Source organism: Salipiger mucosus DSM 16094, from assembly GCF_000442255.1.
In the GTDB taxonomy this organism is placed as follows: domain Bacteria; phylum Pseudomonadota; class Alphaproteobacteria; order Rhodobacterales; family Rhodobacteraceae; genus Salipiger; species Salipiger mucosus.
This window is the reverse complement of record NZ_KE557281.1, coordinates 186,622-239,723: the sequence shown is the minus strand read 5'-3', so window position 1 is coordinate 239,723 and position 53,102 is coordinate 186,622. Positions and strand designations below refer to the sequence as shown.

The following is a 53,102-nucleotide window of genomic DNA, read 5'->3' as shown; positions in this document are numbered from 1 at the left end:
CCGGCAGCCATCGATGTTCTCGACCTTGTCCGCGTGCAACTCCTGCATGTCCGGGTCCGGAACAGTGGCGGTGATGTCTTCGAAGATGATTGCCGCGCTCTTCTCGAAGGCGCCCTGCAGCCCGGCTTCTGCCTCGACGACCTTCTTGATCTCGGCGCCGGCGGAGGCTTCAACCACGGCCTCGAGGGAGGTCCACATGTAGTGGCTTCGCGGGCTATCGTCCTGGGTCTCCAGTGACAGGTAGCACCTCGATGCCGCGGCCAGGACGTCCTCGTAGGGGTCGACTTTCATGATGTCGCCGACCCGGATGGTCCGGTTCCGCAGGATCGGCATTGCCTTGAGTTCACGGAAAGAGAAGTAGGCAACGGCGGCCTGCGGATCGGGAGCTTGCTGGGAAACTGCCGGCTGGGCGGCGAGGCATGCGAACAGGATCGCGTATCGTAGAACTCTAAAATTCATGAAATTGGCTCCGCAAGTGAAAACCATCAAAGACAGGCAATGAGCACAGAGTGCCATGGAACAGAGATTCTGAAAAGCGGCCCGGCATGTCGTGTCGTCGGGTGGCAATTCGATGAGTGCCTGATAGGCTTTCGCCATAGTGTCCAGATTAACCCGAGGTAACATGAAGATCCCGACGTTTGCCGCCCTGTCCTTCGCCGCCATTGTGCCGAACGCAGGCCTCGGTGAAGTGATTTCCGAGAACACGATTGCCGCTACGCCATTCTCGAGAACCGCCACGGCGATCCTCGGGCCCTTGCTGATATCCAGCGAGCACATCGTCCTGGAAACCGGCAGGACCATTGAACTGGATCTCGTCGAACCCGAAAAAGCGGGCGAGTGGACGCATGACGGGCAGCAGCGTGCGGCCGCCGTTTTCCGTCTCAAGACCGATCCGGGGGAGCTGCGCAGCGGCAATAGGCTATGCGGCCCAGACGTTCCCGCAACACACCTTGCGGCAGCAGCTTCTGCCGGCATCGGCGGTCCGAGCCTGACCTTGGCGGTCTTCTCAGGGAAGGAGGTTCCTTCTGGCCTGGATAGCGGAGCGAACCTCTGCGGCACATTCGTCTACACGTCGAACAGCGTGACCGAAGCAATGGCACGGGACAGTCTGGTGGCCGCTGGGGAGAGCGAGACTCCGTCCGAGACGGAGCAGGACAATGCCTTCACCGGCAAGTGGGATGTTTCCACCGACGTCAATCCGATGGATGACTCCAAGACCGTGCTACTGCGGCTGATGTCGGATAGTGGGACGGGCGGTTTCCAGGACCGGCCCATCGTCTTTATCGGACGTTGCAAGTCCAACACCACCGAGGTCTACGTGGTGTGGCACGACTACCTCGGTGACGACAGCAATGACGTGTACCAAGACTGGAAGTACGTGACGGTGCGCCTGGGAGACGGGAAGGCCCAGCGCCAGAAATGGAGCACGTCGACCGACAGCAAGGCGACCTTCTCGCCGATGTGGGGCGGCGAACTTCTCAAGAACATGCTGGGCCACGACAAGATGGTCTTGCAGACAACGCCGCACAGCGAGAACCCGACGACGGCCATCTTCGACATCCGCGGCCTCGAGAATGTCCTCGGGGAGCTGGCTTCCACCTGCAACTGGGATTTCTGATGTCCGGGCGCCTCGTGATCTGAGGCGTTGGCTCAGCAGCCAGACTTGCAGGTCTCAGGCGTCTACGAGCTCGTTCGCGAGCAGCCTGGCGCCATAAAGGTTTCGGTGCAGCTTGGTGGGCGCTAGAACCGCCAGGCTGTGCTTCGCCCGGGTGACGGCCACGTAGAGCAGTCGCTGACCTTCTTCGCGCATGTCGGCTTTCGAAAGCATGTCGCGGGCAACCAGCTGGGCCGGATGGCCGCCGGGATATTCGCCTTCGATGCCGTCCAGAATGATCACGTGATCCCATTCCCGGCCCTTGGAGGCATGGGAGGTGCAAGAGGCGACAGTTACGCCCTCGGGCGCCTTGATCCGCCGCGCGTAGGTCTTCAGGTCACGTCCGAAGGGGCGGTTCTTCGAGGCCAGAAGCACGAGTGATCCCGGGTCACGTCCGGCCCGGGCATCGTCGTCCCAGGCGCGCTTCGCCATGATCGCGATCTGGTCCTCCAGGAAGGCTCGGGCCTCCTCGTGCCACTCCTGCGTTTTCCGGCGCTCCGTCTTGATGCCGCCGGTCTTGACCCGGACGCGGCCGTCATGCGGCAGGCCGGCGACGGCTCGCTCCTTGTTGGAGGCCTCCATGACCTCGTTTCCCATCTCCACGATGCGCTTTCCGCAGCGCCAGTTCGTCTGCAGCGGCAGGTTCAGGGCGGCCTCGTAGCGCGAGCGGAAGCCCCGGAAAAACGACAGGTCGGCGCCCATGAAGGCGTTGATGGACTGCCAGTCGTCGCCGACAGCGTTCAGGACCGCGTCCGGGTTGCGATGCATGACGCCGGCCACGAGCTGTTCGAAGGCGGCAGAGAAATCCTGGTATTCGTCGACGAAGAGGAACTGCAGGCTCCCGTTCAGCCGGGTGAAGCCGGGGATCGTGTTGTCGCTCGAAAGGATGCGGGCGGCTTCGCGCAGTCCGGCTTCGCCGTCGAACGTCTCGCTCTCGGCCAGCTTGGCATCGAAGGATCCGGCAACCCGCTTGAGGTGTCGGAAGATCGGGGAGACATCCCTCTGTCCGGGCGTTCCGCGGCGGGCTCGATAGAGGGACACGCCGCTGGCGATGAACTCGCGGACCTGGTCCTCGAAGTCCGGCTGTTTGACGAGGAACTTGAAGGCACTGTTCTCGTAGCGGTTTCGATAAGCCGCCAGATCCTGGCGGGTGGTATTTTCCATCACCGCGCTTTCGATGTCGGACAGTTTGGCCGGGTTCGCACGCGCATCGTCGGTGAAATCGAGAACCATGCCGCGGGTCCCGGGATAGGTCTTGAGGACATGGAAGGCGAGGCTGTGGAAGGTGTTCACACCAACCCGGCGGCCGACATCCCCGAGAGAGGCCTCGAGCTTGTTCGACAGGTCGTTGGCGGCCGCCTTGTTGAAGGTCAGAAGCTGGATCGCTTCGGGCGGCACGCCCAGGGTGTTCACCAGGAAATCGATCTTGATGACCAGTCCCGTGGATTTCCCGGACCCGGCCCGGGCCCGGAGGCGGATGCTTGGAGACACGAGGGAGACGAAATCCAGAAGGCTCTTGTTTTCGGGAAGCTGAGACGCCGGTGTGCCACCGGGCCGCGCGGGCAGGTTCCGGTCGATGGCGGCCGCGGCGGCCTCGGTAAACGGTTTCCGCTCCCGGCTCGAGATCTTGCGAAGGATTGCGGCCTGCTTGTCGTCCTCCTGCTGGGCGATCACGGCCCGCATCTTTTTCACAACCGGTGCCAGGCCGGACTTGGTGTCGATGACGGACTGGCAGCGCTGGATGTGGTTTTCGATAAACGACATGTCGGGATCGGTCTCCTTGGAATTCGGATGGGCTACCGGAGTGACGAAGACTCTGCAATCGCCGGTGTCAGGCGCGCGCAGACTTCGGCATGAAGGTTTTCAGATTGAAGAGCTCCCCGGCGCTCCGGGCATCCTTGTGTTTGCGGAACTCCTCGAAGGAAACCTCGTCGATATCCCAGAACGAACAGTACTCCTGGCTGTCCTCGCAGAAGCGGGGCAGGGTGCGGCGCAGGGCGCTCTTGCTTCGGTACTCGGCACGGAAGGTCTCGCCCGAATAGCGATGGCGGATCAGGTAGTACGGCATGTCATCCTCTCGCCACTTCCTTGAAAAGCACGCAGTTGTAGCTGGCCGACACGGCGTCGAACCTCGCGCGCGCCGCGTCCTCGTCGTCGATGATCTCTGGCGCGACCTGCGCATCCTTGAAGACGATGGCCCAATTCGTTGGCGCTGCCTCGGCTTCGGGGTCTTCGTCTCTATTGAGAAAGGCCGGCAAGTCACGCAGGGCGTTCAGGGTCGCAAGAAGCCAGGCCCGTGGCGTATCCCGAATCTTGGCGTCTCCGGACCACATGTACATGGTCTTGGGCGTGTGGATATAGGCGATGCTCCGATAGAGCTCATATCCGAATGAATCGGGCATGTGGCGCAGATAGAACCGCTCGGCGGAGGTCCAGCACCGGTCATGTACGACCCGGTGGACCAGTTCGGCGCTGGCGGTCCCGACCACTGGAGCGGCGAGAGGCCTGACTTGGGTGTCTCCTGCTTCAACGCCCTCGATCAGTCGTTCGAGAGCTTCCGAGGTCTTGGTATTCTTTCGCATGAAATTCCTTCGTCCTTGGTGCAAGCATACCCGAAAACATCTCGAAAGCAAGAATAGATAGGCTGAGCAGTCCAGTATGACTTGTGGTCCTTGACGCGGCAAACGCCCGGAGTGTCCCGTCGGGGTTTACGTTGCGCGCGTTTCCGACGACGCTGGCGACCGGGAAATGCAGGAGCCGACGATGACACCGATCACGGAGACAGGAAAGCGGAACAACGAAATCAGAACCCGCGGCCTCTTCGCGCGCGGCCCCGACCAGGTCGCCGAGCTCATTGGCACCGTGGGGATCGAGGCGCTGGGCCAGGACGCCGTGAATGACCTCATCCGGCAGCTCATGGCCTTCGAGGACTTCGAGGAGGGGAACGATCCCTACGGCGACCGGGACTTCGGAAAGCTCGAGTACGACGGGAAGACCGTTATTTTCAGGATCGAGCTCCACGAGGACCCGGATTTCGAGCGCCGGATCTTCCTGATGCTGCCCGAGGACCTGTGAGCGACACGAGGCCTTAGTCGTCAGCCACCTTCTTCAGGAAGAAGAGACCGACTGGGTAGCCGTTGGACACGTTGCACTCCACCGCGTAGCCGATGCATTCGTACTTGCCGTCGTAGTAGGTGCGGATCGCATTCTTGCATTTCTCTTTCGAGAGGGCGTCGATCCAGCCCTTGCCTTTGAAGGCGGCCCGGTACTTCTCGGCATTCCACTGCTGCATGCGGTCGGAATGCACTGCGTCGATGCCCTCCGGCGGATTGCGCTTGTCGAACTCCCGCCACTTGAAGTGAGCGCTGTACCCGTAGGGCGCCTCCCGCGGCGTACGATTGCAGGACGACCGCTCGTCGACCCAGTCCAGGTTCCCGGGGTGTCGGATGATGCCCATGGTGTCCTCCTCGAAGAAGTAATCGGCGGGGGCGGAGGACGTTTCCGGCGTGCGACGCCTGGAGGGCGACTTTCTGCCGGCCCTGTGCGGCTTGCTACCGTCGCGGATCCTCCCCATGGAGTCCTGCATCCCGGGAAAATCTTCGAAATCGTTCATGCTGCTCATCCACGCTTGATGATCTATACTAGCAATCCGGAGGGCTCAGAGCAAGTTTCCCTTGCATGAGTCATTCTATTCATAATATTTCTTGGTGAGCCAAGTGGAGAACTGACCAGTCATGCCAAGAAAGAACGCGCGCCCGGCGGCGAAGAAGGAACAACGCAAGCGCAAGCAAAAGGTCGCGGATCACAAAGCGGGCATCCGGCGGCCGCGTCGGCACGTTCCGGCCCCGCCTCCGCCGCCCGTGGCGGCCGCTGCCATGATGGGCATCGCGATGTCCGGGATCACATCGACGAACGCGCGACAGCGGCGAGATCTCGACGATGACCAGTGACGCAGATCTTCTGAAAATGGCGACTTGCTTCCAGGTCGACGATGATCTGTTCATCGAGGCACGTGGAGACGATGCCTGGGCGGTCACCTATCTCGGGAGATCGGTCGTGAACCGCGCCCTCGAGCGGGAATTCGAACCCATTCCGCCTGACCGAAGCGAGGCTTTCAAGGCGCGCACGCGGTTCAGCTTGCTTGAAGCCGTCGACGTTGCCCAGCGCTTCCTGACGAAGCTGAACGGGCAACACGCCCAGGCGTGACGTTAGGACGCGACGAGCAGGCGGGCCACTTTGGATGACAGTTGCCCGCGCGTTCCCACACCCAGGACAGCCATGACCTGCTTCAGGTACTGGCGTGCACTGCCAACCGTGAGCCCCATCTCCTCGGCAGCGTCCTCCGTCGAGTGGCCGGCGCTGACGAGGACGGCGATCTGCGCCTGGCGGCGGGTCGCGCCGTAGAGTTCCCTGAGGACCTCCATGCGTGGCCAGTCGTCTGCGCTCACCTGGGTCGCGATGAGCACCGTGAACGTCTCGACCGGGGGCGAACCGATGGTCGATGCGAACCGCTCCATGTCGTTCCTGACAATGATGACGGGAAGAACCCTGCCACTGGGGAACACGCCGTGCAGGAGAGCGATGTTCTGGTCCGGAGAGGCCCGCAGCAAGCGTATTTGCCCCGACAGATCGATCATGCCCTGCGTTCCGATCACGAGCGTCTCGGTTCCGTCTCCGGTTTCGTGTCTCGTCAGGTCGCGGGCCACGTTGTTGCCGGAAATGATCCGGCGATCCGCGTCGATGAGGGCCCATCCCACACCGGTGCTTTCCAGTGCACTGAACGCCGAGTGCTGGATTTCCTCCGTCTGTCTCAGCTGCTCGCGGATCGCGGCGGCCTGGCTGATATGGGGCTCAAGGAGCTGAAGAAACCGGACGTCCCGGTCCGTGAAGGGATCTTGTTTCGCACCTCGATAGAAGACCAGGCACTGAATGACCTTCTGGTCGTCAGAGATGTTCGCAAAAAGGGAATGCTCGATCCCAATCGGCTCAAGGATTTCCCGGTACAGGCGCGACCTGTGCAGCGTTTCGTCCGAGATGATCTGCCTGCAGTGCATTGCCTTGTGGGGTGCCGCCTGCATCGCCGTGACGCGCGGGTCGGAGTCCACCATTGTCTTGTAGGTCCGGTACACCTCTGGAGCGGGGGTGATGCCGAAAATCTCCTCATAAGAAATCTCTCCGGAAATGACATCCAGTGTTGCCAGCTGCGCGGCCTTTGCATTGAAAAGCTCACACCACCGTCGAAACAAGGATTGCCAGTCTGGATTGGGAGATAGGGTGGCGTACATCAGCCGGATGCACTCGGCTACATTTTTCGATTCTATCCTGGGCATTCGTCACAACTTGAAAAACAACCGGGATCTTTTTCCCAATTTGCGGGGGCAAGTCAACAGGATGACTTGGAAAAAACACCCGGGGAATGGATCCCCGGGCGGTTCAGTTAGCACCTTCAAAATGCGAGCATGGACACAACCGACGCAGTCGAATTGTTCGTGTCAGTTGGTATTGGGGAAACACGACACGCCAAGCCCGCAAGGCGGCAAGTATCAGTGTGTTACCTTCACCAGCATTCCCATCTGGTAGCGAAATCGCGAATGAGAAAACGCACGCTCAGCCGCGAATAAGCGCCTGCCTGGACAGACGCGATCTTCGGGGCCGATCCTTTTTCAGGGCATACTCGGCGGACATGGCTGCCTGCTTGGATGGATGGGACTCCACATGGATCACACGCCAGGCCCTCCCCTTGGTGGCTTTGGCGCCCTGTCCGGCATTGTGCCGGGCCAGGCGCGCATCGACGTCATAGGTCCAACCGACATAGGTGCGTGGCCTGCCTCCATCCCAGGTGGCCAGCATGTAAACGAAGCCCTCGCGCTCCGATGGTTTCGCAGTGGTGGTCGACACCGTTGGCGTCTCCTGTTTTGCATCCGTCAAAGTGCGTGGACGGCATGCATCCTGAAATGGTCATCCAAGAATTCCGCGAAGACCAGAGGGTTGGGCCGGATCTCGTCCCGGAAGCCGCAGCCGGCATCCAGATTGATCCGTTTGGCCCGGGATACCAAGTCGCCCGCGTCGAGCGTGAAGCGCCCGACGGTGCTTTCTGGGATCTGGTCATCGGGGAGGTCGAACCGGATGAATTCGTCTTCGCAGTCTGACGACAGCGGGTCGTGGCTCCACGGGGTGTGTCCGTGCACGACGACTTCGCGACCGGTCTTGTCCCAGCTGCCCTAGTGGATCAGGAACGGAAGCCGTACCCAAGCATAACGGGCCTTGGGCGATTTCAGGAAGTGCTCCCGGTCGACGAGGGGATCGATGCCTGCATGAACGAAGAAGAGATCCCCCTCGACGTGATGCGAGCGGAAGTCTCGAAATGGATCTCCGGTGGACACCTTGCGCAAGGACGAGACGAGATCCGGACCGGTCGAGGCGGGATAGCCCAGCGCCTCGATCTCGTCGATCACGGCCTGCCCGCCGCACTGCCGCCAGATCTCGAACCTGCGCGCTCGGTCGCCCTTTTGCGTGGGCTGTCCCTTCCGGGGCGGCTGGCTCTCGTTCAGGGCCTCCCAGAGCATGATCTCATGGTTCCCGAAGAGCAGCACACGATCTTCCACCTTGGCGTAGTCCCATGCGCAACGGGCGACCGAGAGCGCCTTGAGTCCGCCGGGCCCGCGGTCGATCAGGTCACCGAGGAAGATGGCCTTCTTCGTGGCGCCGGCCTTCTCGATTCCGGCGATCACCTCGAGGGCGGCTTTCAGAAGATCGTCCCGCCCGTGCACGTCGCCGATGGCGAATACATGGTTGGGCCCGCTCGTCCCGGGCAGGGGCTTCCAGCCGCTGGTTTCCAGGCGGAGCATTGTTGTCGTTTCCCAGTGTCCGGTCATGCGGCAAGCTCGTAGTAGCGTTCGAGGAAGCGCTCGCGGCCTTCGTCCGGTGTCCAGGCTTCGATGTTTACGTTCGCAGCCTCCGCACCCTTTGTCTCGATCCATTTGTCGTCGGGCACGAAGAGCTGCATCTGCTCCGTGCGCAGGATCGCGATGTCCGCCTTCTTGACCAGGGGTGGCTTGAAGCCGGGCAGGCCGTATTGCCGCGCGAGTGCCGCCTCGACTTCCTTCTCGATGCGACAGTAGTCCGGCAGTAGGCGCTTGAGCGGCTTGGGGATGTCGCCAAGCACGGCCTCGGCCGCATCGTGCATCAGGCCGATCATCGCCAGGTAAGGTGGCACGATGTAGCTGACGAGAGCGCTGTGCTCGGCGACCGAGTAGAACGGCCAGCAGTGGCCGCCGAACCGGCAGGTGCTGGCAAGGCCCTGGGCAATGTCCTCGATGCAGAGTTCCACCGCCGACGGATTTGCGAAATCGAAGTATGCGCCGGAGCGCAGTTGGATCGTGGTTTCGCTCATTCCGGATGGCGGAGCGGAATGAAGATGCGGCGCCGGTAGGCATCCACCCGCGTCTGGACCGGATACCGGCGTTTGCCCTTCCGTTTCCGCTCCGCGAACCAGGTTGGCCCGTACCAGATCAGCATCTTCCATTATCCTTTCTCCTGCGGCGTGACGACATGCAGTCGGACATTGCCGTCGAAGAACTCCGCGAAGGGCAGGGTGGTCGTCGCCTTCCCGCAGCCACTGTCGAGGTTGATCCGGCGGTGGCTCTCGACCATGTCCGCGCCCTCGGCCGTTTCGAAGTGGCTGTCGATGCGCATGGTTTCGCCGGCACGCCAGGCCCGGTTGCGCTCGCTGAATGCGCCCTTCATGGCGGACCCTACATCCTGCTCCCAGGGTGTGTGTCCGTGGACGATGACGCGCCGGCGCTCCGCGTCCCATCCACCTTCATGATGGAGGAAGTCGCCGCGGATCCAGGCCCAGTTGTCGTGAGCGAAGGGGTCTTCGGCCAGGAAGGTGTCCATGTCGATATGCGGATGCACGCCGGCATGCACGAACACCATGTCTCCCTGCGTCACGTGCGACCGCGACAGCATGACCTCGTTGAAGTCCTCCGGAAGCGCCTTCTGGAGCTCCTCGAGGATGACCTCCCGCGAGGACATATCGCAGCCATTGGCCTCGAGCTCCTTGATGGCAGACATGCCGCCGTTGGCGAGCCAGATCCCTTCGTTGATTGACTGCGACATCTCGTCGGGAGCGCCGCCGAGAGAGCCGAGCAGCATCAGTTCGTGGTTGCCAGGAAGTACGATCACCTCGTCAACGCCGGTGTGGTCGGCTGCCTGCCACGCACGCTGAACACACTCCAGCGGCGCTGGGCCCCGGTCGATCAGGTCGCCAAGGAAGATGAGGCGGGTCGGTCCGTGCTTCGGGAGGTCGGAAATCCTGCCCAGCGCGGCATCCAGGGATGCCAGCTCGCCATGCACGTCGCCGATGCAGAAAACGTGCTCGTCCCCGGTATCGCCGGGCAGTTGCTTCCAGTCTTGGTCCATGAAATTCCCTCCTTTCCAAAGGATAAACGGGCCTGCCCTGATGTTCAAGTATAAAAGAATAGCGCCGGCCTGGGGAGAGGATTTCGGCGCTATTCCTTGTGCGAGACAGCATTTTGGTACATCGAGAGCCGGTCGTTACGGTGTCATGCCGACTGGCGCCGCGACCGTTTCCCGAACTGCTTCTTTCATGCGTTCGCTGTGGGCGGCATCTTGCGCGGCCGTCCGTGGCGCGTATGCATTCTCGAAGTAATCGGGGTAGTTCTCGTGCAGATATCGCGTAACCTGGACGTATCCCTCGTCGCGCTGGACGCCGATCCAACGGTGAAGCCGGTCCGGCAACTCATCGATCTCGGCCCCGTCGCCGATGCGGTTCGCGATTTCCGTCCAGGCAGAGACCTCTTCGCGCGATGCGAATGTCGGGATCACGTAAGGCTCGGGTCCGAAACCCCACAGCGGCTTGCGCCAGAGTGCCTTCATGGGCTCGCCCCGCATGTCCTCATCCATGTCGGGGACGTCGCGTTCCGGAAGAACGTCATGACCTAGATAACCGCGGAACTGCTTGGGCTCGATGTCGTTGTGTTCGCCTTCGAACACTGAGATTTTCGTGTAGTCGAGGGCTAGGCCACGCGCACCGACCATCCCGAATGTCGCGAAGACCTCGTTACCATCCTCGGCCGGGGGAATGTCGACCTTCCGGAATTGCAGGGCCCCGAGATCGAACACCTGGGACAGCGGCCAGATCGGAGACTCGAGAAGATGGTCCGGGTCCGATGCGAGAACGGGATCCGACATCGTGCCGTTCGCGTCGACCGACTGGAACGGAACCTTGTGTTCCAGGATCGAGAGGCTGTCGAGGCGACCGTTTTCTCCCCGGTTCGGTGCGAACTGGTGAACGACGCGGGGATCGATGCTGCCGGCCGGGGCTTCGACCAGGCCGGCAGCGATGCTGACGGGGCGCTCGCCGATACGCGAGGCCGTCTCCCGGAAGAAAAATTGGTATCGTGCATTGCGTCCGGACATGGCGCCCTCCTGCTATCCTTTGTTTCCAATTTGGTCGAACGGCGCCATTTGTCAACTTATCCTTGATCTATTCAGGATGGCGGTGTAAGAATTAATTGAATTCGCGGCCTCCCAGGCAGGCTGCCGACGTGCGGAAGGAAAGAGTATGGATCAAACGCTTCTCAAGACAACCGATCTCGCGGATTGCCCGATGTGCGCCAGTGACCAGACATCCGTCACGTCCATCGAACGGCCGGAAGGCGACGCTTCGGTTTACCAGGCCGTGTGCCACGCCTGCGGTGTCAGCGGCCCGCGCGAGGATAGTGCCCTCGATGCCGCGGTGAAGTGGGATCGCCGGGCTCCCTCCCGGCGGATGCAGGAAGCGGAGGCATTCGCGCTGGCCGGGGAAGCCTGCTTTCATGCCCTGAAATATGCGCTCAATGACCAGAGGGTAATCGCGGCTCTCGAAGATGATCCGTCGATGGAGCACTCCATCCACGAGTCCCAGATCACCAGTCCGTCGGCATGCCGCGATCAGGCGGCTTCCTTGAGGGCGACCGGTTTTCCGGTGCGGGCGGCGGCGAGCTGGGCCTTTAGGCGATTGATCTCGGCGTTGGCACCTTCGAGATCGATTTCGGCAACGGCAGCGCGCTGCTCGGCGGCGTCTGCACGCTGTGCCTCGTCCTTCGCCTTCTTCTCGGCAAGCGACACGCGACGGGCTTTCTGCTCGAACTGATCGGCGCGGTCCTTGGCTTCCTGGGTTTCGCCCTGCAGGAGCGAGATCTGCCTGCGGTGCTCATTGGCGGTGATGTCGGCGTTCTTCGCAACCTCTGCGGTGACGGCGCGCGCGTTTTCGAGATCTTTCAGAGCCGCCGCCAGCTTGTCCTTCAGCGCCTTTTCGGTTTCCGAAAATTCCTCACGCGTGATCTCGGCGGCGATGTCCCACAGTTGATTGACGGCCGCCGACTGGATGCGACGGGCCTTGGGCGGCAACTTCTTCCCATTGGTCGACCGGTATTCATCGAGCAGAGCGCTGATGGTGTTGAAGCCGCCACCGCCGATCTGATTGCGAACGTTCATCAGAGTCAGGCTGACGCCTTGCATTTCGAGAATGGACGCTGCCTGGAAAACCTTCTCGCGGGTTGCAATCCGGTTGTGGGCGACGGCGGTGGATTTCTTTGCCATGGTCCTTGAAGTCTTCCTTGTGCTGTGGGTCTTTTTTAGCGCTATAATGGATAGACGTCAATACTGCTCTTATCATTTCTCGAACTCTTTCTGAATGAACGTCGATCAGTTCAATGGTTGCTCAACGCCATGAAAATACTTCGAAATTTCGTGCGTAAGTCCGTGGGATCCGGGCAATCCATGACAACATCGGTGGAACAGGAAGTTCTCGAAGACGGCGTATCGCACCGGATCTCCGAAAGGCTCGTCGTCCCAGGTAGCGACAATGAGATCGGACGAGGCCTGAAATTTAAGCGGCGCCCGCAGGCGCCGCAACCGATTATCGGTTTGCGTCTTCGAGCTCTTCGACGCGCTCGGTGAGGGCTTCCAGAGCGTCCTCCGTCGACTGGGACTTGGCGACCAGTGGGGCAATCAGATCGGTGTACTTCACCGACTTTATGCCGGTTTCGGGATCGGTCCGGACGAGCTCCGGAAAGTCCTCCTCGACTTCCTGTGCGATGAAGCCCAGCGCGCTGCCACCGTCATCCTTCCAGGTGAAGGCGCGCGGGCGAAGTTCGGAAATCATGTCCCCGTCAATGTCCTCGATGTCTGTTTTCAGGCGCCGGTCCGACGTGAAGTACAGGTTCGAGGTCTCGACGGAGCCGTCTGTATGAATACCGGCTCCGTCGATGTAGGTAGTCGTGCCTCCGAAGTTGAAATCCACGGAAGTCGCGCCACCGGAGCCGAAGCTGATGTCGCCGTAGATCTCTCCTCTCACGCGAAGGTTCTCCACGTTCGCGAGTGAGTTCGTGTAGATTTGGTCAAAGGTCCCGCGGTTCTCGACAAAGATGTTTCCGGTCCCTGAAGGCGTTACGGTCCCAACTTCGATGTTCCCGTCGGCAGCAATATCCCCGGTAGAGGACATGGATGCCGCTTGGACACTGTTCGTGGCGTAGACGTTGTCTGCTGTGACGTCCTGCACCGTGATGTCATCCGTGAAATCAGTGGGACCTTCAATGGTGCCGGTCGCACCCCATACGATTTTGTCGTTTCGATACTTTGTGTCGTCAAGGTTCATTTGTTCCGCATATAGGCGGTTCAAGAAGGTTCCGTGCGTCGGGTTGACCTCCCAGGTTTCTCCATCCGGATGAGGAGTGCCAGTTGTCGTATCGATCATGGCCGCTGCCCGAACTTCGGTCGCCCGAACTTCTCTGGCCTGAATATAGTTCACACCATCGATATTGTGCTCGGTCCCGTCCCCATCCATGTGCAGGTCGGTCTCCATGCCGTTCAGAGGGGCGGAAGAGTCTTCTCGATGGAGGAACTTGTCCTCATCTATGCTGGCACCGACACCGACGACGTCCGCCAGGCCCATGGAAACTTGAACCGTCCCTGGTGAAGGTTGCACGTTGGTGCCGTCGATGGATGCATTCCAGTTCGAAACGTCATCGCCCCATCCACCATGGACACCTGAAATTTCATCGGTGGCCCCGATGGCGTCGTTGTTGAAAACGCCACCGCCTGCCGCTCCGAGAAGCGCGGAAACCTGGCCGACGTTCTCATCGCTCATCGTGGAGCCGCCATAGGACGTCAGGACCGCTTCCAGATCACCGCCGGCGGTTTGCTTCACCAGAAGCGCATGGCTTTGCTGGTTGCTGTTCGTGTCGACGAACAGGTCCGGAAGGAAACCGGCATCCTGGATTGTCGGAAGTCCGGCCGGTGAAGACGGCTGCGCACAGCCTGCGCATTGGCGGCCTGCCGGGATCGCGAGAGTGCCGCCGCCGCCAGTGGCCGCGAGCAGATCACTTCGGTATGTCGAGAGGTAGCGCTCGGAGGCTTCCGTGATCGTCGTCATCTTCTCGGCATCACTCTGTGACTTCAGGGTCCGAGCATTGTCGGAGAGCATCGACATGATCTGCATGACGATGAAGGTCACCGCGACAAGCGCGATGCCGACCTCCATGAGGTTGAGGCCACGCTCGCCGCGGCGCTGTAGTGCGGTCTTGAAATTCATGAACTATTCCTCGCTCAAAACGATTTAGGAATAGATGTGCGCGTGAAGTTAAAAATTGCAAAAGACATCAGTCGCTGGGTGACGATGAGCCCGGCTAAGGGGTTGGTTTGGAAGGTTCGTCTTCGTGGTCAAGGTTGGGTTCGTTTTCCGACGTGGCCGCGAGCTGACGCAGGATATCGGGTCGAAGCACTCTTGCCAGTTCTCTGAACGACATCTTCTCAATTTGACTGACAAAGTCCATTTCAAGACATTCGTCACAAATGACGTCGCTCATGTCGTCCATGAAGATCTCGGTCCACAGTTTTGGGTCGAGTTGACAGGTCTCAGGATCGGCGCCCTGAAATTTCAGGATATCTTCGGCATTGTCGAGGAGGACGTGTTTGGCGAGCCGGCAAATGATGCTGTGACCTTCCTTGAACAGGTCGTCATCGAAGGTTCTTGCCGAGAGCCCATGTCCAGAAATATAGGTCGCTCGGGTTCCACCACATGGCTCGTTGAGAAAATCCGAAACCGTCTGGTACCTTGAAAAAGGTCATGGATTGTCTGTCTCTTTCGGGTACGACGAGACATTGAAGCCGAGATCGTCGGTCTTTTTCTCGATGTGCACGGTGGACAACGCCTGATCGAGGTAGCCACCGACGAAGAGGTCGAGCACGTCGGGCGAGATCGGGAACAACCGGGATTGGAGCCGGTGGAGGAGGTCGTCCCAGATCCCTTCTTGGTGCGCCTCGACCCAATCCAATGCTGCGTGCTCTCGTTCGACCTCTTCTGGTGTCATCTCACGTCATCCCGAAAGACGACGTATCCTTCAATTCGGCGGCAGCCCGATCCATGATCTCGAGGACGTCTTCGACGTCGGGGATGCCGTGTGCGTGCATCTCGTCGGGATTGAAGCGTGCCTGAAGCTGCTTGGAGAAGCGTGCGACAAGCTCACTGACGCAGTCGAGCTTTGCGTGGTTCTCCTCGGTGTCATCGAGGACGGTGCGTGCGACATCCGCGTCCAGGCGGATCGGTAGCTTTTCGCCGTCTACCAACGGGACGACGGGATCGCCCGGGCGTTCTTTCAGCGGTTCCGTCCGGCCTCGGGACAGGACGGAGATCTCTCCGGAATTGCTGCGCAGGGTCCGTGCCTGCACACGGATAGCCGCCCGCCTGATAGACAATTCGACGCCGCCCTTATCGCGGCCGTAGTCGGGCCCGCCAGCATAGCCCCCGTCGTCGGTCACCGTGACGGCGATAGCGAGTCCATCGGTCCAGTTGTCCTGGTCGCGCAGTGCGAGAGCGGCGTCCAGTGTCTTCTCGACTTCAGTCCGCAGCGCACTGATGTCCGGGTTGGAGATCGCATCCGGGAGAAGATCGGATTTGCTGGTCGCGACGACATCGTAGCCTTCGCCGGGGTTGATGGCTTTCCTGACCTCAAGCGGGCAGGTTTTCTTTCTTCCTGCGCTCCAGGAAATCCATCTTCTGGCGCAGCGTAGTTTGCAGTCCCCAATCGCCCCTTCCCAGACGTCTGACGGCATCAGGCGATTTGCTTCCGCGTTGACACGATCCACTTCCGTCTGGGTTTCCGCGTTCAGGCGCGAGTAGAGGGTCTGATCGTATTTGATCGGCATCTTTTTTGTTATCCCTCCTGCTCAGCCCGGCAACTCGACGGTCAATTCGGCTTTGACAATGTAGCGCATCATTCTGCTATTCTTTGTGTCTGCCAATAGAATGACGTGGCAAAGCGCAGATGCCAACAATTCATAAATAATAGGTTGCGATGTGCGCATCTTGGCAGTGTCCAGGTCATTCAGTAGTATGGCCGCATGACCGACGATGTGTTCGACCGCCTTGCAAGATCTTCTTTCCGGTCCCGCTTCAAGCTGGGACCGAAGGAGGCCGACTACCTGGTCTCGAAGGGCAGGGCGACGATCCGCTCGCATGCCGCGGACTTCGTTGCCCAGCGCCTGGCGCCCGCGGTGCCGAAGAACGACGGGAAGCAGACGCCGATGCGTGGGCACCCGGCGTTCATCGCACAGCATGCTACGGCGACTTGCTGCAGGTCATGCCTGGAGAAATGGCACGGGATCCCCACCGGGAGACTGATGAGTGCGGAGGAGCAGCGCTACACCGTGGATATCATCATGGCCTGGATAGACCGGAAAGGGGCCTGACGCTCGAGGCCGAACCGGAACGTCGTGAAATCTGGTGAAGGCTGGGTGGTTCAGATTTCAGGACGTTCCGGTTCGGCGGTCAGAACCGAACGTTGATCCCGGCAAAGGTCACGTCTTCGCCGTAGAGGTTGTTGCGATCCCCGCGGTAGCTTTGCCCGGAGCTGGTCATGTGACGAACTTCGACCCCGAAATGGTCGTTGAAGTCGTACCCGGCCTCGATCTCGGTGTGGCCGCCATCTGGAGCGAAGGTGTGCTCGGCCTCCACGAAGAAGGAGTCCCAATTCTTGCCGATGGAGAGCGTATACTCGTCATCACCCTCGCCGATGACCGGGGTTTCGATGCCGGCCCCCACGACATAGCCGTCGATGTCGAAGTAGGCTGTCGGCGCCAGGGTCATGTTCTCGGCATTCAGATAGGATGGGATGTCCCAGGTGAAGGGCACAGGGCCCGCTTCGAAGAAGGGATCCTTCATTTTCAGGTCACCGGTCATGGCATAGTCCGAGAAGCCCTGCACAACGCTCCAGGTGGTGGGAGAGGCCAGCAGTGACAGGCCGCTGTACATCCGGATATCGCTGATGCTCGTGTCGATCCCGAGATTGTTCTGGAAATGATGAGAGATGAACTCGACATCACCGACCAGGTTGCCCGGATCACCGTCCTCGTCGCTCATCGCGTATCCGAACATCTTCGCGCGGTTGTTCAGGTAGCCGGCCGACGCGAAGAACCGGTTTCCGCCCGACCGGAGGCCGCGGCGGACCCATTCCTCGGAGTAGTTCATCTGCCAGTTCAACCCGGCCGACTTCGTCAGGATCGTCTTCCCGGGATCCTTGCCATTGTAGGCGCCGACGTTCATTGCGGTGGCCGGGTTGCTGCCGAACAGGAGCTTGACGTAGAGATCAAGGCCGTCCACCTCTTCCGCGGTCTCCGTATTGTAGAAATAGTGATCCGGAAAACCGAAATAGTCCCGGGTCTGGAAGTGCGCGTACTCGTGCCCGAAGAAGATCGCGTTCGCCGTCTGGAACTGGAACTCGAGGAGACTGGCGATGGCCGCGTAGCCGGCCCGGGCCTTGGGTCCTTTCTCGTCCAGGCCCAGCTTGTAGTGGAGTTTCTCGGCTGCGGTCACACCTAGGTATTTGGCGTTTTCGACGATGGTCTGGGCGCGTTGCCCCTGGTGCGTCCAGAAATCAGGATCGTTGTCGTGGAATTCGTAGTTGTCCAGCAGCGAATTCAGAAAGACCCCTTCGGAACTTGCTGGAATGGCTGTCGCGATAAGGCTCGTGCTCAGGAGCGCCGTCAGAATTGTTTTTTGCATTGTCCTTCCTCTCTAGGGAAGGACGTTTGCGCTCAGGCCGCCGCGGTGGTTTTCAGCCGGTAAAACTCCGAAAATCGAAACCCGGACGAAACCGAAATATGTCTGCCACGGGCGCGGATGCCGCCAGCGTGCCCAATGAACGGATCTTTAGGAACTTGCCGGTATCTCGGTTTCTGCCGACACCGGAGATTTTTATGAAGACGTCCGCCCTCAGGATCGCAGCCCTGCTTCCCATCGTGCTGGCCATGTCAGGATGCGCCAAGGACAAACAAATGCATTTCGCGGCCGGGGTCGTGGGGAGTGGCGTGGTCAAGCACGAGAGCGGAAGCAGGCTGGCCTCCTGCGGGGCCGCAGCGGCTCTCGGCGTGGGTAAGGAGATCTACGACAGCATGGGCCACGGCAATGTCGACGTAATGGACGCGGTCGCCACGACGGCCGGCTGCCTGACCTGGGAAATCCAGTTCTGAGGCCGGCACACGCCATCGTCACCCGACGCATTTGGCAGGAGACCGCGAACTGCCTATTTCTCTGCGCATGGACGCAAACTCGCAGAACATCACAGGCCCGGTCCTCTTCCTGGACAATCTCACGGACACCACCGTGGAGATCGCGGCGCTTTTCATTGCGCCCGTGGGGGTGCCTGTACCGAATGTGACGGCAGAGGGTGTATCTGTTCCCGTTGAACCTTTGTCGGAATTCAGGACTGCGACCGTCTGGCGGGCTCGGTTCAGACTGCCCGTTGGCAGCCAGTCAGGGTACGACTGGAACGGGAAGCACTACCCGGTCTGTTGCGATTTCTCCGACGCCATTCGCATCGGCTATGTGTCATGCAATGGCGAAGAGATTGGTGATCTGGACCGCGAAGGCTCCGAGAGGAACGCCATGTGGAGCCGGCTCAAGTCGGATCACCAGCACCAGGCATTCGCGCTTCTGCTACACGGCGGCGACCAGGTCTATGCCGACGAGGTCACTCATGGACACACCCTGAGCCGGGACTGGCCCGATGACGTTCCACCGGATCCGTCGCAGGCCGATCTGGCGTCTCTTCGGGACCATCTAAGAGAGGGCTTCTACGAACGGTACGCATCTCTCTATGCATCGCCGGAATTCGCGTGGATCGCAGCGCGAGTGCCGTCTCTGATGCAATGGGATGACCACGACATCTGCGATGGATGGGGATCGCTACCCGCGTCGAAAACGCATTCCGGCGTTGGCCAGACTCTGTTTTCGGTCGCGCGCGAGAGCTTCCTGATTTTTCAGCAGGCAACGACGGATGACGATCTTCCCGGTCGCTTCGTCGATCCGGACGGCCTCCATCTGGGCTGGACGGTCCGGACAGCCGCGCTGCGCATCATCGCGCCCGATCTCCGCTCCGAGCGAAGCCGTCGCGCCATCATGGGCCCGGGTGGCTGGACGATGCTCGAGGAGGAAGCCAAGGATCCCATGCCCGGGCAGACCTTCCTCATGTCCAGCGTTCCCTTGCTGGGTCCGCGGCTATCGATCCTCGAGGCCTTGATGGTCGCGGTACCGCGAATGCAGAAGTACGAAGACGATCTTCGCGACCAGTGGCAAAGCCGGGCACATCGCGCGGAATGGCGGCGCATGCTGCAACTCGTGCGAACCATGGCCATTCGGGATGGCCACGATCTCACCGTGATTTCGGGGGAAATCCACCTCGCCACACGCGGAACCATGGATCTCGGGGACGGTCTGCACATGCATCAGCTGGTGGCTTCCGGGATCGCGCACCGTGCGCCACCCAAAGCCTGGGCCAACATTCTCGGTGCCCTGGCCTGGCTTGGAGACGCGCCCTTAGAAGGACATCCGATCCAGATCCATTGCCTGCCCGGACAGTCATCGCGCTACGTGGCCGAGCGCAACTATCTCAGGCTCGAGCGGGGCGCGGACAGCTGGAGTGCGATCTGGGAACTAGAAGATAGCGGAACGACGGATCCGCTTGCCCTCTGAGCGGGTGTCTCGACCTCAACCGGCCATCGGGCAGACCCGCCTTTCCGGTTCCTGGAAAGGAACGAGCGCGGTGCGGGGCTTGGGTTTCGGCGTCAGCTCGTCGAGAACGCGCTGGGCGGTTTCCAGATCCCAGAAGGCCAGCATGTTGTCGGCCCTGCTTCCGGGCAGATAGATGCGGCCGTCATCATTGAGGTAGTCCGAGCTGATGCGGAACCGATCCTCCGGATCTTCCGTTGAGACACATAGGTAGTAGAGGATGTCGCCGCGCACGTATTCCTGCTCGCGAACAACGAATGTCTCGATGCGCGGCGTGTCTTCCTGCAACGGGCGCCGGATTACCGAGATTGTCTCTCCGACCAGCAGGGCACGGCCTCGGAACGCCTGGATTCCCGGAAGGTCAGAATAGGGAATGTCCCGGAGCGGCAGGCTCTGGATGTCGGAAAGAAGGGTTTCGAGGGTCTGGATGGATCGCTCGACGTCACGCCGGATCTCTCTACCGCGACGCGACAGGCGCGCCGTCCCTCTGACGGCTCCTAACAGGGCCCGGGCGTTCGCGACCTCAAGGCGAACGCTTTCTCTGGCGAGTTCGACAACCCTGCCGGCGGCTGATTCACGGTCCGCGAAGAGCTCGTGGGTGGGGACGTCCAGGACCTGTTCGACCAGCATTTTCCCGGGGCTCGGACGATATCCCAAGGTCAAACGGCTTCCCTCGAGAAGCTCCGTGGTGATCTTGAAGGTCGCGCTGGTTTCCGGGCGCTGGGGAATGAATGTCTCGAACATGAGTGCCTCGATGTGTTCTTCTTGGTGGCGCCCGGAAAACGCCGGCGCAAATTCAGTATCCGACTTTCCGGGTCCTCAGGCGCATGATCTCCAGCTGAATCGTCCTGGAAAGATGTGCACAGACGTCCGGATGCATATCGTGATCGCTCCCCGGGCCGAAGTAGGTGTTGATCTGCTCCCTGGTCCAGGACGGGTCCCGCTCGGCTTCCGGCCGGATGAACAGAAGTACGCTAAGCGTCTTGAGTTCGGCCTCGTCCGGATGAAGGGCGTCGGTGACGCGAGCGATTGCGTTTCGAATGATTTCCGGACCGGACGTCCAAGCCTCGTCGAAGACCATGTTTGCTGCTCTTGTAACGCAGCCTTAGCCTAGCCGAGTGAAATTTTCAGAGGATTAACGGTTGTCGGGATGTGTTGTTCTCAGGTGGCTGATGTCGGGTGGGGCTTCACGGACGATCCGGAAGCCGCCACCCCAAAGGCATCAGGCGTTGACGCCGTCCTTCAGCGACTTCGCGATGGTGACCTTCACCTGGAGGTCGGCGCCCTTGGTCATCGTTTTGCCGGTGGCCGGATTGCGGACCTCGCGTTCCGGGCGCTGCTTGGCATGCACCTTGCCGACGCCGGGGATGGTCACCGCGCCGCCCTCGGCCACTTCCTTGGTAATCACGTCCGACAGCGCGTCGAGAACGCTCGTGGCGGCTTTCTTGTCGACGCCGGCCTGCTGCGCCAGTGCGTCCGTGAGGTCTGCCTTGGTCATCGGTTTCGTTGCCATGTCTGGTCTTCTCCATCTTGGTTGACAAGAGGACATTAGTGGAAGAAAAAGGATTTGTCCAACTATTCTTGAAAAGAATTTCTAGGGGGAGTGTATCCGAAGGGCCCGCCCTCTTTGTACTTTTCTCTTGAATGCCAGTCATAGGATAGAACGATCAGGGCCGACCCATGATCCGCCAGGCGAAGAAACCGATACACGAGCAGGCTCTTAGGGAGTTCACACGTTCCCAAGCCGTGTTCAGCGAAGACAAGCTTCCTTCCATGGCGCGCCGGCAACTTGAGAGGGTCCCGCCACGCCTTCGGTCCCTGGCCAGGGAGATGTCCAGAGCATTGCGAGATGGCACGACACCATCGAGGACGGTTACAGGCAACAGAGACGGATTCTCGAGTTCTCCTGTGGTCATGATGAAATCCGTGCATTTCACCTCGAATCCGCCTGGGACATGGTTCTTCTGTCGGATGACCTCGAAACCTTCATAGGTGGGATTGGTACCGGCATGACCTGGGTTGACCCGGAATTCCGCGGGCGAGGATGCGGTAAGCACATGCTGCTGGCGGCTCTCGAGGAAGGTAGCACGCTGCTCTCGCCGACGTTCTATTCCGAGAGCGGGTACGCCAATCGGAAGGCTGCCCACCGCCTCGCTTGCGACCGTGCAAACGAGGCCGGGCTGACGCTTGATCCGGAGAACTACGATCGATACGGGCTGAGTCCTGTCCCGGGCGCGGACATGGAGGCCGTCAGAACGGCTCTCGAAGACGACCTCGTCCAACGCATGCTGGACGACCCGGAGGTCCGACGGGAAATTGCCCGTGACCGCTTCGGAAAGCTGGATGTGCTCGAGCGGCTCTCGGTCGCGCGCGAGGTTCTGGATGACGATCTTCAGTGCCAACTGGGCATCGCGGCCGACAAAACGACGGCCTTCAAACCATAGACGTCGCCCAAAATCAGATCGCCAGTCCCGGCAGTTCAGCATCGGCGTCGCAGTCGTCGTCGATGGTCCAGTCGATGTCGCCCACGGACGGGGTCCAACCGCTCGGAACGTAGACGTGTTCGATCCCCGAGTGCTTGAAATAGAACACTTGCCGACCGAACAGCTCGGATTTGCAAAACTCGACATGCCAGTCTTCTGTCATGGAGCTAGGAAGACCATCCGGGTTGTGCTGGGGGTGATCCGGATCGTTGAATGCCGGCGTTGGACCGGTGTAGCCGAGCATGTGGGTCATCTCGATAAAGTGCTCGAGGTCGACTTCTTCCATGAACCGCTCGATAGTGATCTCGTCCTCGGCATCGACGCAGTCGCAGAGCCCGCCCGGACAGGAGACCAATGGCTTGGGCCAGCCGACACAGTCGGAGAAGAACTGGTGGTCTGACATTGGCGGCACTCCCTTGGCGATCCGGGAGTGATTTTGAAGCGGCCAGGCAGGGAACAAGCTATCGGCGGAGAATGTCCTCTGCGGCGTCGCAAGTGGAATCTATCCTGTCGAAAGCGGATTGCATGACGGGAGATGTTCCGACCTTGTCGACGGCAACCTGTGAGATCACCGGACCGGCGAATACGCCGATGGCTGCAATTATGGCGGCTTGGAGGGAGTTCATGGAATGTCGGCCCCGGAGGCGTCCCCGGGGCCGTACCGGTCATCAATCGACAGTGCGCGCGTTGAGAACGTCGGCGAGCATGGCCCAGTCACCGAAGAGCATGGGCCCGATGGACTGGACGAGTTGCGGGGAGTCAGGCTGCAGAACCAGGTGGGCGTGGTTACCCTTTCCCATGGCCGACGCGATCCAATCGGAAATCAGGATCTTCTGGTCGTCGGGTAGCATTGGGAGCTGGGAAAGCACGCTGTCTTCGATCCCTTGCCCGGTCATCTGCGACAGAACCTGGTCGAGCCCGTGCTCATCGAAGGTCACGTCGAAGCGGCCGAACTTGAGTGGAAGGCGCATCATGACCGCATCCGGTGCAACATTGTCTGGAACGTCGTTCGCGGCTCCCATGTGCAGTTCCAGTTCGGCATCCAAGGTGGCGAGAGGGTCGGCATCCTTCCGGATTCTGAAATTAAGCGCCCCGTCCTTCATGCTGCTCGAGCTGGCGACATCCAGTTGCAGAGGACCCCGAATGGGCGACGAGGGCGGCAAGGCTTCGAAATCGGACAGATCGGTCTTCAGCCCTCCAATGGAGAAGTATCCGGAGCCGACCAGTTGCCGGATCGCATTCCACACCTCGGCGGGATCCAGATCTGGAGCCGCGTGCGTGAGCCCGGGCTGGAATGTCTGCGACCATGGCGCACCGGGAGGCGTGGCCATCAGGTCGTTGAGGCCGGCCCGCGCCAGGGGAATGGCACTGTCCGCGTCGTACTTCCCTGAGGACTGGAGAACGTCCAACGTGACGGGCGCGGGCAGATCGGACAGGTCGACGGCCACGTCGGCGATTTTCAGGTCGCTCTGAAATGTAATGCCGGTCTCGCGTTCCAGCATTCCCGGCGTCAGGAGCTGCAGCGATGCGAGGCTGGCATTACCGATGGTGACCTTGTCCTCGCCCATATCCAGGAGGAAGTCTTGCAATCCAAACTTCACGAGGTCGACGCATCGTCCAGCGATGCTTTTCGCCTCCAGACCAAGATTGAGGTCTCCGAGCGATACAGGCGACGCACCGTCGAGCGTTGCGGCCATGTTCGACACGGAAAAATCCAGACCGGACTTCACGGCATCGCAAACAATCCGGGACATGTCCCGGTTGGTTTCCTGGCGCTCAATCTCGCGCAGTGCAGCCATGTCGTCAGGATCGAACGTGACAGAGATCGTCTCGATTTCGATGTCCCTTGGCGTTGCATAGGCCGACACGCCCTGGCCGGTGAGGGTGACGGGACCGGCTTCTTCATCCCCCTCGACGACAAGAGCATCGAAATGCACAGCTTCCTTGCCGGATCCGATCCGGAAGCCTTCGTAGGTCATCGCGCCGGACGCAGTGCTGGACGTGTTTTCGAACCCGATCTTCGGCGAAACTGAATTGTCTGAATCGATTCCGATGCTGCCCAATGTCCGTTCAAGAACAGGTCCAACACCCATCACGGGTTCAGGGATCGAACGGGCCTGCAGTGGCTGTAGGGACGTTGCGAGTGCGGCTGCAGAGCACACGGCAAGGGGAAATGTACGCATGAAAACTTCCTGTCTATTCCAACCAGGAAGTAGTGAAGCGTGGTTTCGAAAACAATTGCCCTGACGTCAGAGCATGATCGGCGCACCCTCACGAAGATCCACAACACCGGTGGAGGTTTCAATCGCCGCATCGATCCCGGTATAGGGCTCGAACCCGAGGCATCCAGTATCAATCGATACCATGTCGGCGAGCTCTGGATCGGAAGAAATCGCGTTCTTGATGAACCCCTGAAACTCGGGTTCCTTGTGGAACGGCGAGTGGACGGCAATTTCGTCCGTTTTCACCAGCGTTCTGCGAATGGTAATGACCGGGCGATTGGACTTGCTTCTCGCGAAGTCGGGAAGATTTTCGAGATGAGACATGTGGAGGGTGTTCGAGCCAACTTCGATTGAGCGGTCCAAGTGATCAATAATTCGGATCCGGTTTCCAGGTATGTCTGTCGCCGAGCGCTTATTTTCGGCCGGCGTGACCAAAAGGCCGGTTCTTGCCCTTATAACAGGATTCGCATACCTCAGAAGGTTCGTGACAACGAGCTCTCCGACGCCGTAGTCGTCCTGGTTCAGGATTTCACAGTAGAAGACGTCAGAGTTCAGATCGTACTCGTTTTGCGAACAGTCTTCTGTCTGATGTCCAACAAAGCCGAAATCCGAATGCATGAGCATCATCCGGAACTCGATTTCCTTCCCGAAAACCTCGAGCGTCCTTTCCCTCGCGTGCTCGGAAAACCGTGTCAGTCCGATGACCAACTTGAAATTCGGGAACTCCAGTTGCCATCTTTGAGACGCCTTCAGATACGAGAGAAATTCGTTCTCGCTGCACATCCACACCGTCGCGCCCAGATGACGCATCGCCTGGATATTCTCCTGCGGCCTGTCGTCGGTGTTCAGCGGCAGGATGCAAGCGCCGGTGTCCGTGGCAACCCGCGACATTGCGAACGCGAAATTAGGCTTGGTTCGGTGATAGGCAATAACATCACCCTCGGTCACCCCCATCGCAGCCAAACTTCCCGCGAAGACCGACGCCTCCCGGAGGACGTCCTGGGTGTCGAACACCCTGGTCAGACGATAGCTTCCGATCATCGTCCGTGAGATCACAGATCCTCGCGGGTGCTCCTTAGGCATATTATTTGGCTGTTTGATGTATTCAGGGGTTATCTTCTCAAGAAAGCGAACTGGATCGATGTCGCCTCCCAAGCGAGCGGCATCCAGTCTTTCTCTATCATGGGTATCAATTGTCTCGATCTCGTCAAAAAACCTTAGCAACTGCTGATTCACAGCGATATCCCCTGTCGTCTATATTGATTGGAGCGCTCCTTAGGGAGACATGGGGTAACAGGTCAAGCCCGGAGCGCTCCAAATGTCTTCTATGCCGTTTACTCGTGAGCCTCAGTCTTCTGGACAGGAACTTCGTCCGTCAACGATTCAATTACGTCCTCGGACACTTCGAACAGACCGCAGGTCGTCTTCAGCCCTTCATCATAGCGAACGACCGGACCGAGGCGCTCGAAGGTACAACCGGCGCGCTTGAGAATGCGCTCCACGTAGATGTCGTAGACCGAAACTACATTCATCATCCCCACTTCGTAGGCGTTCTCGAAAAGACCACGGAGAAGTTCTCGCGTCACGGTGTTGATCCCCGATTGGGCATAGTTCTTGGATGCGTCGGTATTGACGCAAAACCGCGAGCTTTCCCTGACCAGGGGGTTCCGGATCGGCTGTTTGTCGCCCATGACCTCGGGGAAGACATCAGCCAGCATGTGCGGGCCCGGAGTCGGCAGCAGCCTCAGGGAGGCCAGGAGCGTGCCGGCGCCATCCGAGACGATGACGTAGAGCGGGTTCAGGTCATCGAAGTAGTCGTACTCGCGACCGTTGATGACCTCGACGCGCCAACCGAGGCGTTCCTTGAACGACCGTGCACGCAGTTCGTACATCTGGTCGAGCAGATCCTGGTTCTCTTTACGGTTGGTGTCGTCGACGTAGTGAAGCATTTGGCCTCCTTGGCTTGGGTTATTGGTGAGATGGGGAGGCCGGTCCATACTCACTTTTTTAGGGGTTCCGTCAGATTGAAATGATGCCCATCTTGACGGCCTTGGCTACCGCGTGAGCCTTGTTGGAGGCCTCGAGTTTGGCGGTCGCGTTCCTGACGTAGAATTTGACCGTATTTGGTGCGAGGTTGCAGATGCGCGCGGTTTCCCAGCTCGTTTTCCCGAGAGCAGCCCATTTCATGACTTCGACTTCTCGATTTGTCAGGAGTTTGAGAGGGAAATCCAGTCCGCCTTCTCGGCAAACGTGATCGTGGACAAGGTGTCCAAGGTATTGGAGGTCGGACATGAATTCCCGGGTGAAGCCTTCGAATTCGGGTTGCTTCATGCCGGAATTCAGAGAAAACAGGGCCCGTCGACCGTGAGGATCCCGAACCGGGATCGTGAGACCGCTCGGGCAGACCCCGAATTCAGCCGCCTCACCGAAGAACTGCCTCACCAGAGGATCATCTTTCTTGGCAAGCGCCCAGTCCATCGGAAGGAAGCTCTTCAGTCCTTTTTGGACGACCGGGTCGATGAGCTGGTAATTCTGCCGGACATAACGGTCGTGCCATTCATCTGGGTAGGTGGTCAGGACGGCCCCAACATCGTCGGGGTCCCGGTCGCCCATACGAAGATAGCAGAAGTGCTCGACGCCGACACGCTCCTTGAGAGAATGCAGGATTTCCCTGGTTGCCGGCACACCCTCATCGGCGTGCTGTTCCCTGATTTCGTTGAACGCGGTCGATATGTCGGGCATTCTGGAGGAGGCCTTCGCTTGTCATCTTCACACCGTGAAGTGACCTCATAACGTGAAAGAAATTATAACACCTCAAGATGGATGCCTGTTGCGCCAAAGCAACAAGGCGAACCCCTCATTTTCAGGCCTGACATGCAGTTATCACTGTTCCACGGGTGCGGAACATGCGGCCATGATCGGAACAATCCTAGGCTCGCGCGCATCTGTTTTGATGTCAAATAGCGTCCCAGCCGGGATTGATCGGCTTGTATTCATTGAGTGGGGCTAATCGTCAAGACCAAATCTGATCATTTACCAAAATTTGTCTTAAACGGTGTAGGGTGCCTTCAACTTACGGAAGGACGAGACATGAAGCGAACAACTATCCTGCTGGTGGCAGCATCTGTCGCGCTGGGCGGCTGCGCCACCTCCCTCTTCACGGGCCTCCCGGCGGCAACCTCGAACGTGAACTTCGACGGGCAACATCCGGACCACTGGCAGGCTGAATACTCGGAAAACGCGACCCACCTCATGGTCGACGGTGCGGATCATCACCCCGGGGGCGCGGCCCGGGCAGGGCGGCTTGCCATGCGCCGGGCCGGGTTCGAGATCATCAGCGATGTCACCAACGGCACCGACGGCCGTGTCATTGCGAAGTCTCCCCTGCCGCCACTCGATCCCCGCGCCACGGCCGGGGTATACTTCCGGGAGGCGCCCGGAGGCTTCCAGGTCAAGGCCTTCGTTGCCAATGAGCCTGACCCGCTCCTTGCCAGGAAGGCGGCCGCCACGATCATGGACGAGATGGAGGCGCACTGGCAGTTCTGGGCCGGCAATGACGAGGCTCTGGCGCGGTGACTACCGGATCTTGACGAAAAGGGGGGATCGTTCCGCAGCGAGGGGCGCAATTCGTTGAGCTCATTCTGCCGGGACGATCTCCATCGTTGCCAAGTAAAACCTGTGGTGGCGCAGACGATCTTCGCGATCGCCGAGAACCCGATACTCGTCCTGCCGATCCTGATGCCGCTCACCAACGAGCTGGGGATCGACCCGGTGCACTTCGGGGTCTTCGCGACCTTCAACCTGGTGATCGGGCTCATCACGCCGCCCTACGGCACGGCGCTCTTTACCGGGTCGATCGTGCTGGGGATCCCGATCGAGCGCAAGGTCAAGCACATGCTGCCCTTCTTCCTTGCGGCGCTCGGGGTGCTGATGCTGATCACCTACGTGCCCGAGACGGTGCTCTACCTGCCGCGGCTGATGGACCTGCTCTGAGCCCGCACATCCAGCACAAGAAGACGCGCGCCAACTGCGGTTGGCGCGCGTTTCGCTTTCCGGGGCCTCGGTAGCAGGTCAGGTGCCCGGGATCGGTGTCCAGCGGCCCTGGGCGTCCGGTTGGAACTGGGGGATGTGGCCGAGCGAGACGAGCGTCTCCACATCCGCCCCGAGCGTCTCGCGCCAGTCCTGCGCCTCGGTCAGGATCACGCCAGCGCCGACCACGTTGCCGCCGGCCTGCCGCACCAGCTCGAGCGCGCCCTTGAGGCTGGAGCCCGAGGCCACGACATCGTCCACGACCACCACGCGCTTGCCCTCGATCAGGGGGATGGCGGCGCGATCGAGCAGTATGCGCTGCTCGCCCTTCGAGGTGATCGAGGTCAGGGTCTGCACCAGCGCGTCGCTGAGGTGCAGCTTGGGCGACTTCTGCAGCACGACGTAATCGTCGAGCCCCAGCGCGCGGGTGACCTCGATGGCGACGGGAATGCCCAGCGTGGCGGGGCCGACGATGATGTCCGGTTCGAGCGGGACGATCTTGCGGGCCAGCTCGGTGCCGACGTGCGCGCCGAATTTCACGCCGAGGTCGATGACCATCATCAGCGAGATGGCGAGTTCGTCGTTGATCGGGACGATGGGCAGATCGAGCGGGTAGCCCTCGACATCCACGCGCCAGGTCTGGCGTTCGGCTTGGTCTTTCATCGGGTCATGTCCTTCCATGTCATGCGCGGCTCGACCATGAGCCCGACCTCGCGCCAGGTGGTGCGCTTGCGGGACAGCTCGAAGCCGTAGAGGCTCAGCGAGAAGCTGATGGCGTGGGCGGTGCGGATGGCCTGCACCAGCAGCGGAACGCCGCGGGCCAGCGCGAAGCGCAATCTGCGGACGAGGCTGACGTCGTCGATCTCCATGCCGCGGGCGCGCTGGGCGTCGGCGATGCGTTCGAACTCGTCGCGCAGCATCGGGATGATCCCGAAGAGCAGCGAGAGCACCAGCGTGACCACCGCCGGCAGCCGCGCCGCCGAGCAGGCCGCAAGGATCGCGCCGGGCGGCGAGGTTTCCATCACGAAGTAGAAGAGCGCGGTGGTGGCGACGAGCCGGGCGGCCATCTTCGCGGCATGCGCCAGCGCATCTGGCGCGGAGACGCCCTGCAGCAGGAGGTTCACCATCCAGCTGACGATCACCATCAGCGTCAGCAATCCCGCGCCCTTGAGGTAGCCGCCGAGCTTCGGCACCCGCGTGGCCCAGAGCATCAGCAGGATCAGCGCTGCGAAGGGAAAGCCGAAGCGCCAGTCGGGCGCGAGCCAGGCCACGGTCATCAGGGCGAAGGCCGCCGCGAGCTTAACGAAGAAATTGAGGTCGTGCAGGCGGGTCATGCGGCGCTCTCCCGGGCAGGGGCGTAGGGGGTGGGCCAGCCGAGCGCGGCGAAGGCAGGGCTCTGCCAGCCCTCGGCGAGCGGGCCATCATAGGCGATCCCGCCGTCCCCGACGAGCACGAGGCGGGTGGCCAGGTCGTCGACCAGCTCAAGGTCGTGCGAGATGAGCATCACCGCGCGCCCCTGCGAGGTCATCCGGTCGAGGAAGGTCTCGAGCAGCGCGCGGCCCTCGAGATCGCGGGCCAGCAGCGGCTCGTCGACGATGGCGATCATGGCGCCCGAGGCCTCGGCACAGGCAAGGCCGAGCTGCCCCTGCTGGCGGGCGGAAAGCGCGAAGGGGTTGGTCTCCGCCTGGCCCTCGAGGCCGTAGCGCGCGAGGACGGTCCCGGTGTCCTCGCGGCCCTGGCCCATGGAGCGGGCGAAATCGACCTCTTCGGCGGCGGTCATGTGGAACAGGATCTGCCGCATGGACTGGGGGACATAGGCGATCTGGCGGGCGCGCTTTGCCGTCGTCCAGTCCTGCGCGGCCTCGCCGCCAAGCGCGATGCCACCGGCGGAGACGGGCGTGAGGCCCAGCACTGATTTCATCAGCGTCGTTTTGCCTGCGCCGTTCCGGCCGATGACGCCAAGCACCTCGCCGGCGCGAAGCGTCAGGTCCAGCGCGTCTAGCACTGGCTTGCCCGAGGCGCGGGCGAGCGTCGTGCGCAGCCCGGTGACACTCAGCAGCTCGCGGCCGGGCTCAACGGTGCGGCGCTGTGCCCGGTGCTTACGCGGCGGCAGAAGGCCGGCCTCGCGCCATAGCGCGGTATCGTCGAGCGCCGGGGCCAGCGGCCGGACCGCCGAGAGCGTGCCATTCGAGAGCAATGCGAGGTCGCCCGCAACGGGGGCAAGATGCGCCGGGTCCTGTTCGGCGATGATGAGGCCCGAGACATCCTCGGACGCCTGTTTGAGCGCCTCGCACAAGCGCCCGCGGGCGGCTGGGTCGAGGCCGGTCGTGGGCTCGTCCAGCACCAGCAGATCGGGGCGCGGGGCGAGCGCGGCGGCCAGCACGACCATGCGCCGCTCGCCTCCCGATAGGGTCAGGACGCGCCGCCCGGCAAGCTCGGTCAGTTCGAGATGCTCCATGAGGACCCGCACTCGTGCGCGCACCTCGTCGCGGGGCGTGGCGCGGTTTTCCAGCGGGAAGGCGATGATGTCCTCGACCGAGAGATCCCAGAGCTGGTCCTCGGCAGACTGGGCGACAAAGCCCACCCGAGAGAAGAGCGCATCTTGCGGAATGTGCAGAACGTTCTCGCCTTCGAGCGTGACGGAACCGTCATATTGCGCGACATGCGAGATCTTCGGGATCACGCCGGCGAGGGCCATCATCAGGGTGCTCTTGCCGCTCCCGGTCGCGCCGCAGACCAGCAGGCGCCGGCCCGGGGCAAGTGCGAGGTCAACTTCGCGCAAGAGGGGTTCGGCCGCGCCGAACCCCAAGGTCAGTTTGTCGACGGCAAGCAGCATCAGAAGCGCTTGAAGCCTTGCGGATGGGCCGCGGCCAGGATCCGGATCGCTGGAATGACCAGCAGCGGGGTGCCGATCAGCATGGGCACGATGTCCGACAGGCCGAGATAGAGAACCGCCCACCAGAAGGGAAAGATGCCGAGGAACGCGAGGCTGGCCGAGACGGCGGTGACCATCACGAGGCCGACGACGAGGCAGACGGCTGCAATGCGCATCAGCGCGCCCTGGTCGAACTTCGTGGTGGCCGGGTTGAACATCAGGCCGGGAACGAGGCCGGTGAGCCCCACCATGATGCCGTCGACGATCAGCGAGTGGGCGGGGATGAAGGTGCCGGCCAGAAGCGACCAGACGATGGTGCCGAGGTAGCCGCAGATGAAGCCGCTCTTCCAGCCCAGCAGGATGCCGACGAGCGGCGGAAGGAAGGCGAAGATGCGCCACTGGATCACGCCGGGCACCAGCTGGATCGGGTTGGCATAGGCCCACAGGACGCCGGTCGCGGCGGCGGCAACGATGGAGAGGACGAGCGGGAAGAGCGTGGAGCCGCTGTTCTGCGGAAGGGTTTCGGATGTCATGGAGGAGTCCCTGTCTGTTTGCGGTTGGGTCGGGCGTTGCTCGCCCGTCTTGTGCGCCTCGATGCGTCTGCGCCGGGGCCTTGGTTGAGGGTCATGCGCCGGCCCGGCCTCCTCCCTTGCCGGATCGGCGCGGTGAAAAGTCAGACCGGTTGCGGGTCCGAGAGCATGCCGGGCTCGCAGCTGTCCGGGTCGATGCGGGCCGTGTCGTCGACGACGCGGAACCGCGGAATGCGGCCCAGCCGATGGATGAGCGTGGTGTCCTGCGCCAGTGCCTCGCGCCAGGCGATGCCCTCGGTCAGGATCGTGCCCGCGCCGAGGATCGTGGCGCCCGCGCGCCGCACCAGCCGCATGGCGGCGGCCATGCTGGCGCCGGTGGCGATGACGTCGTCCACGACGACCACGCGGCGCCCCTGCAGCAGCGGGATCTGCCGGCGGTCGAGCAGCAGCCGCTGCGGCTTGTCCGAGGTGATCGAGCGCACGGGTTCCTCCAGCGCGTCCGCGAGGTGGAACTTGGGCGATTTCTGCAGGATCAGGTACTTGTCGAGGCCAAGATGCCGCGTGACCTCCATCGCGACGGGAATGCCGAGGGTCGCGGAGCCCACGACGATGTCGGGCTTCATCGGCGCGAAATGCGCGGCGAGTGCGCGCCCCACGCGGTCGGCGAAGGCGAGGCCCATGTCGATGTCCATAAGCAGCGCGATGGCGCGGTTCTCGTCCAGCTGCAGCGTCGGCAGAGCCTCGGTCTCGCCGGCGATCTCGACGTCGTAGTGTTCGGGCGCGATGAGGCGCAAGGGTCTCTCCCGTCGGTGCGATGCTGCGTTGCAGCGCAGGATGCGGCAGTCACGGGGGTGTTACAAACGCCAAGAATCCAACGCGGCGTTGAATTTTTCTCTACGCTCTGGCAAGCCTTGATCGGCAGCGGACGGTCCCGGGGGTGCGTGGCATGCAGCGCGTATTTTTCACGAGGTTTTTCAGTTATATGGAGGAGATCGCGCGACTTGGCAGTATCCGCCGGGCGGCGGAGGCGCTGAACGTGTCGGCCTCGGCGATAGACAAGCAACTGCTGCGGGCCGAGCAGGATCTCGGCGTTCCGCTGTTCGAGCGTCATCCTCGTGGCGTGCGCCTGACCTCGGCCGGTGAACTGCTGCTCTACCGGATGCGAAGCTGGCAGAAGGACATGCAGGCGGCGACCTCGGAGATCGAGGAACTCAAGGGGTTGCGACGCGGCGAGGTCCGGATCGCGGTGCCGCAGGAGGCGGTCTCCGGATTTATGCCGCAGGCGCTGAGCGGCTTCCTGGAGGAGAACCCGCGCATTGTCACCTCGGTGCGCATGGTGGAGTCGGACCGCGTGCGTCAGATGGTGATCGAGAACGAGGCGGATTTCGGACTGACCTTCAGTCCGCGCCCCTTGCCAGGCGTGACCGTCCTGCGCGAGCTGCCCTTCCGCGTGCTGGCGCTGGTGCCAGACGATGGGCGCAAGAGCATCTCGCTCGAACGGTTCTTTTCCCGGCCGACGCTGGTGCCGGATGCGGCCAGCCACCTGCGCGACGTGCTCGACATCGCCGCTGCCAAGGCGGGCGTGGACCTCGCGCCGCTGATAGTCTCGAACAGCCTCGAGCTGCTGCGCCAGATGGTGCGCGAGGGAAGCGGGCACGGACTGGTGGCGGTCTGCCCGGGCACTGGCGAAAGCGCGGGCGCGGAGCTGTCGGCCTTGCCTCTGCGCGCGGCCGCGCTGCCAAAGCTGACTCTTGCGCTGATTTCGGCCAGCGACAATTCCTCGGCGCTGGCCTCGGTATTGGCGAAGCGTCACTTCGAGTTGTTCATCGACGAGCTGCGGGAGCGCGACGGTTGACGCCGCGCCCGGCGCGGCACAGGATTTCACAGGGCAGTGCGTATGTGCTAGGCTTCAGTCAACGCGATTGCGCTCCGCTCTTCCCGGTAGCAATCTTCGTTGCGGCAATACCGGGGGTCAGTTTTCCATGTCGCCGGACACGGCGCGCTTGCGCAAGACGATGAAGCCGAATACCCAAATCCAACTTGCAGACTCTCGCTATGAATGAGGGACCGGCAGGGGGCAGGTCACCAGCGGAGAGAGCATCCAGGACGCCTACACTGAGGCCTACTTCGCGCTTCTGGTGGCCACGGATGGCCGTGAGGTCACCGATGTTCCCAGTGCCCCATGATGCTGAGTGCGTCGAGCATGTGCTTCGAGAGAAGGCCATCGTTTTCGCTGGTCTGCACGAGGCGACCTTTGCCGAGCACCTCCTTGAACCGAAACCTGTTGTCGTCGAACAGGATGAAGTCCTGCGCGTAAGGCGCCTTGTTTACAAGATAATCCTTGACCTGGATCGCGCGATCATCCCGGTCGAGACCGGCCTCGTTGTAGGGGTTCGTTTTCCATGGATCGCCCAGGGCACCGCGGAATCCCGCGTTCCGCAGCATGGATTGGAAAACGTGCTCGGTGTACTCGTCGTGGATATCGGCCGTGCTCTTCCAGCTCGACATGATGACGAAGCGGACATCGAGGTAGGTGTCGTGAATGCGGTTGAAGAAATCGATAGCGACCGGATCGAATTTGGACCACTTGTTGTAGTGGTCCGAGTATCCCGCGCCCCCGGCAAGATGCACGCGCTTGTGGGCCAGAACACCATCGAAGTCGAGAAATACGAGGTACATGGTCTATCCTTCAGAGGTTCTGGCTTGAAACTGCCCGACCATGGTTTCCAAAACTATGATTTTGCCGCCATCCCGACGGGCCTCCAGCCTCAGGGAGACGATGCACCCCCGGGATCGAATTCCGGCCAGTTCTCCTGCTCGAGTCGGTTCACCAGCGAGCGCTCGAGCCAGGCGACATAGCTTTCGCCGTATTCACGGGTTTTCGAAAAGGCCTGCGGCAGAATGGAGAGCGGGTGATCATCGTCGATGAGCTGCATGCCGAGATCCGCCAGGTTCAGGTCGTCCTGGACATAGAAAATGGTCTGCTCTCGATATTGCCCGGCCTCGCGGGCCGTCAGCGAAGGCATCCCATTGGCGTCATAGAAGGATGCCGTCTCGAAAGCGGTGTTGGCCTGCTCGAACTCGCCGAAGTCGACCGTGTATTCGGTCACGAAATAGTCGGTGTCGTTCCGGACCGACAGGACACGGGCCCGCATCCCCGGGTGAACGAATTCGTCGAGACCGCACTCGTCCCCCTCCCGCTGGAATAGGATGATCTGGCCGACATGGTGTTCGCGGTCTGCTGGCATTTTCAGTCTCCTGATTGGTCTCCAGACATGCATTCTTCGATGGCTCAGGACGCGGAGCGCGTTTCCCAGGCGTGCAGGATATCCCGCGTTTCCGTGTCCGGTGCGGTCCTGGACAGCAGGGCAATCTCCCGGCCCGAAAGATCTTCCAGGGCCGTGCCGGCATAGTGACCGGCCAGGATCATGCCGGACGCGGCGTTGGTCTCGAGGTTCATCTGCACGTGAACGTTCGGGGTTTCCATGCGGACGACAGGGCTCTTTCCGGCGAACCGCGCCAGGCTTCGCTGCATCTCCCGTTCCCGCTCCTGTCTGCGCTTCGACCGGTTGGCCTCGGCTTTCTTCCCGTTCTTTTCGAGGTCAGCCACGTATTTTTCACCGCCATCCCCGAGGAAGTACAGGCCCGCGACGACAGGGACAGCCGGCGGAAAGACGAGCGCGGTGATGCCGCCCGCGACCAGGGCCGAGACCGACCCGGAAACCAGGGCATTCTGCACAGCACTGACCTGGGCGACCACCGGCGAGCTCACGCGGTCGAAGCCTTCCTCGATGAGCCCCATCGCGTAGGTCCGAGCGACCTCCGTTCCGCCGATGGCGCGCTGGGTCACCTGATCATAGAACCCGCCGATATCGGGCGCATCTGGCAGCCGATCACGAACGGGCTTCAATGCGGTGCCGATGCTGCCGCTCACCCGGGATCCCATCTGGGCCCAGCGCGACGGTTGATCGGCTTCCCCGTCCCCGCGGGCATCCGGCAGCTGGTCTTTCACCACCTCGATTTCGGCTTCCAATGGACGTGCAGCGTCTGTCTCGAGCGTTTTGCGGACGTGACGTGCCGCCGTGAGGCACCCACGCAATTCATCCTGGAGTTCAGAGAACTTACCGTCTTCCAGTCCGCGCTGTCCAAGTTCTCCGACGCCTTCGAGGCTGGACACGATGGCCGGCAGATGCACCGCGGTCAGCGGGCGGTTCTTCCGATAGGCCGCCGGGTCCGCATCGTAGTAGTCCTCGATGACAGCGAGATCTTCGAGGAAATCGTCGATATCCGACCTCAGGCCGGGCAGGGCCTCCCGAGATTTCAGGATTCTGCTCCGTGCCGTCCGGATCACGGCCTTGGCGGCCCGGGCCACATTACCCGGCTCGTCTTCCCAGGGGTTGCGAAGCATCAGCCGACCTTCGGTGCCGGATCGGCCTCGAGCTCGAAGCCCGCTTCCATGCAGGCTTCGAGCTTCGACATCAGGAATTCCTGGAAGCCCTGGCCGGCGTCGGCCTGCGCGGCGTAGGCGTCGAGGATCGCCTGGTAGTGTCCGCCCTCCGCCGGTGAGAGGGTTTCCGAGAGATAGGCCGGGTCGACGATGAAGGTGTCGATCTCGTTGTAATCCCCGCTCTCGTGGCCATCCACCAGGGTTTCCTTGCCGTCGACGTACTTGATGAAGTCGGCGCCCTCATAGGCGCGGTTGTGCTCGAGAAACTCCCCGAAGTGTCAATCGGCAGCCAATCGTGACCCCCTATCGGCGTCCAAAAATGGCTCTGTCGCGCATTTGGTGCAGTTGAGTTGCCAGAACGCTATATCTCGGCGAACTTGATGGAGGTTGCCGATGGGTTCATGGTTTTCGCGACGAGATTTTCTACCGGCAGGGTTGAAGGCCGACCAGGTTGAGCTTGATGGCAACAGGATCCGGGTCCACGCCCGTTCCCTGGACGCCTCGGCAACATGTCCCCGCTGCGGCACGGTCTCTCGTCATGCCCACAGCAAGTATTGGCGTCGGCCAGCCGATCTCCCGGCCCATGGCCGAGAAGTTGAACTGGTGCTGCTGGTTCGTCGATTTCGTTGCCGCGCAGTAAGTTGCCCAACGAAGATTTTTTCAGAACGGTTCCGGCCTGATGTCGCGCGGCCACATGCGCGCCGGACTTCACGCTTGCAGGAACTGGTGCGTCACATCGGCATTGCTCTCGGTGGGCGCCCCGCGCAGGCGCTTGCCGGACGGCTTTTGCTGCCGGTAAGCAAAGACACGTTCCTGCGAAGCGTTCGAGCGAAGACCGAGGGGGCTGTCGCGGCCCCCCGCGTGGTGGGTATCGACGACTGGGCATGGCGGAAGGGACAGCGCTACGGCACGCTGATCTGCGATCTCGAACGGCGGAAGGTCATCGATCTGCTGCCCGACCGGGAGCCCGCCACTGTGGAAGCGTGGCTCCGCGCGCGTCCCGAGATCGAGGTTGTTGCCCGTGATCGCAATGGCGGCTACGGCGGTGCCACCGCGCGTGCCCTGCCGGGCGCGGTTCAAGTCGCGGATCGTTGGCATCTGTTAGAGAATGCAAGTGCCGCCTTCCTGGCCGCCGTGCAGCGGAACATGCCAGCGATTCGCAAGGCTATCGGGGTAGAGATCCTCGATCCGAGGCTTTTGACGGCAGCGGAAAGGCTGCAATTCGAGGGTTTTCAAAGGCGCCAGCAGACCAACCACATGGTCCGCCAAATGGCAGACGAGGGTGTTCCCATCAAACGTATCGTGCGCCTGACCGGGCTGAGCCGCGGCTTGGTCCGCCAGATCAACCGCGGTGAGCGAGAAGATGTTTTCCGCATCCGCGAGAGCAGCTTGACCGCTTGGTTGCCTCGGCTGGAGCGGGAGTGGAGCGGCGGATGTCGTAATGGCGCAGAACTCTGGCGCCGGTTACGGGCTGATGGATTTCAAGGCAGTCTCCGGGTCGTCGGCGAGTGGGCAACACGCCAGCGCCGCGCCGTACAAGCGGTGCCGTCCGGAACAAGAAAGTCGCCACCTGCCCGAAGGATCGCGCGGCTCCTGACAATCGGACGAGATCATCTGACACGTGCCGATGCAATCCAGGTCGCGCGGATCGAAGCGGCGCTACCAGTTCTGGCAACTGCCCGGGAACTGACCGACCGGTTCACTGACATGGTGCGAAACGCCCGTGAGAATGCCCTGGCCGCCTGGCTCGACGAAGCCGAGGACAGCATGCTCTCATCCTTCGCCCGTGGCCTTCGTAGCGACCAGGCCGCAGTTGCCGCCGCGCTGCGGGAACCTTGGTCGAACGGGCAGACCGAGGGCCAGATCAACCGCCTGAAGACGCTGAAACGCCAGATGTATGGTCGCGCGAATATCGATCTGCTCAAGGCTCGGCTTGTCGCGGCATCATAGTTGAAAAGGTGCATCAACTTTGAGTCAGAGCCAATTTTGCATGCCGGTTCACACCCCGAAGTCGGCCGTGAACCTCACGAATTCGTCCGGAAGACATCCGGGATCGAACTCGACATCCTTGATGCGCACGAGCATGCCCGGCTCACCGTAGTGACCGGTTTCCGAGATCAGTTCGAAATTCTGTCCGAGGCGGAAGACTTTTCCGATCATGTGCGTGGGGAGGGTCATGATTTGTCGGTATCCTTTCAGAGTATGGCCAGGATGGTCGAAATATGGATAAATTTCAACAATCCACAAGCAATTCGTTCTTTATCAGGGTGTTGGAGCCGGCCCCGCCGTCGAAACTTTCATCTGTTCCAGAAGCCCGAGTTTTTCCATTCGCGTCGCCAAATATTTTTGCGGAACCAGGAAGTAGGGTGCCACGTAATCCGGGCCTACCTCATCCGCGACCGCCTTGAGCTTGGCTTCCGGCATCGTCAACTCTGTGGCGAACCATGTGGCTTCGAACCTCGCCTGCTTGTCCGGATAATGCGGATGGGTGACGTCGGTGGGCACCTGCATGCCGGTCCCGGGTTGATCCGTTTCGATTTTCGGGAAGTGGATCAGGTAGTGACCAAGCGCGACCGCGGTCTGGAAGTTGTCTCGCCTGAGGCTGCTCGAGCTCGTATGGATCCTGAAATCACCGGCCCCGAACACTTCCAGGGAGATCTCATGTTCTCCCATGGGGGCGACCTCGATCTTTCCCCCGAGATCGCGAACGATCTGGGACATCCAGTCGCTCGACGCCGTCTCCAGAACCATCTGAGCGAGCTTGGCGCAACTCGAGCGGTTCAGGTTTTTTGCGACCGGCCCGGTAAAGGGGATGTGCAGACGTGCCATCCTGTTTTTCTCCGTGATTTTGAATGCTCCGTTGTTACGGCAAGTGTTCGATTCCGCCGGGGATACAACCGAGAGTTCGGAAATAGAAAGCGGGCGACCCATCGAGGAGCCGCCCGCGAGATGTCGCGACGTTGGTGCTTCGTCGGCAGACCCCGAGAGACCTTCGAGGTTCTCACGCCGCTGACAGCTTCGACAGAACGCCATCGATGTCGTCACGGACATCCTGGCAGGTTGCCCGCAGCCCTCCTTCGGTGCCTGCAAACCGCAGGACATCCTCGAAGGTCGCCCGGTAGGCATGATAGTCGACGATGTACTCCAGCGTCTGCTTCAATCCGGCCTTCTCTGTCCGTACGTTGGACCGCTCCCGCCAGTTGGCATGCGTATCCGCATAGATCAGCTCCCCGGTCTCGAGGTCGAGGATCGCGGCGGTCGTTGCCCGCTTGTCGCTGTCGAGCGACATCTTGGTTTCAACCGTGGACGGTTCGAGGTGCGATCCGGATTTCCCGTCCCGGATCATCGCGCCGATGTAGCAGGGGAAGTGATCGAAGCTGGAGCCCGAGAACACGTTGCCAATCAGAACCAGGTACCGGATCCCGTTTCCGCGTGCCTCGCCGACCTGAATGTCGACGTATTCCGCGGCGCCGGCGGAGCCGTCGAGAATGTCCCCCGAGTGTCGGCATGCCGGGCTCGTGAGGCTCATGTACGAACAGGACCCGACCTGTTCCACCGAGGCGTTGAAGGAAAGAACGCTCAGATCGACGTCGCAACGCTCTTTCCAGTGAAGGAAAGCCCGAACGGTATCGGCATCGGTCAGGTTGAGCGTCGTCCGGTCTCCCCGCGAAAAGCGCTGATCCGATTGGGATGCCGTGCGGTTGGCTGCCGGCACGAAGAGACCTTTCAGATCCTCGTTTTCCGGCGCCCAGGGCAGGATCCCGGAAAGCCGGGCAGACAGGTGGCCTTCCAGTTCGGATGCGATGTCGAACATGTCCTGGACCTCGGCCTCCGAGGCCATCAGCGTACCGTCCGGCAGGGCATGGATGCGCTGCCTGCGCCCGAGGGTGCGAGTCAGGTGCACATGGAGCTGCAGAAGCTTCATCACGTCGACCTGCGGGAACACGCTACGGCATGTGCGGAGCAGCTTGTCCTCCAGTGCCCGGTCCATCGCGGCCGATACACCGCGATGGAGAGCTGCCAGCCGGCGAATGAAAGCGCCCGGGCGTTTCATTGCGAGATCGATCTTGCCTTCGAGGGACGCCTTCTCGTAACGCGCCTCCCAGGACTGCATCTCGCCGGACCGCACCGCGACCAGGGCCTCGACGGTTTTCGGGGCCCGCTTGGTGAATTGTCGGATGCGCACGTGTTCGGCAAAGCGCTTCCACTTCTCCTCGTGACGCAGGAAGTCGGTCTCGAAATCGGTCGATCCGTGCACCAGGATGTGCTCGACGAGGTCGACAACCTTCTTGGCTTCGGACGTCTTCAGATCGAAACGCGGCGGCGTTTTCAGGGACAGATCAGGCTCGACCGCGACGTCGGGGATGCTCGGCGTGTAGGACCACCCGTAGCCCGACGTGACAGCTTTCTTGGTCGTCGTCCCGGTGAGGTGGACAGCGAGACGCAACGCATCAGTCACCGAATTGCACATCGCGGCGTAATCCTCGGTCGAAAACAGCCCACGGAGGAGCGGGAGCTTCTCGCGGAACTTCACGACCTGCAGGTCCTCTGCTGTGGCGTACCCGGCGGAAATCGCCCACTCGACGAACTCGAGCTCACCGCTGGACAGCGGCGTCAGGTTCGACATGATGTCGATCACCTTGTTCCGAATGAAGTCGTTGTCCGCGAGTTTCAGGAACCGCAGGTCGCGACGCACTGAACCGTCCTCGAGCTCGACATGGAAGGCGGCATCGAGGTCAGGGTCGGTGGTGAAGGTATCGTCCGGGAAACCGGTGACCGGGTCCGCGCCGTAGTAGGCTCGGTCGAACTCGACGATATCGATGCCCAGATGGCGCGCGATCCAGAGCACGACACGAAGTTCGAATGGCACGATTTCGTGGTTCGGGAAATCCCGGTAGAGGGGGAGTGTCTGGAAAGACTCCCCGAGAAGATCACGCAGCTCGCTCTTGAGCATGGTGAACACATTGCCGCGCTGGGCCGGCGTACAGTCGTACAGGGCCTTCAGGAGCGCCGGAGACGGCACGTACCTGTAGTCCATGAGTAGCGCCATGATGTCCTCCACCGAGGCGTCGTGCCCGCCTTCCAGGCAGGTTTCGGGATCGAGGTGCAGCGCACCGAAGAGGGAAATCGTGCTGGTCATGTCGTGTCCTTTCAGATGAGGACACCCAGTGATCTGCCGGGAAGGCGCGAGGCGTGGTGTTTTCGAGACTGATAGAAGTATGCCTGTCGCATGCGCCCGGCAGATCACTGGGTGTTTCTTGGATCCTTCGCCTGCTGGAACGGGGCAGGGCGCCGGGCGAATCATTTATTCGCAAAATAGAAGTATGCCCTGGCATGTGGCCCCGCTCGAGGAGGCGAAGGATGGTTGGAAGCTACCTTTGGACAGCACCGCAGTCAAGAATAAAATTGAGGCTTGAGATCAGTTCATGAACTGATCCGGGTCGACGCCGAAGTCGTTACGCACGATGTCGGGGTCGTGCTCGTAGAGCTTCCCGTTCTCGCCCTCGGTGATAAGGTCGATCCCGAAACGACGATGTTCGAAAGCGGCCTCGTTGTCGAAGCCTGCCTCCCAGTCCTCGAACCGCTGGGTTCCGTCCTGGTAGGGATTGTCCCAGGGGTCCTTGTCCGCGCGCTGGGCTTTCGCACCCTCGCAATAGAAGGCGTTGAGCTCGTAGACGGTATCTTCGATTTCGATTTTTGCCGGCGTCGCGGACATGGGGCTCCTTGAGTGTTGGCGCCCCCGACAGGATTCGAACCTGTGGCCTACTGCTTAGGAGGCAGTCGCTCTATCCAGCTGAGCTACGGGGGCAAGACTTGATCTGCGGCCTTGGTACCCAAGAATAATGAGGATAGCAAGGTTAAAATCAAGTGAAGCTGGACTCAGGGAATATCCGAGGTCCGGAAAACGATGCCGCGGCTGAAGATTTCACCTTCTTCCATGACGTCGAAGGTCTCGTGCTCGACCGGGATGGTGAACGTCCAGGTTGGTGCATCCGGCTCCGCCATTTCTCCGAACCGCGCCTCCAGAACAATGGCCGACTTCGCGAACTTGCGGAAGTATGGGCAGTCCTCCCCCTCGGGGCACGAACTCTCCAGAATGGCACCGTCCGCCAGCAGGGTCTCCCCGATGTCGCGCTCGTCGCGAATGGCACCGTAGAACTCGACGAGGTCGTCGCTGGCGCCTGTCACGGCCACCAGCCCGGCGTCCTTCATCTCCTTGAACACGTCCTCGTAGGGGCGCTCATCGCGGTATTCCATGCCGTGCAGGCGCTGGGCGGCTGTCTTGATATCCATTGCTGGTCTCCATGAATTGAGCGAAGCATTTTGGAGCACAGGCGTTAACGCTGATTTTCGGAATGCGCCCGCTTAGGGGAGGCTGCGTGATCCAGATCCCGCTGGATCCGGTCACGTTCCATGGCTGGAAGACCCAGCCTTCATTCGTCGGCGCCGACGCGCCCCTCGGGAGAGCTTAACCTGCTCGCACCTGACCAATGGGTCGAGGTCCGCGGCCTGCCGAGGCCGCTCGGCAGGTTGCGCTCAACGAACTCCCAGGGAGCCGGCAGGTCCGGGTTGACCGTGTTGCCGATCCGGTCCTGCTTCTTGTGGGAGACATCGAGGCGAACGAAGGTACGCCAGCCCGCGGTCTTCTCGGTGGCAACCGGGCTTCGGTGCATCTGGTAGGCTGACATGAACACGATCTCGAACGGCGCCGGTGTGATGACCTGCGTGTCATCCGGGATCTGCTCACCAAGGCATTCAAACCAGTTGTGCCGGTTCTCATCCAGGCCGTTCGCATCCGTGGGAGCGTCGGTGAACTCGGTGCAGAGATTGGACGACATCACGTACTGATGGCACCCCGGCAGCTTTTTCGCGTACCGCGCGCCCTGCATGCCATCGAAGTGCCATCCGCCGTTGCGGTGGCTCCGGCCGGGCACCACTTCGCGCTGATCGATGGTGAGGTACAGGTAGCACTCCTCTCGCCACGACGGCAGCATTCCATCCTCGAAGGCGAGTGCCGATTTCAGGAACGCATCGATGGCAGGGTTGTCGGCGTAGGAGTCTGGCAAGACGACGCCCTCTCCGGGAAGCTTGACCAACATGTCCAGGCAGCAGGGCAACGTTCCGATCTCGGAGGTTTCCAAACGGCCGACAGGCAAGGGACGGCGGCGGTGGGCAAAACGATCTCCAGAAAAAGGCAGGGTGATATCCTGCAGGGCAATGTCGCGCATCCAATCCGTCCTGTGCTAGCTTCCCTGTTCAATGTAAAGAACTGGAGAGTCGCCAACAAGGAATGAAAAGCCCTCAGGGAAACAATTCTTGTATCGGCTCGTCAACAATAATCCCGAATGTCGCTGGACCTCGGCGCCCAGCCCAATGGCACACCCAGCAATCCAGAGACACGATCACGGCGCCGGTGCTGGCTCCTCGTCGACGACAATGACCATTGCCGGGATGCCGACCTTCGAGACCAGAGACCCGACGATCTGCATGCAGTCCTGCCAGTCCTGATCGGATCCGTCCCAACGCTCCCAGATCTCGTCCTCCTTGGATCCGACCACCGTGGAGATCGGCTCCTCGATGCTGGGCATGTCCGGCGCCAGTGCGGTCGCATCAAGGTCTTCGAACGCGATTTTCAGGATCACCGGTTCTTCGCCTTCATCCTCAATGTCCTCGGCGTAGTAGGCCGCGATGTCGGAGACTGCGAGGCAGGTGCCCGCGCGCAGACCTGTTTCCATGATTTCGTCGAGCTTCGAACGCGGAGTCGCGTGGTACAGGTGACCGTCGAAATCTTCATGCATGGTCGACCTCAATTCTGGCGTCACGTGGGATCCGGCCTTTCGAACAGGGGTCCAGTGTGACGGCTTTCTTCGCCTAATGTACGGCGACAGATGCGGGACACCACTTCTTCGATGTATTCTTGCAATCTGTCGCCGGATCCGGACAGGTCAGACTGACTTGGTGGCCCGGGATGTTGAACATGGTTGAGAATGCCCCTCACTCCCTGGTGAGATGGAAATCGATGCAGCCTCCACCGGGTGCCGTCACGATATCGACCGTCGATGTGCCTGCGCGCTCGATCTTCAGGTCAGGCGTCATCCTGAATCGATCCGCCGCAAACTCGGTCATCTCGGGCTGATCGCAGTTCGCTTTCTGAACCCTGCGGCCCATCTTCTTCGGGACATTGATATACAAGGTGTCGACCTCCCGACCGCCTTCGAAATCGATCATTTTCCAAACGTCGATCTCATTTGTGCACCGGAACTGCTTATCCAGAAGTTCCCTGCCGGTGCTCGGCTCCACGATGGTCATCTTGCATCTGTCAATGCCGGCAACATACCGTTCGTTGACGAGAACCTCTCCGTACTCCAGTTCCCGCACGCGACTGCCTTCGGAATCCACGACCCAGTTTTCGTCACCGCCATCCTCCTCGAACTCTGCCACGCGGTAGTTTCCTGAAAACTTGCCCGGGCGACCACGGGGCAGGGACGCCGGGTTGATGTCGAGCGGGGAGAACCCATCGACGCGGACGTCTGCATTGTCGAGGATCCGCTCGGCGTCCTTCAGCGCCTGGCGGTAGGGGCCGTGGTTCGAGCCGATCCGAAGCTTGTCAGGGAGGTTGGTGAGCCGTTTCAGGCGCGCTTCCCACTCATCGCGCAGCCTGCGTTCCTGATCGAACATGGACATGCCGGAATTGCGCAACCTCTGCTCCCCGTCGTCCATTTTCAGGATCAGGTCCTCGTCGTAGCCGTAGCTCATGCCGATGGCCCGGGCGACACGGAAGGACGCGCGCTTGAGGGCCGAGATCTTCGGCTGCTCGCTCATGCGGGAATACCAGTCGTGGAGGTGATATAAGGAGATCCCGCTGCGATAGATGCGGATGTCGTCGAGCTGGAGGCCGCTCATGTAGATTTCCTTGGCAGCCTCCTCCGGGACCGGATCATAGTGGGCCTCGAAATCCCCCGTCCAGTTGGCGAACCCCATTCCGGTGTAAAAGAGCTCGTCCCAGTCAGGGCTCCCGGGCACGTTGAAGGACCAGGTCTGACCGTCTCCCGGCCCCGGGGCCCCGACATCGGTGTGGATCACGACGTCCGGGTAGTCCGGGTGACTGGTCGAGAGCGACAGGATCAGGTCGACATCGTAGAGCCGGGCTTTCTCCCAGGCTTCACTAGGCAGATCTGCCAGCCGCCGGGTTTCGTACCGGTCGTCACCCGGATCGAACGCGGGCAGGGTGACCTGGCTGTTGTAGGGATCCAGCTCGTACTTGAAACGCGTCGAGATGACGGGCTCGCTGAAGAAGTGCCCGAGCCGGATCTCGGCCTCGTAGCCGAATGCCAGGTAGACCGACGACGGGTAGATGTCATTGTTCTGGTCCACGCGGCCTGTCTTCTCCCGGGTGGCCCACTCATAGTTCTGCGCAAGCGCCGCGGTCGCCCAGCTCATGGCCAGGACGGCCGCGGCGCACATGAAACGGAGATCACTCATCCTTCAACCCAGTCCTTGAAATCTGCGCTTTGCTGACGGCTCGGACGCGGTGTCGGCCCCGTCCTGAAAATGTCCAGCGGCCGCAAACGGTCCTGCGGCCAGGCGACCTCCTCATCCACCTCGGCCCGGCTGGTTCGCGACACCTCCGGAGACCGGTCCCGACCACTGATCATCGCCGCGAGCTGAGGCGACATCACCTCGAAAGGCGTCATGACCACGTTCACGAAGGTTCCGGAAACCAGGAACATGAAGGCCGCGGCGACAACGACCGGCATCAGTTCGGATTTCCGGTAGATCCGGTAGGAGATGTACAACGTCAACGCCCAGGCGGCCGCGGTCACCAGGGCCACGGTGGCCAGCGGAGATCCCACCATCTTGAAATGGCCCGCGAACCAGGTCGTCCCGGTCGCAATCACAATCGCCGCCAAGACGGCGCCGCTGAGTCCCCAGAGGGCTTCAGAGTCCGGATCCGATGTCCTGACAGTCTTTTCGGATTGCGGCCTCGACCGAGGAGGGGCGTGTCGCGAACTTCCTGATTTCTTCGCTGTCTCCCGCGCCGGCTCGGTCACGGGCTCCGAAGACGCTGGAGACACCGTCTCCTGAGCCGGCTGAGGCCGTTGGGCGGCGGGCTTCTCCGGTTCGGGAGCCTTTCGTGGTTTGACGTCCTCTTTCGGCGCAGTCTTCTCCGAGGTCTGCGGGCCCGGTTCCGGCTTCTGGACCGGGTCTTCCTTTGGGGGCGCCTCGGCCGCCTGAGAAGACTGAGAGGATGCCTCACGCGCGCTGGGCTCTTCGGCCGCTTTCGCGTCTACCGCCTCGATCTCGGAGACGTAGATGAACGGCTGGCGCGCCTGCATGACAAAGCCATCGGTACACATCACGCCGTGAACGATGGCATCGAACCGGGCCCGCATCCCGACCTGACGGCCGTCCGACAACTCCAGCTTGGCGAGCAGATCCCCCTTCCTGACGGTATCCCCGTTCCGAACGAGCGTTCGCAGAACGGTCACGGGATAGGCCTTCGGCGAGCTCGGCCCCATCAGGGCGCGGGCGTCCGGCGTAGAGGCCGTGTCTTTTTGCTCGGGATCGCCATCCTGTTCGGATGCGGCCTCTGTGCGCTCTGTGGCCTCGGCCTGCGCCTCCTTGGGAGTTTCTTCCTCGCCATCTTCCTGGGCAGGAGAGGGCGAGAGGAACAGGATGGCCGTTCTCTTCTCGACCACGGCGCCAGGGTACGTCATCACGCCCTGAACGAGCCCATCCACCGGACTGCGCATGTTCACGGAACGATCCGAGGCTGTTCTCAACTCGGCCAGAGGGTCACCGGATGAGACGACATCCCCATCGCGAACGAAGACCCTGGCGACGGTCAGCGGGTAGTGCGCCTGGTCCTTCGGCGTCCCGATTTTTACAGTGTCAGCCGTCACGCGAAAATTCCTGAAAACGAACCCGAACTATGCACATGAAGATTTCGAAGTCGAAAAATTCGGGGATCATTGTGCAGATGAGCGGCCGCGTACGCAACAGGTCGGCTTTGGATTTTCAGGATCCGAAGCCAAGTCCGCCGTGGTCAGACTAGGGACGCAGTGGAAGAAAGGCCTGTACCGTTTCGATATCGCCCACCCAGGCAGCGGCTGCGGCGTTCCGCCAATGGATGCAACGCAAGATACGGTCAAAGTCGTCTTGAAGTACTCGTGGAAAGATTGGCTCGTGATGTGCAATGCGGTTCCTGAGCTTCCTGATCTCTTCAATATCGGCCCTCAGATCAGAACGTCTCTGGTCAGATGTGACACCGCGTGGACAATCTGGAAACACATTGAAAAACTGTGAATCCCATAGCCTATTCTGGTGCCTCTTTGTCAGCATGCTCTCCCAAAATGCAAATTTGAGTTCAGCAACGACCTTTCCTGCTGTGGGGTGTCGATCCGCGCATCTCAAAAGATCCCGCTTGGGATTATATACGGGCTGACCGGGGGAAGGCAAAGATCGTGTGAAGCCCTGTGTCCATGGCCACGTCCCTCCGTGTATCATCTCGATGGCTTCTACCACAGCATTTCGAAGCGATACTTCAAGTACATGCAGTGGAACCATCAGTGCAGCCGAGACCTGAAGGTTCCATTGGTATAGATTGAGGGCACGCGTTCTGTCATTGCCGGCTGACCGAAGGTAGGTCGCAAACCTAGGCGCCGAAAGTATATTCGGGAGATGGTGTTCTTGGTCATTTGTAAACGGTGGGTGCATTGACTATCTGAACTTTCGGTGCTAGTTACTTGGTATGAGCCTTGAGAACGCGGGTACTATGCCTCCCCTCAAGGTGGCCAGAAAGTCAAAACCCGTCGCACCGCGGCGGGTTTTTTCATTTCCCCTCTTCTCCGCAGCTCTCCTGCTGACCGCGGCGCCAATGCAAGTGTCCTGGCAGTGACATGACTTCAGGGTGTCGGCCTGGTCATCCGGTCAAGCCAGGCGGCCTTGAGATCAATGCCGGTACCCGGATTTTTGGGCTTCGAGCGCATGCGATGTGACTGGTCGGCGTCGAACCAGTCCTCGAGCGTCATCAGCATCGCATCGCAGTTCTCGTCCTCGAAAATGTCGAGGATTTCCGGAATGTGGTGTCCGAGAACGAAGACACCAGGGAGCTCCCTGTATCGAGGGGCGTGGACCGCCTGCAGATAGGCCTCGGTTGCCTCTTTTCCCGGGGTATCCATCATGGCCTCGCTGCGCGACTTCACTGCTTCGCGCGCCTCGATGCCGGCATCGATCTCATCCAACATCGCGGACACCAGCTCATCGGCCGAAGGCGCCGCAATGCAGACAGCTTCGGTCGAGACGCCGATCTCTTCCCTGCAGACCCGCATGGAAATCACGAAGCGCTGGGCGTCGTCAGGCCGGTCGATCATGATTACTCCTTTTCCTCACGGGGCCGGCGAGGCGGCTTGTCGCTTCTGCCAGGCTTTCCGCAGATCGATGCCCGGGTGGGGGTCACGGTCCGGGAAGTTCCGGGTGGCCATGAGAAAGCTCGTCTTGCGACTGTACTCGAACCACTCGTCGAGTTTAGCCAGCATGACGACGCCATCTTCTTCCGTCTCCAGGGCTTCCGCGATGGCGGTCAGGAAGCGGCCCTGCACCACGAGATTGGGATAGGTCAAGACAAGGTCATCCGACATCGCTCTTTGGTATTCCTGCATCGCCACCTTGCCGGGGCCGCTTGCGACGAGTTCCTTCCGACGAGCCCTGTCTTCTCCCAGTGTCTCGTGAAGCCGCTGGCGGCAGTGATCAGCGTGTTGACGCGCCGAAACGGCGTCCTCGAGCTTTTCGAAGATCGCCTCCACAAAGGCTTCGAGATCTTCCGTCTCAATGCAGGTTGTCTCGGAAACCTCTCCCATGGAGTCGGTATGCGCGAAGACCTCGAGGACGAAACGCTGCTCGTTCATGAAAAAACCTTTCGGTGTTCTGAAAAAAATCAGGATCTCGCGGTCAGCGGAGGTTCACGGCTTGAAACCGGCCGTCGATTGGAGCCCATAGGCACTCTGGATACCGAGATCCCGACGAAAGGCGACCGGTGAGTCCTCGGTCTCGGATTTCGCCGCCGCCCGAGCGACGAACGTGTAGTCCTCGAGATTTTCGAGTTCGACCATACCGTGGAAGAGCTCCATGGTCTGATCCAGAAGCTGGTCCTCGAGATAGTCCGTGACGGTGATCCGGTAAGAGCCGTCCTTGAGAGGCGCTCCATCTGAACCGACCTCGTGCTCGGGCAGTTCATCGAAATCGACGGCAGCCGTTACCTCCACGATCATATCGATCCGGGTCCGATCTGCGGCGGCGATCTCCCCGCTGCCCTCGAAGACCTCGACGACGTCGCCTTCTCCGAGGCCCTCGACCTCGGCGGCGTTTGCGGAACGAGGCGTGATTTCGAAGTGCTCCAGAACCGCGATCCCGACGTTTTCGTGGAAAATATCGAGGGCCCGTTCCGACAGGTCTTCGGGGCTGCCCTCGGGGTCTTTCAGCTGGATGACGAACTTTCCTTCGCAGGCGGCCCGGCCTCCGTCGGTGGAGAGGTCATCCGGATCTACGTCTTCGAGTGGAACCAGGCGCTCCACATCGATGATGAAGTATGATTTTTCGTCCATGTCGGTCTCCTTATTGTCCTATTGCCATCAGGGCCCGGATGGGGCCGGCGCGTCGCCCTCGATCTCGTAGACCTCGTCGCCCTGATCGCTGACAACGACGATATCGAAGGCTCCATCCGTCCACTGGCGGGCATCCCGGGCGACTTCCAAGGCTTGCTCGAGATCCTCGATATCGCGATCCTCGTCGTCGACTTCCTTCGTCCCGGTCTCGCGGTGGACTTTCTGAACGTCGTAGCTCATCCCATGCTCCTTTGGCTTTCTTCGTCTTCAACGTGAAGATCACTGTGCAATCCACTCTGTGAGATTGCTTTTTTGTGTGAGTCAGGGAAGACCTGCTCAGCAGCCTTCCTGCGTGGTCACGATGTTGCCGTCCGCATCGCGGCGCGGCACGAGATAGCCGTCCCTCGAGAGATACTGGACACCTGTGCCACAATCCGTGTGCAGGGTCAGGCCGGAGCGCTGAACGGGACCATCGGTGTCATCCCGTGGCAAACCACTCAGAAGAACACCCAAAACGAGTAGCCCACCCAAGAAAATCGCGCCGCCAGCCATGAAACCCGCACGAACGATCACGCCGACAAGGACCCGCAGACCATCCTTGTCGACAACAACATCAGCACCGGATGAGCCACGTTGCTTGACACGCATCAGAGAAACGTTCGGGTCCTGTTCGGTAAACATCCAGCTATCCTTGGAGTTTGAAAAGTGTCGATCCGCGGAATGGACCGACACTCGGAATCTCACGTTTGGAGGACGGGCTGGAAGTCGGCCATGCCAGTCTCACGGGTACGATGTCCGTTTTCAGCCTCCATCTCGAGAAGAGCTTCGTCGAGATGGGATTTCAGCGCCTTGATCTCGAGATCGCTCATGAAAAAACTGCCGTCTTCTTCCAAGATCTCGTACATTTCATCGGGATCATCGACGCCAAGAGATCGCATCTTGCACTCAAAACCTCTGGGGATATGGCGATTTTCGCGGCTTCGCTCGTCCGGAAGAGGAGCCATCTTCCCATTGGCACAGCGATTATGAATTCCGACAGACACGCCGGCAGCCAGAGCGCGAAACGCGATGGCGAGTTTTCGTTCGAGGCGTTTCGGAATGGCAACTTTTTCGTCCTCAGCCCAGTCGAAAAAAGCTTCTCTGGCCTCCATGGCCATCAGCTCTTCGAATTCAGTGAACTCTTCGAACTCGCGGGCCGCTGTGTTCATGAAGAACCGCATCCGATATGCAAGTTCCTGGTCCAGAACGTTCTCGTTCTTCCTGCGCTGTGCCACGTACTTCCCTCCATTGCTGTCCAACGAGTCGGGCTGATCTTGCCGATGCTTCCTGGGCGCGCCTTGAATAGGCTGCGCAGGCCATCAGATCACCGCTCTATCTCGGGTAACTATGCTTCAATTGAGTGGGCGGTGTCAACAATGCAATGGCGTTATTCTTTATTTATTCATGAGTTGTCGTGCAAGGGCGCGAGCCGAGACGCGCGTTGGAGAGACATGAAGACTTCGATCACCTCGAAATAAAAACGCCCACGCTCCTTGTGACTGCAATGGAACGCGGGCGCAGCCTTACGGAGCCAGGGCGTCTTCCGATTTCAGCACAGGACCTGCTCCCTCCGTCCAGGCGATCAGGTCTTCGACCGTGAACCACCCGTGGCCGTTCTTCTGCTGATCACGCGGGTTCAGGAAGAAAACCACGGGATACTCCGATGTCATCGTGCTCTCACCCTTGAAGAAATTGGTCCACTCGGGAGCCAGGGCATGGTAGCCGAGACCTGCCTCTTCAAGCCTGGCGTGGATACCTGTTGCCTCCGCCGCAGCCTGGAGCTGTTTCTCCGCGATGTCTTGCTCGAGGACGAGATCTCCGATCTCTTCCGGCATCTTCGACACGATCACGAGCGTGAGGCCACTCCCTCCGAAAGCTTGCTGGCCGGACAGTCCGACAGCAAGATCCCCATCCAGCATCGCCTCGTGAAGCTCCTTGAGGAAAGCCCGCTCGCGGTCCCCGAAGGCCCGGATGACGAAGCCGTTTTCCGCCCAGGACGTTGCCATCGGCTCGCGGACACGCTCACCGTCGACACGGTATTCGAGCGGCATGGGCGTCGCGTAGGACGTCTTTTTCCGCGTCATGCAGCTTTCAAGGAGCTGTGCGCAGCCACCGGAAACCAGTGCCAGGCGGGTCTCGGCCGGAAGGGTCTTGGTCGCCTTGCCGAAGTTCTTCAGCCGGGACTGGAACTCGACTCCTTCTCGGGATGCTGTCACCATGCGCTTCCCGACGCCAGCATCCGTCCGCCGCCATTTCTTGGGCAGATCGATCCTGAAATTGCCGACATCGCGTGTTTCGAGACGCAGGGCGTTCTTCAGCCCACGAAGGCCGAACTCGTGCTCCGCGGTAGAATCCCATCCGAGGTTGAGGCCGAAGATCTCGCCATCCTGCTCGATCAGCCCGACATCCGTGTACGCTTGCTTCACGCAGCCTCCTTTGCTTTGGCCATGACCCGGCCCTTGCCCTTCGTCCAGGCTTCCAGGTCCTCGACGGTGAAGATACCGTAGTTGTGGATATTCTGTTCCCGGGGATTGAGCCAGAAAGCGACGTCGTGTTTTGTCTTCGAGGTACTGCAGTCTTTCGCCCAGCGCGGGCTGAGGGCAAAGAAGTCAAGGCCGGCGGCGCGCACCTTCTTTTCGATCCCGGTCTTCCGGGCCGCCTTGAGAAGATGGGGTGGATGCCGCGCTCCCCTAACGGCATCGCGATGTGCCATGCTTGTGATGTCAAAGCACAAGACAGAATAGGAGACGGCATCCATGGAAGAGGTTACTATGATCGGGATCGATCTGGCAAAGAACGTGTTCCAGCTACACGGCGCCACGGCGGAAGGGCAGCCTGTATTCCGAAGGAAGCTCACGCGTCCGCAGTTCCAGCGCTTCATGGCTGCGCATCCGGCCTGCACGGTGGCGATGGAGGCCTGCCCAGGCGCACACTACTGGGCGCGGGAGATGGAGCGGCTGGGCCATACCGTAAAGATGATCTCGCCTCACTATGTCACGCCCTACGTCAAGCGGCAGAAGAACGATGCAGCTGACGCCGAAGCGATTGCCGAGGCTGCCACCCGGCCGCACATGCGTTTCGTAGAACCGAAGTCTGCCGACCAGCAGAGCCGTGCCGTGGTTTTCCGTGTCCGTCAGATGGCCATC

Annotated in this window: 66 protein-coding genes and 1 tRNA gene (1 of these 67 running past the window's edge); 13 read left to right on the top strand and 54 right to left on the bottom strand. The window is 60.9% G+C overall.

Annotated features, from left to right (window positions below; translation table 11 throughout):
* Positions 1-516: the 5' portion of a hypothetical protein gene (locus SALMUC_RS21400; RefSeq protein WP_156883601.1), read on the bottom strand. 552 nt of this gene lie to the left of the window's left edge; only the first 516 of its 1,068 coding nucleotides appear in the window; its start codon is at positions 514-516; its stop codon lies off the left edge, out of view.
* 106 nt (positions 517-622) lie between these two features.
* On the opposite strand from SALMUC_RS21400, the gene SALMUC_RS28455 reads away from it, so the two are divergent.
* A complete protein-coding gene (locus SALMUC_RS28455; RefSeq protein WP_020041764.1) occupies positions 623-1,618 on the top strand; it encodes a type VI secretion system-associated protein TagO in 996 nt (331 codons plus the stop codon).
* Between the two features lie 54 nt (positions 1,619-1,672).
* On the opposite strand, the gene SALMUC_RS21390 is transcribed toward SALMUC_RS28455, so the two are convergent.
* The 3 genes from SALMUC_RS21390 to SALMUC_RS21380 form a co-directional block, all read right to left on the bottom strand.
* Complete coding sequence (locus SALMUC_RS21390; protein ID WP_020041765.1) at positions 1,673-3,418, bottom strand: UvrD-helicase domain-containing protein; 1,746 nt, start codon at positions 3,416-3,418, stop codon at positions 1,673-1,675.
* Between the two features lie 67 nt (positions 3,419-3,485).
* Positions 3,486-3,722 carry a hypothetical protein gene (locus tag SALMUC_RS21385; protein ID WP_020041766.1) on the bottom strand — a complete coding sequence of 79 codons (237 nt, stop codon included), beginning with the start codon at positions 3,720-3,722 and terminating at the stop codon, positions 3,486-3,488.
* Position 3,723: 1 nt separating this feature from the next.
* On the bottom strand, positions 3,724-4,236 hold the full coding sequence (locus tag SALMUC_RS21380; RefSeq protein WP_020041767.1) for a hypothetical protein: 513 nt from the start codon (positions 4,234-4,236) through the stop codon (positions 3,724-3,726).
* Positions 4,237-4,417: 181 nt separating this feature from the next.
* On the opposite strand from SALMUC_RS21380, the gene SALMUC_RS21375 reads away from it, so the two are divergent.
* Positions 4,418-4,729 (top strand): DUF3768 domain-containing protein, encoded by a 312-nt coding sequence (locus SALMUC_RS21375; RefSeq protein WP_020041768.1) that lies wholly within the window; start codon positions 4,418-4,420, stop codon positions 4,727-4,729.
* 13 nt (positions 4,730-4,742) lie between these two features.
* Here SALMUC_RS21375 and SALMUC_RS21370 read toward each other — a convergent pair whose 3' ends face one another.
* Positions 4,743-5,267 (bottom strand): hypothetical protein, encoded by a 525-nt coding sequence (locus SALMUC_RS21370; protein WP_156883599.1) that lies wholly within the window; start codon positions 5,265-5,267, stop codon positions 4,743-4,745.
* Between the two features lie 326 nt (positions 5,268-5,593).
* Here SALMUC_RS21370 and SALMUC_RS21360 point away from each other — a divergent pair, with 326 nt between their 5' ends.
* On the top strand, positions 5,594-5,860 hold the full coding sequence (locus SALMUC_RS21360; RefSeq protein ID WP_020041771.1) for a hypothetical protein: 267 nt from the start codon (positions 5,594-5,596) through the stop codon (positions 5,858-5,860).
* Between the two features lie 2 nt (positions 5,861-5,862).
* On the opposite strand, the gene SALMUC_RS21355 is transcribed toward SALMUC_RS21360, so the two are convergent.
* From SALMUC_RS21355 to SALMUC_RS21310, 13 genes are all read right to left on the bottom strand, one after another.
* Positions 5,863-6,939 (bottom strand): hypothetical protein, encoded by a 1,077-nt coding sequence (locus tag SALMUC_RS21355; RefSeq protein ID WP_020041772.1) that lies wholly within the window; start codon positions 6,937-6,939, stop codon positions 5,863-5,865.
* A 322-nt stretch (positions 6,940-7,261) separates the two neighbouring features.
* Positions 7,262-7,552 carry a GIY-YIG nuclease family protein gene (locus tag SALMUC_RS29160; protein WP_198014643.1) on the bottom strand — a complete coding sequence of 97 codons (291 nt, stop codon included), beginning with the start codon at positions 7,550-7,552 and terminating at the stop codon, positions 7,262-7,264.
* A gap of 26 nt (positions 7,553-7,578) precedes the next feature.
* Positions 7,579-7,842 carry a hypothetical protein gene (locus SALMUC_RS21350; RefSeq protein ID WP_020041773.1) on the bottom strand — a complete coding sequence of 88 codons (264 nt, stop codon included), beginning with the start codon at positions 7,840-7,842 and terminating at the stop codon, positions 7,579-7,581.
* A gap of 33 nt (positions 7,843-7,875) precedes the next feature.
* Positions 7,876-8,502, bottom strand: a complete 627-nt coding sequence (locus SALMUC_RS30625; protein ID WP_020041774.1) for a metallophosphoesterase — start codon at positions 8,500-8,502, stop codon at positions 7,876-7,878.
* 23 nt (positions 8,503-8,525) lie between these two features.
* The gene (locus tag SALMUC_RS30620; protein ID WP_020041775.1) at positions 8,526-9,047 is read right to left on the bottom strand and encodes an HD domain-containing protein; all 522 of its coding nucleotides are present in this window, start codon (positions 9,045-9,047) and stop codon (positions 8,526-8,528) included.
* The gene (locus tag SALMUC_RS31580) at positions 9,044-9,172 is read right to left on the bottom strand and encodes a hypothetical protein (protein ID WP_020041776.1); all 129 of its coding nucleotides are present in this window, start codon (positions 9,170-9,172) and stop codon (positions 9,044-9,046) included. The genes SALMUC_RS30620 and SALMUC_RS31580 overlap by 4 nt, the downstream gene beginning before the upstream one ends.
* Positions 9,173-9,178: 6 nt before the next feature.
* Complete coding sequence (locus SALMUC_RS28450; protein ID WP_020041777.1) at positions 9,179-10,078, bottom strand: metallophosphoesterase; 900 nt, start codon at positions 10,076-10,078, stop codon at positions 9,179-9,181.
* A 135-nt stretch (positions 10,079-10,213) separates the two neighbouring features.
* A complete protein-coding gene (locus tag SALMUC_RS21330; RefSeq protein ID WP_020041778.1) occupies positions 10,214-11,098 on the bottom strand; it encodes a hypothetical protein in 885 nt (294 codons plus the stop codon).
* Between the two features lie 513 nt (positions 11,099-11,611).
* A complete protein-coding gene (locus SALMUC_RS21325; RefSeq protein WP_020041779.1) occupies positions 11,612-12,262 on the bottom strand; it encodes a DNA-binding protein in 651 nt (216 codons plus the stop codon).
* A 319-nt stretch (positions 12,263-12,581) separates the two neighbouring features.
* Positions 12,582-14,255: a tail fiber domain-containing protein gene (locus SALMUC_RS21320; protein ID WP_020041780.1), complete on the bottom strand. Its 1,674-nt coding sequence runs from the start codon at positions 14,253-14,255 to the stop codon at positions 12,582-12,584.
* Between the two features lie 94 nt (positions 14,256-14,349).
* A complete protein-coding gene (locus SALMUC_RS30105; RefSeq protein ID WP_020041781.1) occupies positions 14,350-14,538 on the bottom strand; it encodes a hypothetical protein in 189 nt (62 codons plus the stop codon).
* A 249-nt stretch (positions 14,539-14,787) separates the two neighbouring features.
* Positions 14,788-15,033 (bottom strand): hypothetical protein, encoded by a 246-nt coding sequence (locus tag SALMUC_RS21315; protein WP_020041782.1) that lies wholly within the window; start codon positions 15,031-15,033, stop codon positions 14,788-14,790.
* Position 15,034: 1 nt separating this feature from the next.
* A complete protein-coding gene (locus SALMUC_RS21310) occupies positions 15,035-15,868 on the bottom strand; it encodes a hypothetical protein (protein WP_020041783.1) in 834 nt (277 codons plus the stop codon).
* Positions 15,869-16,063: 195 nt separating this feature from the next.
* Here SALMUC_RS21310 and SALMUC_RS21305 point away from each other — a divergent pair, with 195 nt between their 5' ends.
* Positions 16,064-16,411, top strand: coding sequence for a DUF4186 domain-containing protein (locus SALMUC_RS21305; RefSeq protein ID WP_020041784.1), 348 nt, complete (start codon positions 16,064-16,066; stop codon positions 16,409-16,411).
* A 79-nt stretch (positions 16,412-16,490) separates the two neighbouring features.
* On the opposite strand, the gene SALMUC_RS21300 is transcribed toward SALMUC_RS21305, so the two are convergent.
* Positions 16,491-17,723, bottom strand: a complete 1,233-nt coding sequence (locus SALMUC_RS21300; RefSeq protein ID WP_020041785.1) for a hypothetical protein — start codon at positions 17,721-17,723, stop codon at positions 16,491-16,493.
* A gap of 194 nt (positions 17,724-17,917) precedes the next feature.
* Here SALMUC_RS21300 and SALMUC_RS21295 point away from each other — a divergent pair, with 194 nt between their 5' ends.
* Positions 17,918-18,190 carry a hypothetical protein gene (locus tag SALMUC_RS21295; protein WP_020041786.1) on the top strand — a complete coding sequence of 91 codons (273 nt, stop codon included), beginning with the start codon at positions 17,918-17,920 and terminating at the stop codon, positions 18,188-18,190.
* Between the two features lie 67 nt (positions 18,191-18,257).
* A complete protein-coding gene (locus tag SALMUC_RS21290; RefSeq protein WP_020041787.1) occupies positions 18,258-19,691 on the top strand; it encodes an alkaline phosphatase D family protein in 1,434 nt (477 codons plus the stop codon).
* A 15-nt stretch (positions 19,692-19,706) separates the two neighbouring features.
* Here the strand turns inward: SALMUC_RS21290 and SALMUC_RS21285 are convergent, their stop codons facing one another.
* From SALMUC_RS21285 to SALMUC_RS21275, 3 genes are all read right to left on the bottom strand, one after another.
* Positions 19,707-20,471, bottom strand: coding sequence for a hypothetical protein (locus tag SALMUC_RS21285; RefSeq protein ID WP_020041788.1), 765 nt, complete (start codon positions 20,469-20,471; stop codon positions 19,707-19,709).
* A gap of 52 nt (positions 20,472-20,523) precedes the next feature.
* The gene (locus tag SALMUC_RS21280) at positions 20,524-20,808 is read right to left on the bottom strand and encodes a hypothetical protein (protein ID WP_020041789.1); all 285 of its coding nucleotides are present in this window, start codon (positions 20,806-20,808) and stop codon (positions 20,524-20,526) included.
* A gap of 141 nt (positions 20,809-20,949) precedes the next feature.
* Positions 20,950-21,240 carry an HU family DNA-binding protein gene (locus SALMUC_RS21275; RefSeq protein ID WP_021120773.1) on the bottom strand — a complete coding sequence of 97 codons (291 nt, stop codon included), beginning with the start codon at positions 21,238-21,240 and terminating at the stop codon, positions 20,950-20,952.
* Between the two features lie 496 nt (positions 21,241-21,736).
* Here SALMUC_RS21275 and SALMUC_RS21270 point away from each other — a divergent pair, with 496 nt between their 5' ends.
* Entirely contained in the window at positions 21,737-22,171 is a 435-nt protein-coding gene (locus SALMUC_RS21270) for a GNAT family protein (protein ID WP_156883597.1), read from the top strand.
* 13 nt (positions 22,172-22,184) lie between these two features.
* Here the strand turns inward: SALMUC_RS21270 and SALMUC_RS21265 are convergent, their stop codons facing one another.
* The 5 genes from SALMUC_RS21265 to SALMUC_RS28445 form a co-directional block, all read right to left on the bottom strand.
* Positions 22,185-22,613 (bottom strand): hypothetical protein, encoded by a 429-nt coding sequence (locus tag SALMUC_RS21265; protein ID WP_020041792.1) that lies wholly within the window; start codon positions 22,611-22,613, stop codon positions 22,185-22,187.
* Between the two features lie 265 nt (positions 22,614-22,878).
* On the bottom strand, positions 22,879-24,393 hold the full coding sequence (locus SALMUC_RS21260) for a hypothetical protein (protein WP_156883596.1): 1,515 nt from the start codon (positions 24,391-24,393) through the stop codon (positions 22,879-22,881).
* Between the two features lie 66 nt (positions 24,394-24,459).
* Positions 24,460-25,668: a phenylacetate--CoA ligase family protein gene (locus SALMUC_RS21255; RefSeq protein ID WP_156883595.1), complete on the bottom strand. Its 1,209-nt coding sequence runs from the start codon at positions 25,666-25,668 to the stop codon at positions 24,460-24,462.
* Between the two features lie 98 nt (positions 25,669-25,766).
* Positions 25,767-26,381: an acyl-homoserine-lactone synthase gene (locus SALMUC_RS21250; RefSeq protein ID WP_020041795.1), complete on the bottom strand. Its 615-nt coding sequence runs from the start codon at positions 26,379-26,381 to the stop codon at positions 25,767-25,769.
* A gap of 70 nt (positions 26,382-26,451) precedes the next feature.
* Positions 26,452-27,174, bottom strand: coding sequence for a helix-turn-helix transcriptional regulator (locus SALMUC_RS28445; RefSeq protein ID WP_020041796.1), 723 nt, complete (start codon positions 27,172-27,174; stop codon positions 26,452-26,454).
* 348 nt (positions 27,175-27,522) lie between these two features.
* Here SALMUC_RS28445 and SALMUC_RS21240 point away from each other — a divergent pair, with 348 nt between their 5' ends.
* Positions 27,523-28,008, top strand: a complete 486-nt coding sequence (locus SALMUC_RS21240) for a hypothetical protein (RefSeq protein WP_020041797.1) — start codon at positions 27,523-27,525, stop codon at positions 28,006-28,008.
* Positions 28,009-28,113: 105 nt separating this feature from the next.
* Positions 28,114-28,425 (top strand): TRAP transporter large permease subunit, encoded by a 312-nt coding sequence (locus tag SALMUC_RS21235; RefSeq protein WP_156883593.1) that lies wholly within the window; start codon positions 28,114-28,116, stop codon positions 28,423-28,425.
* A gap of 78 nt (positions 28,426-28,503) precedes the next feature.
* Here the strand turns inward: SALMUC_RS21235 and SALMUC_RS21230 are convergent, their stop codons facing one another.
* The 5 genes from SALMUC_RS21230 to SALMUC_RS21210 form a co-directional block, all read right to left on the bottom strand.
* Positions 28,504-29,124, bottom strand: a complete 621-nt coding sequence (locus SALMUC_RS21230; protein ID WP_020041799.1) for a phosphoribosyltransferase family protein — start codon at positions 29,122-29,124, stop codon at positions 28,504-28,506.
* Positions 29,121-29,795: an energy-coupling factor transporter transmembrane component T family protein gene (locus tag SALMUC_RS21225; RefSeq protein ID WP_020041800.1), complete on the bottom strand. Its 675-nt coding sequence runs from the start codon at positions 29,793-29,795 to the stop codon at positions 29,121-29,123. Before SALMUC_RS21225 ends, SALMUC_RS21230 begins: the two co-directional genes overlap by 4 nt.
* Positions 29,792-31,297 (bottom strand): ABC transporter ATP-binding protein, encoded by a 1,506-nt coding sequence (locus tag SALMUC_RS21220; protein WP_020041801.1) that lies wholly within the window; start codon positions 31,295-31,297, stop codon positions 29,792-29,794. The genes SALMUC_RS21225 and SALMUC_RS21220 overlap by 4 nt, the downstream gene beginning before the upstream one ends.
* Complete coding sequence (locus SALMUC_RS21215) at positions 31,297-31,869, bottom strand: aminotriazole resistance protein (protein ID WP_020041802.1); 573 nt, start codon at positions 31,867-31,869, stop codon at positions 31,297-31,299. The genes SALMUC_RS21220 and SALMUC_RS21215 overlap by 1 nt, the downstream gene beginning before the upstream one ends.
* A 140-nt stretch (positions 31,870-32,009) precedes the next feature.
* The gene (locus SALMUC_RS21210; protein ID WP_020041803.1) at positions 32,010-32,660 is read right to left on the bottom strand and encodes a phosphoribosyltransferase family protein; all 651 of its coding nucleotides are present in this window, start codon (positions 32,658-32,660) and stop codon (positions 32,010-32,012) included.
* A gap of 188 nt (positions 32,661-32,848) precedes the next feature.
* On the opposite strand from SALMUC_RS21210, the gene SALMUC_RS21205 reads away from it, so the two are divergent.
* Entirely contained in the window at positions 32,849-33,721 is an 873-nt protein-coding gene (locus SALMUC_RS21205; RefSeq protein WP_020041804.1) for a LysR family transcriptional regulator, read from the top strand.
* A 305-nt stretch (positions 33,722-34,026) separates the two neighbouring features.
* On the opposite strand, the gene SALMUC_RS21200 is transcribed toward SALMUC_RS21205, so the two are convergent.
* The 4 genes from SALMUC_RS21200 to SALMUC_RS21185 all read right to left on the bottom strand — a co-directional run bounded on the left by SALMUC_RS21200 (position 34,027) and on the right by SALMUC_RS21185 (position 36,510).
* The gene (locus tag SALMUC_RS21200; RefSeq protein WP_020041805.1) at positions 34,027-34,545 is read right to left on the bottom strand and encodes an HAD domain-containing protein; all 519 of its coding nucleotides are present in this window, start codon (positions 34,543-34,545) and stop codon (positions 34,027-34,029) included.
* 89 nt (positions 34,546-34,634) lie between these two features.
* Positions 34,635-35,114, bottom strand: a complete 480-nt coding sequence (locus SALMUC_RS21195) for a hypothetical protein (protein WP_020041806.1) — start codon at positions 35,112-35,114, stop codon at positions 34,635-34,637.
* A gap of 44 nt (positions 35,115-35,158) precedes the next feature.
* Positions 35,159-36,274, bottom strand: a complete 1,116-nt coding sequence (locus tag SALMUC_RS21190) for a hypothetical protein (protein WP_020041807.1) — start codon at positions 36,272-36,274, stop codon at positions 35,159-35,161.
* The gene (locus SALMUC_RS21185; RefSeq protein ID WP_020041808.1) at positions 36,274-36,510 is read right to left on the bottom strand and encodes a hypothetical protein; all 237 of its coding nucleotides are present in this window, start codon (positions 36,508-36,510) and stop codon (positions 36,274-36,276) included. The genes SALMUC_RS21190 and SALMUC_RS21185 overlap by 1 nt, the downstream gene beginning before the upstream one ends.
* 196 nt (positions 36,511-36,706) lie before the next feature.
* Between SALMUC_RS21185 and SALMUC_RS21180 the strand changes: the two genes are divergently transcribed.
* Positions 36,707-38,263 (top strand): ISL3 family transposase, encoded by a 1,557-nt coding sequence (locus tag SALMUC_RS21180; protein ID WP_037372494.1) that lies wholly within the window; start codon positions 36,707-36,709, stop codon positions 38,261-38,263.
* Positions 38,264-38,311: 48 nt separating this feature from the next.
* Here SALMUC_RS21180 and SALMUC_RS21175 read toward each other — a convergent pair whose 3' ends face one another.
* From SALMUC_RS21175 to SALMUC_RS21130, 10 genes are all read right to left on the bottom strand, one after another.
* A complete protein-coding gene (locus SALMUC_RS21175; protein ID WP_020041810.1) occupies positions 38,312-38,491 on the bottom strand; it encodes a hypothetical protein in 180 nt (59 codons plus the stop codon).
* Between the two features lie 84 nt (positions 38,492-38,575).
* The gene (locus tag SALMUC_RS21170) at positions 38,576-39,142 is read right to left on the bottom strand and encodes an ImmA/IrrE family metallo-endopeptidase (protein WP_020041811.1); all 567 of its coding nucleotides are present in this window, start codon (positions 39,140-39,142) and stop codon (positions 38,576-38,578) included.
* Positions 39,143-39,314: 172 nt separating this feature from the next.
* A complete protein-coding gene (locus SALMUC_RS30615; protein WP_021120769.1) occupies positions 39,315-41,453 on the bottom strand; it encodes a TerD family protein in 2,139 nt (712 codons plus the stop codon).
* A 279-nt stretch (positions 41,454-41,732) separates the two neighbouring features.
* Positions 41,733-42,029: an SPRY domain-containing protein gene (locus tag SALMUC_RS21160; RefSeq protein ID WP_020041813.1), complete on the bottom strand. Its 297-nt coding sequence runs from the start codon at positions 42,027-42,029 to the stop codon at positions 41,733-41,735.
* 16 nt (positions 42,030-42,045) lie between these two features.
* Positions 42,046-42,122: transfer RNA gene (locus tag SALMUC_RS21155), tRNA-Arg, on the bottom strand.
* A gap of 71 nt (positions 42,123-42,193) precedes the next feature.
* The gene (locus SALMUC_RS21150) at positions 42,194-42,607 is read right to left on the bottom strand and encodes a hypothetical protein (protein ID WP_020041814.1); all 414 of its coding nucleotides are present in this window, start codon (positions 42,605-42,607) and stop codon (positions 42,194-42,196) included.
* Positions 42,608-42,747: 140 nt separating this feature from the next.
* Positions 42,748-43,542, bottom strand: coding sequence for a hypothetical protein (locus SALMUC_RS21145; RefSeq protein ID WP_020041815.1), 795 nt, complete (start codon positions 43,540-43,542; stop codon positions 42,748-42,750).
* A 174-nt stretch (positions 43,543-43,716) separates the two neighbouring features.
* Positions 43,717-44,112 (bottom strand): hypothetical protein, encoded by a 396-nt coding sequence (locus SALMUC_RS21140; RefSeq protein ID WP_020041816.1) that lies wholly within the window; start codon positions 44,110-44,112, stop codon positions 43,717-43,719.
* Positions 44,113-44,308: 196 nt separating this feature from the next.
* Complete coding sequence (locus SALMUC_RS21135) at positions 44,309-45,796, bottom strand: hypothetical protein (protein WP_020041817.1); 1,488 nt, start codon at positions 45,794-45,796, stop codon at positions 44,309-44,311.
* Complete coding sequence (locus SALMUC_RS21130) at positions 45,793-47,217, bottom strand: 2-oxoacid dehydrogenase subunit E2 family protein (protein ID WP_020041818.1); 1,425 nt, start codon at positions 47,215-47,217, stop codon at positions 45,793-45,795. Before SALMUC_RS21130 ends, SALMUC_RS21135 begins: the two co-directional genes overlap by 4 nt.
* Between SALMUC_RS21130 and SALMUC_RS30100 the strand changes: the two genes are divergently transcribed.
* Positions 47,204-47,620, top strand: a complete 417-nt coding sequence (locus SALMUC_RS30100) for a hypothetical protein (RefSeq protein WP_156883592.1) — start codon at positions 47,204-47,206, stop codon at positions 47,618-47,620. The two genes, SALMUC_RS21130 and SALMUC_RS30100, sit on opposite strands and share 14 nt — an antisense overlap.
* Before the next feature lie 599 nt (positions 47,621-48,219).
* On the opposite strand, the gene SALMUC_RS21125 is transcribed toward SALMUC_RS30100, so the two are convergent.
* The 8 genes from SALMUC_RS21125 to SALMUC_RS21090 all read right to left on the bottom strand — a co-directional run bounded on the left by SALMUC_RS21125 (position 48,220) and on the right by SALMUC_RS21090 (position 52,669).
* Entirely contained in the window at positions 48,220-48,687 is a 468-nt protein-coding gene (locus tag SALMUC_RS21125; RefSeq protein WP_020041819.1) for a hypothetical protein, read from the bottom strand.
* A 15-nt stretch (positions 48,688-48,702) separates the two neighbouring features.
* Complete coding sequence (locus SALMUC_RS21120) at positions 48,703-49,221, bottom strand: hypothetical protein (protein ID WP_020041820.1); 519 nt, start codon at positions 49,219-49,221, stop codon at positions 48,703-48,705.
* Between the two features lie 54 nt (positions 49,222-49,275).
* On the bottom strand, positions 49,276-49,917 hold the full coding sequence (locus SALMUC_RS21115; RefSeq protein WP_020041821.1) for a hypothetical protein: 642 nt from the start codon (positions 49,915-49,917) through the stop codon (positions 49,276-49,278).
* Between the two features lie 27 nt (positions 49,918-49,944).
* On the bottom strand, positions 49,945-50,157 hold the full coding sequence (locus SALMUC_RS21110) for a hypothetical protein (RefSeq protein WP_020041822.1): 213 nt from the start codon (positions 50,155-50,157) through the stop codon (positions 49,945-49,947).
* Positions 50,158-50,253: 96 nt separating this feature from the next.
* Entirely contained in the window at positions 50,254-50,598 is a 345-nt protein-coding gene (locus SALMUC_RS28440; protein ID WP_020041823.1) for a hypothetical protein, read from the bottom strand.
* A 59-nt stretch (positions 50,599-50,657) separates the two neighbouring features.
* Complete coding sequence (locus tag SALMUC_RS21100; protein ID WP_021120768.1) at positions 50,658-51,191, bottom strand: hypothetical protein; 534 nt, start codon at positions 51,189-51,191, stop codon at positions 50,658-50,660.
* 288 nt (positions 51,192-51,479) lie between these two features.
* Positions 51,480-52,382, bottom strand: coding sequence for a hypothetical protein (locus tag SALMUC_RS21095; RefSeq protein WP_020041825.1), 903 nt, complete (start codon positions 52,380-52,382; stop codon positions 51,480-51,482).
* Positions 52,379-52,669, bottom strand: a complete 291-nt coding sequence (locus tag SALMUC_RS21090; RefSeq protein ID WP_156883591.1) for a hypothetical protein — start codon at positions 52,667-52,669, stop codon at positions 52,379-52,381. The genes SALMUC_RS21095 and SALMUC_RS21090 overlap by 4 nt, the downstream gene beginning before the upstream one ends.
* Before the next feature lie 43 nt (positions 52,670-52,712).
* On the opposite strand from SALMUC_RS21090, the gene SALMUC_RS21085 reads away from it, so the two are divergent.
* Positions 52,713-53,102 (top strand): IS110 family transposase (locus SALMUC_RS21085; RefSeq protein WP_156883608.1); only part of this gene is annotated, 390 nt, incomplete at its 3' end.

What these genes read in the sequence shown, in the direction of transcription:
- SALMUC_RS21380 (WP_020041767.1), bottom strand. Translation starts at nt 4,236, where the DNA reads ATGCGAAAGAATACCAAGACCTCGGAAGCTCTCGAACGACTGATCGAG.
- SALMUC_RS21215 (WP_020041802.1), bottom strand. Translation starts at nt 31,869, where the DNA reads ATGACATCCGAAACCCTTCCGCAGAACAGCGGCTCCACGCTCTTCCCG.
- SALMUC_RS21275 (WP_021120773.1), bottom strand. Translation starts at nt 21,240, where the DNA reads ATGGCAACGAAACCGATGACCAAGGCAGACCTCACGGACGCACTGGCG.
- SALMUC_RS28450 (WP_020041777.1), bottom strand. Translation starts at nt 10,078, where the DNA reads ATGGACCAAGACTGGAAGCAACTGCCCGGCGATACCGGGGACGAGCAC.
- SALMUC_RS21310 (WP_020041783.1), bottom strand. Translation starts at nt 15,868, where the DNA reads ATGCCGATCAAATACGATCAGACCCTCTACTCGCGCCTGAACGCGGAA.
- SALMUC_RS21195 (WP_020041806.1), bottom strand. Translation starts at nt 35,114, where the DNA reads ATGCCAGCAGACCGCGAACACCATGTCGGCCAGATCATCCTATTCCAG.
- SALMUC_RS21120 (WP_020041820.1), bottom strand. Translation starts at nt 49,221, where the DNA reads ATGAACGAGCAGCGTTTCGTCCTCGAGGTCTTCGCGCATACCGACTCC.
- SALMUC_RS28455 (WP_020041764.1), top strand. Translation starts at nt 623, where the DNA reads ATGAAGATCCCGACGTTTGCCGCCCTGTCCTTCGCCGCCATTGTGCCG.
- SALMUC_RS21205 (WP_020041804.1), top strand. Translation starts at nt 32,849, where the DNA reads ATGGAGGAGATCGCGCGACTTGGCAGTATCCGCCGGGCGGCGGAGGCG.
- SALMUC_RS21200 (WP_020041805.1), bottom strand. Translation starts at nt 34,545, where the DNA reads ATGTACCTCGTATTTCTCGACTTCGATGGTGTTCTGGCCCACAAGCGC.
- SALMUC_RS21390 (WP_020041765.1), bottom strand. Translation starts at nt 3,418, where the DNA reads ATGTCGTTTATCGAAAACCACATCCAGCGCTGCCAGTCCGTCATCGAC.
- SALMUC_RS21225 (WP_020041800.1), bottom strand. Translation starts at nt 29,795, where the DNA reads ATGACCCGCCTGCACGACCTCAATTTCTTCGTTAAGCTCGCGGCGGCC.
- SALMUC_RS21305 (WP_020041784.1), top strand. Translation starts at nt 16,064, where the DNA reads ATGACCGACGATGTGTTCGACCGCCTTGCAAGATCTTCTTTCCGGTCC.
- SALMUC_RS21125 (WP_020041819.1), bottom strand. Translation starts at nt 48,687, where the DNA reads ATGATCGACCGGCCTGACGACGCCCAGCGCTTCGTGATTTCCATGCGG.
- SALMUC_RS21285 (WP_020041788.1), bottom strand. Translation starts at nt 20,471, where the DNA reads ATGTTCGAGACATTCATTCCCCAGCGCCCGGAAACCAGCGCGACCTTC.
- SALMUC_RS21090 (WP_156883591.1), bottom strand. Translation starts at nt 52,669, where the DNA reads ATGGCACATCGCGATGCCGTTAGGGGAGCGCGGCATCCACCCCATCTT.
- SALMUC_RS21160 (WP_020041813.1), bottom strand. Translation starts at nt 42,029, where the DNA reads ATGTCCGCGACGCCGGCAAAAATCGAAATCGAAGATACCGTCTACGAG.
- SALMUC_RS21145 (WP_020041815.1), bottom strand. Translation starts at nt 43,542, where the DNA reads ATGCGCGACATTGCCCTGCAGGATATCACCCTGCCTTTTTCTGGAGAT.
- SALMUC_RS21385 (WP_020041766.1), bottom strand. Translation starts at nt 3,722, where the DNA reads ATGCCGTACTACCTGATCCGCCATCGCTATTCGGGCGAGACCTTCCGT.
- SALMUC_RS21220 (WP_020041801.1), bottom strand. Translation starts at nt 31,297, where the DNA reads ATGCTGCTTGCCGTCGACAAACTGACCTTGGGGTTCGGCGCGGCCGAA.
- SALMUC_RS21150 (WP_020041814.1), bottom strand. Translation starts at nt 42,607, where the DNA reads ATGGATATCAAGACAGCCGCCCAGCGCCTGCACGGCATGGAATACCGC.
- SALMUC_RS30615 (WP_021120769.1), bottom strand. Translation starts at nt 41,453, where the DNA reads ATGACCAGCACGATTTCCCTCTTCGGTGCGCTGCACCTCGATCCCGAA.
- SALMUC_RS21290 (WP_020041787.1), top strand. Translation starts at nt 18,258, where the DNA reads ATGGACGCAAACTCGCAGAACATCACAGGCCCGGTCCTCTTCCTGGAC.
- SALMUC_RS21330 (WP_020041778.1), bottom strand. Translation starts at nt 11,098, where the DNA reads ATGTCCGGACGCAATGCACGATACCAATTTTTCTTCCGGGAGACGGCC.
- SALMUC_RS21280 (WP_020041789.1), bottom strand. Translation starts at nt 20,808, where the DNA reads ATGGTCTTCGACGAGGCTTGGACGTCCGGTCCGGAAATCATTCGAAAC.
- SALMUC_RS21190 (WP_020041807.1), bottom strand. Translation starts at nt 36,274, where the DNA reads ATGCTTCGCAACCCCTGGGAAGACGAGCCGGGTAATGTGGCCCGGGCC.
- SALMUC_RS21175 (WP_020041810.1), bottom strand. Translation starts at nt 38,491, where the DNA reads ATGACCCTCCCCACGCACATGATCGGAAAAGTCTTCCGCCTCGGACAG.
- SALMUC_RS21265 (WP_020041792.1), bottom strand. Translation starts at nt 22,613, where the DNA reads ATGTCAGACCACCAGTTCTTCTCCGACTGTGTCGGCTGGCCCAAGCCA.
- SALMUC_RS21115 (WP_020041821.1), bottom strand. Translation starts at nt 49,917, where the DNA reads ATGGACGAAAAATCATACTTCATCATCGATGTGGAGCGCCTGGTTCCA.
- SALMUC_RS30620 (WP_020041775.1), bottom strand. Translation starts at nt 9,047, where the DNA reads ATGAGCGAAACCACGATCCAACTGCGCTCCGGCGCATACTTCGATTTC.
- SALMUC_RS21315 (WP_020041782.1), bottom strand. Translation starts at nt 15,033, where the DNA reads ATGACACCAGAAGAGGTCGAACGAGAGCACGCAGCATTGGATTGGGTC.
- SALMUC_RS21135 (WP_020041817.1), bottom strand. Translation starts at nt 45,796, where the DNA reads ATGAGTGATCTCCGTTTCATGTGCGCCGCGGCCGTCCTGGCCATGAGC.
- SALMUC_RS21230 (WP_020041799.1), bottom strand. Translation starts at nt 29,124, where the DNA reads ATGAAAGACCAAGCCGAACGCCAGACCTGGCGCGTGGATGTCGAGGGC.
- SALMUC_RS30625 (WP_020041774.1), bottom strand. Translation starts at nt 8,502, where the DNA reads ATGCTCCGCCTGGAAACCAGCGGCTGGAAGCCCCTGCCCGGGACGAGC.
- SALMUC_RS21320 (WP_020041780.1), bottom strand. Translation starts at nt 14,255, where the DNA reads ATGAATTTCAAGACCGCACTACAGCGCCGCGGCGAGCGTGGCCTCAAC.
- SALMUC_RS21260 (WP_156883596.1), bottom strand. Translation starts at nt 24,393, where the DNA reads ATGCGTACATTTCCCCTTGCCGTGTGCTCTGCAGCCGCACTCGCAACG.
- SALMUC_RS21355 (WP_020041772.1), bottom strand. Translation starts at nt 6,939, where the DNA reads ATGTACGCCACCCTATCTCCCAATCCAGACTGGCAATCCTTGTTTCGA.
- SALMUC_RS21170 (WP_020041811.1), bottom strand. Translation starts at nt 39,142, where the DNA reads ATGGCACGTCTGCACATCCCCTTTACCGGGCCGGTCGCAAAAAACCTG.
- SALMUC_RS21300 (WP_020041785.1), bottom strand. Translation starts at nt 17,723, where the DNA reads ATGCAAAAAACAATTCTGACGGCGCTCCTGAGCACGAGCCTTATCGCG.
- SALMUC_RS21370 (WP_156883599.1), bottom strand. Translation starts at nt 5,267, where the DNA reads ATGAACGATTTCGAAGATTTTCCCGGGATGCAGGACTCCATGGGGAGG.
- SALMUC_RS21140 (WP_020041816.1), bottom strand. Translation starts at nt 44,112, where the DNA reads ATGCATGAAGATTTCGACGGTCACCTGTACCACGCGACTCCGCGTTCG.
- SALMUC_RS30105 (WP_020041781.1), bottom strand. Translation starts at nt 14,538, where the DNA reads ATGGACGACATGAGCGACGTCATTTGTGACGAATGTCTTGAAATGGAC.
- SALMUC_RS21375 (WP_020041768.1), top strand. Translation starts at nt 4,418, where the DNA reads ATGACACCGATCACGGAGACAGGAAAGCGGAACAACGAAATCAGAACC.
- SALMUC_RS21360 (WP_020041771.1), top strand. Translation starts at nt 5,594, where the DNA reads ATGACCAGTGACGCAGATCTTCTGAAAATGGCGACTTGCTTCCAGGTC.
- SALMUC_RS21250 (WP_020041795.1), bottom strand. Translation starts at nt 26,381, where the DNA reads ATGCTTCACTACGTCGACGACACCAACCGTAAAGAGAACCAGGATCTG.
- SALMUC_RS21240 (WP_020041797.1), top strand. Translation starts at nt 27,523, where the DNA reads ATGAAGCGAACAACTATCCTGCTGGTGGCAGCATCTGTCGCGCTGGGC.
- SALMUC_RS21180 (WP_037372494.1), top strand. Translation starts at nt 36,707, where the DNA reads ATGGGTTCATGGTTTTCGCGACGAGATTTTCTACCGGCAGGGTTGAAG.
- SALMUC_RS28440 (WP_020041823.1), bottom strand. Translation starts at nt 50,598, where the DNA reads ATGTTTACCGAACAGGACCCGAACGTTTCTCTGATGCGTGTCAAGCAA.
- SALMUC_RS21110 (WP_020041822.1), bottom strand. Translation starts at nt 50,157, where the DNA reads ATGAGCTACGACGTTCAGAAAGTCCACCGCGAGACCGGGACGAAGGAA.
- SALMUC_RS21270 (WP_156883597.1), top strand. Translation starts at nt 21,737, where the DNA reads ATGACCTGGGTTGACCCGGAATTCCGCGGGCGAGGATGCGGTAAGCAC.
- SALMUC_RS31580 (WP_020041776.1), bottom strand. Translation starts at nt 9,172, where the DNA reads ATGCTGATCTGGTACGGGCCAACCTGGTTCGCGGAGCGGAAACGGAAG.
- SALMUC_RS21325 (WP_020041779.1), bottom strand. Translation starts at nt 12,262, where the DNA reads ATGGCAAAGAAATCCACCGCCGTCGCCCACAACCGGATTGCAACCCGC.
- SALMUC_RS28445 (WP_020041796.1), bottom strand. Translation starts at nt 27,174, where the DNA reads ATGCCCGACATATCGACCGCGTTCAACGAAATCAGGGAACAGCACGCC.
- SALMUC_RS21295 (WP_020041786.1), top strand. Translation starts at nt 17,918, where the DNA reads ATGAAGACGTCCGCCCTCAGGATCGCAGCCCTGCTTCCCATCGTGCTG.